The sequence below is a fragment of the Providencia sp. wls1916 genome, from assembly GCF_009706585.1.
Lineage (GTDB): Bacteria > Pseudomonadota > Gammaproteobacteria > Enterobacterales > Enterobacteriaceae > Providencia > Providencia lanzhouensis.
The window spans coordinates 171242-228912 of record NZ_WLUL01000009.1; the positions used below are offsets into that span (position 1 = coordinate 171242).

Annotated in this window: 49 protein-coding genes and 1 pseudogene (1 of these 50 cut by a window edge); 28 read left to right on the forward strand and 22 right to left on the reverse strand. The window is 41.5% G+C overall.

Annotated elements, in window-relative coordinates:
* The first annotated feature begins 57 nt into the window (after positions 1–57).
* From GKR61_RS04015 to GKR61_RS04030, 4 genes are all read left to right on the forward strand, one after another.
* Positions 58–1518: an AMP nucleosidase gene (locus GKR61_RS04015; protein WP_154639653.1), complete on the forward strand. Its 1461-nt coding sequence runs from the start codon at positions 58–60 to the stop codon at positions 1516–1518.
* Positions 1519–1536: 18 nt separating this feature from the next.
* Positions 1537–2058: a GNAT family N-acetyltransferase gene (locus GKR61_RS04020; RefSeq protein ID WP_230085110.1), complete on the forward strand. Its 522-nt coding sequence runs from the start codon at positions 1537–1539 to the stop codon at positions 2056–2058.
* A gap of 107 nt (positions 2059–2165) precedes the next feature.
* Entirely contained in the window at positions 2166–3125 is a 960-nt protein-coding gene (gene accA, locus GKR61_RS04025) for an acetyl-CoA carboxylase carboxyl transferase subunit alpha (RefSeq protein WP_154599287.1), read from the forward strand.
* A gap of 44 nt (positions 3126–3169) precedes the next feature.
* Entirely contained in the window at positions 3170–4060 is an 891-nt protein-coding gene (locus GKR61_RS04030) for a LysR family transcriptional regulator (RefSeq protein WP_154599286.1), read from the forward strand.
* 57 nt (positions 4061–4117) lie between these two features.
* Here the strand turns inward: GKR61_RS04030 and GKR61_RS04035 are convergent, their stop codons facing one another.
* The 3 genes from GKR61_RS04035 to GKR61_RS04045 form a co-directional block, all read right to left on the reverse strand.
* Positions 4118–4585, reverse strand: a complete 468-nt coding sequence (locus GKR61_RS04035) for a DUF1456 family protein (protein WP_036948092.1) — start codon at positions 4583–4585, stop codon at positions 4118–4120.
* Between the two features lie 101 nt (positions 4586–4686).
* A complete protein-coding gene (locus GKR61_RS04040; protein ID WP_132495916.1) occupies positions 4687–5001 on the reverse strand; it encodes an AzlD domain-containing protein in 315 nt (104 codons plus the stop codon).
* Positions 4998–5699: an AzlC family ABC transporter permease gene (locus GKR61_RS04045; protein ID WP_154599285.1), complete on the reverse strand. Its 702-nt coding sequence runs from the start codon at positions 5697–5699 to the stop codon at positions 4998–5000. Before GKR61_RS04045 ends, GKR61_RS04040 begins: the two co-directional genes overlap by 4 nt.
* Before the next feature lie 460 nt (positions 5700–6159).
* Here GKR61_RS04045 and leuE point away from each other — a divergent pair, with 460 nt between their 5' ends.
* Positions 6160–6801, forward strand: coding sequence for a leucine efflux protein LeuE (leuE, locus tag GKR61_RS04050; protein WP_154599283.1), 642 nt, complete (start codon positions 6160–6162; stop codon positions 6799–6801).
* A 165-nt stretch (positions 6802–6966) separates the two neighbouring features.
* Positions 6967–7773, forward strand: coding sequence for a tetratricopeptide repeat protein (locus GKR61_RS04055; RefSeq protein ID WP_154639560.1), 807 nt, complete (start codon positions 6967–6969; stop codon positions 7771–7773).
* Between the two features lie 85 nt (positions 7774–7858).
* Here GKR61_RS04055 and GKR61_RS04060 read toward each other — a convergent pair whose 3' ends face one another.
* The 3 genes from GKR61_RS04060 to GKR61_RS04070 all read right to left on the reverse strand — a co-directional run bounded on the left by GKR61_RS04060 (position 7859) and on the right by GKR61_RS04070 (position 13057).
* Positions 7859–10945, reverse strand: a complete 3087-nt coding sequence (locus GKR61_RS04060; protein WP_154639561.1) for an efflux RND transporter permease subunit — start codon at positions 10943–10945, stop codon at positions 7859–7861.
* Positions 10942–12033 carry an efflux RND transporter periplasmic adaptor subunit gene (locus GKR61_RS04065; protein WP_230083117.1) on the reverse strand — a complete coding sequence of 364 codons (1092 nt, stop codon included), beginning with the start codon at positions 12031–12033 and terminating at the stop codon, positions 10942–10944. Before GKR61_RS04065 ends, GKR61_RS04060 begins: the two co-directional genes overlap by 4 nt.
* A gap of 112 nt (positions 12034–12145) precedes the next feature.
* The gene (locus GKR61_RS04070) at positions 12146–13057 is read right to left on the reverse strand and encodes a DMT family transporter (RefSeq protein WP_036948077.1); all 912 of its coding nucleotides are present in this window, start codon (positions 13055–13057) and stop codon (positions 12146–12148) included.
* Positions 13058–13143: 86 nt separating this feature from the next.
* On the opposite strand from GKR61_RS04070, the gene GKR61_RS04075 reads away from it, so the two are divergent.
* Together GKR61_RS04075 and GKR61_RS04080 are read left to right on the forward strand one after the other, a co-directional pair.
* Positions 13144–14481 (forward strand): aminotransferase-like domain-containing protein, encoded by a 1338-nt coding sequence (locus GKR61_RS04075; protein WP_154639562.1) that lies wholly within the window; start codon positions 13144–13146, stop codon positions 14479–14481.
* Positions 14482–14509: 28 nt separating this feature from the next.
* A complete protein-coding gene (locus GKR61_RS04080; protein WP_036948071.1) occupies positions 14510–14989 on the forward strand; it encodes an NUDIX hydrolase in 480 nt (159 codons plus the stop codon).
* Between the two features lie 6 nt (positions 14990–14995).
* Here GKR61_RS04080 and GKR61_RS04085 read toward each other — a convergent pair whose 3' ends face one another.
* Complete coding sequence (locus GKR61_RS04085; protein WP_154634619.1) at positions 14996–15619, reverse strand: LysE family translocator; 624 nt, start codon at positions 15617–15619, stop codon at positions 14996–14998.
* Between the two features lie 219 nt (positions 15620–15838).
* Here GKR61_RS04085 and GKR61_RS04090 point away from each other — a divergent pair, with 219 nt between their 5' ends.
* A complete protein-coding gene (locus GKR61_RS04090; RefSeq protein ID WP_154639563.1) occupies positions 15839–16714 on the forward strand; it encodes a LysR family transcriptional regulator in 876 nt (291 codons plus the stop codon).
* 135 nt (positions 16715–16849) lie between these two features.
* Positions 16850–17953, forward strand: a complete 1104-nt coding sequence (gene ddlA, locus GKR61_RS04095; protein ID WP_154609368.1) for a D-alanine--D-alanine ligase — start codon at positions 16850–16852, stop codon at positions 17951–17953.
* A gap of 70 nt (positions 17954–18023) precedes the next feature.
* On the opposite strand, the gene GKR61_RS04100 is transcribed toward ddlA, so the two are convergent.
* A complete protein-coding gene (locus GKR61_RS04100) occupies positions 18024–18812 on the reverse strand; it encodes a GNAT family N-acetyltransferase (RefSeq protein WP_036948060.1) in 789 nt (262 codons plus the stop codon).
* Positions 18813–19334: 522 nt separating this feature from the next.
* Between GKR61_RS04100 and GKR61_RS17910 the strand changes: the two genes are divergently transcribed.
* Positions 19335–20264: an acyl-CoA thioester hydrolase/BAAT C-terminal domain-containing protein gene (locus GKR61_RS17910; protein WP_154639564.1), complete on the forward strand. Its 930-nt coding sequence runs from the start codon at positions 19335–19337 to the stop codon at positions 20262–20264.
* Positions 20265–20313: 49 nt separating this feature from the next.
* Here the strand turns inward: GKR61_RS17910 and GKR61_RS04110 are convergent, their stop codons facing one another.
* Positions 20314–21096 (reverse strand): GNAT family N-acetyltransferase, encoded by a 783-nt coding sequence (locus GKR61_RS04110; RefSeq protein ID WP_154634040.1) that lies wholly within the window; start codon positions 21094–21096, stop codon positions 20314–20316.
* A gap of 118 nt (positions 21097–21214) precedes the next feature.
* Here GKR61_RS04110 and yqfB point away from each other — a divergent pair, with 118 nt between their 5' ends.
* Positions 21215–21544, forward strand: coding sequence for a N(4)-acetylcytidine aminohydrolase (gene yqfB, locus GKR61_RS04115; RefSeq protein WP_336426601.1), 330 nt, complete (start codon positions 21215–21217; stop codon positions 21542–21544).
* Here yqfB and GKR61_RS04120 read toward each other — a convergent pair.
* The gene (locus GKR61_RS04120) at positions 21541–22410 is read right to left on the reverse strand and encodes a LysR family transcriptional regulator (RefSeq protein WP_154639565.1); all 870 of its coding nucleotides are present in this window, start codon (positions 22408–22410) and stop codon (positions 21541–21543) included. The two genes, yqfB and GKR61_RS04120, sit on opposite strands and share 4 nt — an antisense overlap.
* 108 nt (positions 22411–22518) lie before the next feature.
* Here GKR61_RS04120 and GKR61_RS04125 point away from each other — a divergent pair, with 108 nt between their 5' ends.
* The gene (locus GKR61_RS04125) at positions 22519–23442 is read left to right on the forward strand and encodes an EamA family transporter (RefSeq protein ID WP_154639566.1); all 924 of its coding nucleotides are present in this window, start codon (positions 22519–22521) and stop codon (positions 23440–23442) included.
* 45 nt (positions 23443–23487) lie between these two features.
* Here GKR61_RS04125 and GKR61_RS04130 read toward each other — a convergent pair whose 3' ends face one another.
* The 3 genes from GKR61_RS04130 to GKR61_RS04140 form a co-directional block, all read right to left on the reverse strand.
* Positions 23488–24477: a D-cysteine desulfhydrase gene (locus GKR61_RS04130; RefSeq protein WP_036948052.1), complete on the reverse strand. Its 990-nt coding sequence runs from the start codon at positions 24475–24477 to the stop codon at positions 23488–23490.
* Between the two features lie 15 nt (positions 24478–24492).
* Positions 24493–25920, reverse strand: a complete 1428-nt coding sequence (locus GKR61_RS04135) for a Na+/H+ antiporter NhaC family protein (RefSeq protein WP_036948049.1) — start codon at positions 25918–25920, stop codon at positions 24493–24495.
* 200 nt (positions 25921–26120) lie between these two features.
* On the reverse strand, positions 26121–26663 hold the full coding sequence (locus GKR61_RS04140; protein WP_036948047.1) for a GNAT family N-acetyltransferase: 543 nt from the start codon (positions 26661–26663) through the stop codon (positions 26121–26123).
* 174 nt (positions 26664–26837) lie between these two features.
* Here GKR61_RS04140 and GKR61_RS04145 point away from each other — a divergent pair, with 174 nt between their 5' ends.
* Positions 26838–27680, forward strand: a complete 843-nt coding sequence (locus GKR61_RS04145) for an AraC family transcriptional regulator (protein ID WP_036948317.1) — start codon at positions 26838–26840, stop codon at positions 27678–27680.
* On the opposite strand, the pseudogene GKR61_RS04150 reads toward GKR61_RS04145, so the two are convergent.
* A pseudogene (locus GKR61_RS04150) lies at positions 27677–28727 on the reverse strand (LysR substrate-binding domain-containing protein). The gene GKR61_RS04145 and the pseudogene GKR61_RS04150 overlap by 4 nt on opposite strands.
* Here GKR61_RS04150 and GKR61_RS04155 point away from each other — a divergent pair.
* The 3 genes from GKR61_RS04155 (at position 28685) to GKR61_RS04165 (ending at position 32916) form a co-directional block, all read left to right on the forward strand.
* Positions 28685–29869, forward strand: a complete 1185-nt coding sequence (locus tag GKR61_RS04155) for an MFS transporter (RefSeq protein WP_036948041.1) — start codon at positions 28685–28687, stop codon at positions 29867–29869. The pseudogene GKR61_RS04150 and the gene GKR61_RS04155 overlap by 43 nt on opposite strands.
* A gap of 76 nt (positions 29870–29945) precedes the next feature.
* Positions 29946–31010 (forward strand): bifunctional DNA-binding transcriptional regulator/O6-methylguanine-DNA methyltransferase Ada, encoded by a 1065-nt coding sequence (gene ada, locus GKR61_RS04160; protein WP_036948039.1) that lies wholly within the window; start codon positions 29946–29948, stop codon positions 31008–31010.
* Positions 31011–31509: 499 nt separating this feature from the next.
* Positions 31510–32916, forward strand: coding sequence for an aminotransferase-like domain-containing protein (locus GKR61_RS04165; RefSeq protein WP_230083118.1), 1407 nt, complete (start codon positions 31510–31512; stop codon positions 32914–32916).
* A gap of 99 nt (positions 32917–33015) precedes the next feature.
* Here the strand turns inward: GKR61_RS04165 and ydeE are convergent, their stop codons facing one another.
* Together ydeE and GKR61_RS04175 are read right to left on the reverse strand one after the other, a co-directional pair.
* The gene (gene ydeE / locus GKR61_RS04170) at positions 33016–34209 is read right to left on the reverse strand and encodes an efflux MFS transporter YdeE (RefSeq protein WP_036948034.1); all 1194 of its coding nucleotides are present in this window, start codon (positions 34207–34209) and stop codon (positions 33016–33018) included.
* 450 nt (positions 34210–34659) lie between these two features.
* Positions 34660–35817 (reverse strand): iron-containing alcohol dehydrogenase, encoded by a 1158-nt coding sequence (locus tag GKR61_RS04175; protein WP_154610133.1) that lies wholly within the window; start codon positions 35815–35817, stop codon positions 34660–34662.
* A 289-nt stretch (positions 35818–36106) separates the two neighbouring features.
* Between GKR61_RS04175 and GKR61_RS04180 the strand changes: the two genes are divergently transcribed.
* The 3 genes from GKR61_RS04180 to GKR61_RS04190 all read left to right on the forward strand — a co-directional run bounded on the left by GKR61_RS04180 (position 36107) and on the right by GKR61_RS04190 (position 39044).
* Positions 36107–37369, forward strand: coding sequence for a M24 family metallopeptidase (locus GKR61_RS04180; RefSeq protein WP_195848061.1), 1263 nt, complete (start codon positions 36107–36109; stop codon positions 37367–37369).
* Between the two features lie 37 nt (positions 37370–37406).
* On the forward strand, positions 37407–38069 hold the full coding sequence (locus GKR61_RS04185) for a CerR family C-terminal domain-containing protein (protein WP_036948028.1): 663 nt from the start codon (positions 37407–37409) through the stop codon (positions 38067–38069).
* A 90-nt stretch (positions 38070–38159) separates the two neighbouring features.
* Entirely contained in the window at positions 38160–39044 is an 885-nt protein-coding gene (locus tag GKR61_RS04190) for a 4Fe-4S binding protein (RefSeq protein ID WP_154634034.1), read from the forward strand.
* A gap of 43 nt (positions 39045–39087) precedes the next feature.
* On the opposite strand, the gene GKR61_RS04195 is transcribed toward GKR61_RS04190, so the two are convergent.
* Both GKR61_RS04195 and GKR61_RS04200 read right to left on the reverse strand, forming a co-directional pair.
* The gene (locus tag GKR61_RS04195) at positions 39088–39981 is read right to left on the reverse strand and encodes an alpha/beta fold hydrolase (protein ID WP_036948025.1); all 894 of its coding nucleotides are present in this window, start codon (positions 39979–39981) and stop codon (positions 39088–39090) included.
* A 136-nt stretch (positions 39982–40117) separates the two neighbouring features.
* Positions 40118–41305 (reverse strand): MFS transporter, encoded by a 1188-nt coding sequence (locus GKR61_RS04200; protein ID WP_154639567.1) that lies wholly within the window; start codon positions 41303–41305, stop codon positions 40118–40120.
* Between the two features lie 110 nt (positions 41306–41415).
* On the opposite strand from GKR61_RS04200, the gene GKR61_RS04205 reads away from it, so the two are divergent.
* Positions 41416–42342, forward strand: a complete 927-nt coding sequence (locus tag GKR61_RS04205; protein ID WP_036948020.1) for a LysR family transcriptional regulator — start codon at positions 41416–41418, stop codon at positions 42340–42342.
* Here the strand turns inward: GKR61_RS04205 and GKR61_RS04210 are convergent.
* The 3 genes from GKR61_RS04210 to GKR61_RS04220 form a co-directional block, all read right to left on the reverse strand.
* Entirely contained in the window at positions 42339–42968 is a 630-nt protein-coding gene (locus tag GKR61_RS04210) for a helix-turn-helix transcriptional regulator (protein ID WP_036948015.1), read from the reverse strand. The genes GKR61_RS04205 and GKR61_RS04210 overlap by 4 nt on opposite strands.
* Before the next feature lie 85 nt (positions 42969–43053).
* Positions 43054–44022: a threo-3-hydroxy-L-aspartate ammonia-lyase gene (locus tag GKR61_RS04215; RefSeq protein WP_154639568.1), complete on the reverse strand. Its 969-nt coding sequence runs from the start codon at positions 44020–44022 to the stop codon at positions 43054–43056.
* 44 nt (positions 44023–44066) lie between these two features.
* Complete coding sequence (locus GKR61_RS04220) at positions 44067–44483, reverse strand: RidA family protein (protein WP_036948013.1); 417 nt, start codon at positions 44481–44483, stop codon at positions 44067–44069.
* 389 nt (positions 44484–44872) lie between these two features.
* Between GKR61_RS04220 and GKR61_RS04225 the strand changes: the two genes are divergently transcribed.
* The 5 genes from GKR61_RS04225 to GKR61_RS04245 all read left to right on the forward strand — a co-directional run bounded on the left by GKR61_RS04225 (position 44873) and on the right by GKR61_RS04245 (position 55595).
* Positions 44873–48607 carry a DUF4132 domain-containing protein gene (locus GKR61_RS04225; protein WP_154639569.1) on the forward strand — a complete coding sequence of 1245 codons (3735 nt, stop codon included), beginning with the start codon at positions 44873–44875 and terminating at the stop codon, positions 48605–48607.
* A 37-nt stretch (positions 48608–48644) separates the two neighbouring features.
* The gene (locus GKR61_RS04230) at positions 48645–49754 is read left to right on the forward strand and encodes an AAA family ATPase (protein ID WP_036948009.1); all 1110 of its coding nucleotides are present in this window, start codon (positions 48645–48647) and stop codon (positions 49752–49754) included.
* Positions 49755–49817: 63 nt separating this feature from the next.
* Positions 49818–52376, forward strand: a complete 2559-nt coding sequence (locus GKR61_RS04235; protein ID WP_336426602.1) for a DUF5682 family protein — start codon at positions 49818–49820, stop codon at positions 52374–52376.
* The gene (locus tag GKR61_RS04240) at positions 52369–53529 is read left to right on the forward strand and encodes a VWA domain-containing protein (protein ID WP_154639570.1); all 1161 of its coding nucleotides are present in this window, start codon (positions 52369–52371) and stop codon (positions 53527–53529) included. Before GKR61_RS04235 ends, GKR61_RS04240 begins: the two co-directional genes overlap by 8 nt.
* Positions 53526–55595: an SWIM zinc finger family protein gene (locus GKR61_RS04245; protein ID WP_154639571.1), complete on the forward strand. Its 2070-nt coding sequence runs from the start codon at positions 53526–53528 to the stop codon at positions 55593–55595. Before GKR61_RS04240 ends, GKR61_RS04245 begins: the two co-directional genes overlap by 4 nt.
* A 48-nt stretch (positions 55596–55643) precedes the next feature.
* Here the strand turns inward: GKR61_RS04245 and GKR61_RS04250 are convergent, their stop codons facing one another.
* Complete coding sequence (locus tag GKR61_RS04250) at positions 55644–56129, reverse strand: MarR family winged helix-turn-helix transcriptional regulator (RefSeq protein WP_154599260.1); 486 nt, start codon at positions 56127–56129, stop codon at positions 55644–55646.
* 84 nt (positions 56130–56213) lie between these two features.
* On the opposite strand from GKR61_RS04250, the gene GKR61_RS04255 reads away from it, so the two are divergent.
* On the forward strand, positions 56214–57092 hold the full coding sequence (locus tag GKR61_RS04255) for an EamA family transporter (RefSeq protein ID WP_154599259.1): 879 nt from the start codon (positions 56214–56216) through the stop codon (positions 57090–57092).
* A gap of 51 nt (positions 57093–57143) precedes the next feature.
* On the forward strand, positions 57144–57671 hold the 5' portion of the coding sequence (gene alkB / locus GKR61_RS04260; RefSeq protein WP_154639572.1) for a DNA oxidative demethylase AlkB. Its footprint extends 114 nt past the window's final position; only the first 528 of its 642 coding nucleotides appear in the window; its start codon is at positions 57144–57146; its stop codon lies off the right edge, out of view.

Genomic DNA, 57671 nt, shown 5'->3' on the forward strand with positions numbered 1-57671 from the left:
ATAACATACACTGAAGGCGTAAATTTTACGTCATTTGATAAGGAGTTAAGCGTGTCTTTGGAACAATGCCGAAAATATGAAAATCTTTCTATAGAAGAGACAATCGAAACACTCTCATTACTCTATTCAAATGCCATTGAAGCCTTGAGAAATGCCATTGCAACCTATGTTGATAAAGGGACATTACCGGATGTTAACGCACGAGAAAATGGGTTGTTTGCCTACCCTGAGTTGTGTGTAACTTGGGAAGGAAAGGTTGATCATTGTGAAAAAACGCGAGCTTATGCCCGTTTTGTGAAACGGGGAGATTATAGTATTACTGTGACCCAACCTGACTTGTTTCGAGCTTACCTCGTTGAGCAATTGACCATTTTTCAACAAGATTATGACGTATCTTTTGCAGTTCGTCCGTCTAAGACTGAAATTCCATATCCATTCGTGATTGATGGTTCAGATTTAATTCTTGATAGAAGTATGAGTAGCAGTTTAGCCGCTCATTTTCCTATTACAGATCTCTCTCATATCAGTGATGATATTACAGATGGTTTATATCATGTGACGGATGATATGCCATTATCCCACTTTGATGCACTACGCGTAGATTTCTCTTTAGCGCGACTAAAACATTATACGGGAACTCCACCTGAGCATGTTCAGCCTTATATTTTGTTTACCAACTATAACCGCTATGTTGATGAGTTTGTGAATTGGGCCTGTGAGCAAATTCGTGATCCAGAAAGCCGCTATATCGCGTTATCTTGTGTAGGGCATAATTATTTAACCGCTGAAAATGCCGATCCTCAATTTGCTACATCCGATTTAACATGGAAAAAATTCCAAATGCCTGCATATCATCTGATTGCACGTGATGGCGGAGGAATTACATTAGTGAATATTGGCGTTGGTCCAGCAAACGCGAAAAACATTTGCGACCATTTAGTAGTATTGCGTCCTCACACGTGGCTAATGATAGGTCACTGTGGTGGGCTGCGTGAAAGCCAAAAAATAGGTGACTATGTTCTAGCTCACGCCTATTTACGTGATGACCATATTTTAGATGATGTATTACCACCAGATATTCCTATTCCAAGTATTGCTGAAGTTCAGCGGGCGCTTTATGACGCCACTAAACAGGTAAGTAATATGCCTGGTGAACTAGTTAAACAGCGTTTACGTACGGGAACTGTGGTCACAACCGATGACCGTAACTGGGAATTAAGATTTTTTGCAACCGCACGCAGATTCAGCCTTAGTCGAGCTGTTGCTGTGGATATGGAAAGTGCCACCATTGCCGCACAAGGTTACCGTTTCCGTGTCCCATATGGCACATTACTTTGCGTGTCGGACAAGCCGATTCACGGGGAAATCAAACTGCCGGGACAAGCAAATAGTTTTTATGAAGGCGCAATATCGGAGCATCTACAAATTGGGATCCGTGCCATCGATCTGCTACGACAAGAAGGTGATAAGCTACACTCCCGAAAATTAAGAACATTCGACGAGCCGCCATTTAGATAATCTAGAGGAGGGAAATTCGTGATCCCTAAACTTGAAACAGATAGGTTAGTTTTAGCAAAGCATGAGGTTAGTGATTTTTCAGCACTTTCGCAGTTATGGGGACAACGTTCAATGGTTCAGCATATTGGCGGTGTTCCCTCAACGGAGCGCGAATCATGGATGCGTATGCTCGCGTATGGCGGACTTTGGCCTTTACTCGGGTTTGGTTATTGGGCGGTGAGAGAAAAAGCGACAGGAAATTATGTGGGAGACCTTGGGTTTGCCGATTTTCATCGCATTGTTGAACCCCACGTTAAAGGTATTCCAGAAGCGGGATGGGTGATTGCGCCTGAATATCAAGGTAAAGGTTACGCGACGGAGGCGATGCAAGCTGCATTATCTTGGTTAATCGCGGAGCAGAAACATCAAGAAAGTATCTGCTTTATAGGACCACAAAATATACCGTCATTGCGTGTTGCTGAAAAGTTAGGGTATATACAAGATAAAGAAGTGTTCATGAACGGCAGTATCTCGGTATTGTTGCGTAAACATCTTATCTAGCCTTAATTATCCCATTTTTGATAACTATCAATCCTATTCTTATTTATAGAATAGGATTGATCCTCTCAGTAGACTCTTAAAATTACTTGGTCGATTTTAAGGTCACTATGTCTAGCCACTTTCTTGCATTCGAAAAACCCATTATTGAGCTTCATGAAAAAATTGAAGCATTAAATGCCTTTAAGCAAAAGGGCCATCCATCAGAATTAAAACTTGACGAGGAGATCCAATTATTAGAAAAAAAATGCCAATCACTCACTGAGAATATTTTCTCTTCTTTAGGTGCATGGGAAATAGTGCAATTAGCACGTCATCCAATGCGTCCCTACACGCTTGATTATATTTCTCTTATATTTACTGAGTTTCAGGAATTAGCGGGGGATAGAGCATTTGCTGACGACAAAGCTTTAGTTGGTGGATTAGCACGTTTAGACGGTCGCCCAGTTATGGTAATGGGGCAACAGAAAGGGCGGGATACGAAGGAAAAAGTAAAACGTAATTTTGGAATGCCATCCCCTGAAGGTTATCGAAAAGCGCTTAGATTAATGAAAATGGCGGAGCGATTTAAACTGCCAGTTATTACATTTATTGATTCTGCAGGGGCTTATCCTGGTGTTGGCGCAGAAGAACGTGGGCAAGCAGAAGCAATTGCGCGCAATATTCAGGAAATGTCTTGCCTAACAACACCGATTATTTGTGTGATAACCGGAGAAGGTTGTTCCGGCGGTGCACTCGGGATTGGTGTGGGGGATAGAATTAATATGTTGGAATACAGTACTTATGCTGCAATATCTCCGGAAGGTTGTGCCTCTATTTTATGGAAAGATTCCCAAAAAGCGCAAGTTGCGGCTGAGGTGATGGGAATGACCGCGCCGAGACTAAAAGCGCTAGGAATTATCGACACAATTGTTCCTGAACCGTTAGGCGGAGCGCATCGAAATTATGCATTAGCTGCACAATATCTGAAGCAGCAACTTATCCAAGATTTAAACCAACTTAGTGCATTAGATAAGGATACGTTATTGGATCTACGCTACCAAAAAATAATGGAAATTGGCTACTGCTAATGTTATTAGTGGGGCATTAATGAATACTAAAATTAGGCTGTCTTATGTCTGTTGATCTTAATTTACTGAAGGTGTTTGTTGCGGTAGCCACTCAGGGAAGTTTTGCTAATGCCGCAAAATATCTTTCGATGCCAACATCAAATGTGAGTCGGCAAATTAAGCAGCTTGAAACTCAACTTAATTGCCGATTGATTGAACGGACTACACGGCAAATGCGTTTAACTGAACAAGGTACTTTATTATTAAATAAAAGCCAAAAATTGTATTTAGAATTAGATGAAACCTTGCAACAAATTAGTACCTCAAAAATATTAAGTGGCACTTTTCGGTTAACTATTCCAAGTGAATTTGGCAGTGTATTATTTGCAGATTTACTGGCTCAATTTGCGCTTACTCATCCTGACCTTGCCATCCACTGTGACACGCAGCTAGCCCCTCTGGATGTTATTGGTGATGACGTGGATTTATTACTGACTTTTCATCGTGGAGCATTGATTGATAGTAGTTATCACTCAAAATTGGTTAAGTCATGGGAAAGTGTTGTCGTTGCTGCTCCTAAATTAATTGAAAAACAAGGGATACCCAGCACCGTGGATGAACTCAGCATGATGCCCTGTATCACGAGTTTCAGTGCGTTGCAGGGGCAGCCATGGATTTTTAGCACACATGATGGTCAGTTAAAAAAAGTCAGTATAAACAGTCAGTACCGTGTTAATAGCGGTATTCTTGCCAGTGCGGCGGCACTTAATGGGTTGGGATTTGCTATTTTATCAAAAGAGGGGTGCCAAAGCGCAATTCAAACGGGAACATTGGTGGAAGTTAGTTTTGATGAGATGTATCCAGCGCCGATTGAGCTACGTGCTGTTTATGCCTCAAAACGTTCACTTTCGCCGAAAGTTGATACCTTTTTGAGTTACTTGCTGAAAAATATCTAGGCCGATATTACTATCAGCCTATTGCCATAATGCCAATAAACATTATGGTGATCCGAGTTATTTATTTCCGCGTAGGCGTAGTGTTAAGCCTTTCAATAAGTAACGTAATAGTTGGTCGCCACATTCACGATAATTTTTATGTTCTGGATTACGGAAAATAGCACTTAATTCTGGTTTTGAAACTCGGAAATCAACAGATTGGTAGATTTCCAGTAAATCAACATCTTTCAGTTCAAAGGCAACACGCAATTTCTTGAAAATAATATTGTTATTGATTCTATCTTCAACTTCAGGCGCTGGACGACTTTCATCTTTACCACGGCGATGGTAAATCAATCCGTTAAGAAAGTGACCGAGCACAAGGTCGCTACATTCAACGTAGTCTGGATCAGTATCTTTCTTTAGCCAAAGGCTCATTTCTTCTTTTGTGACTGAAAAGTCTGCAAGTTTTACGATTTCAACCATCTGAGCATCGCTCAAATCCAACATATAACGAACACTTCGTAAAACGTAATTATTTAGCATGGGGTTAATTATCCAACGGATCGATTAAAAAACAGGCTTATCTTAGCCATGAAACGTTATTATAAAGCAAAGGCGGCTACCGATGCTTTATAAATTCTTGGTTAGCCCATAAAGTAAATAAGTCCATAGAAAAAAACTAAAGTTAATCCGACAGTTATCAACATATTTTTCAGTAAAGATGCTGCCACAACGCAAAATAGAGCTCCCCAGAGATAAGGGTTATCGGGGAAACTACGTAATTCATGATTTTCTAATAAGATTACAGGAGCGCAAATTGCGGTAAGCAAACAGGGAGCAGAATAACTGAGCGCTTGGCGTACAATTAATGGTAATCGTATGGGTAATTGAGGGATCAGAAAAATATAACGTAGAGAGAAAACGACAGCCGTTAAACTGATAATTAAAATCCAGATCATTTTTCTTCCCTTAATAAACGAGAGACACCAACAGAAACAAACATTCCACCAACGCCGGCAATCACAATTGCACTACTGATTGAATACATTGATAAGGTAATTGCAGTAATTAATGAAAATAAAACACCACAGGCGGTACTTATTTTTTTAGTGAGTGGAACGACAATGGCCAATAGTGTCGCGACGACTGAGAAATCTAAATGTAATTTACTTAAATCACCCACCAAATTTGCCATCACAATGCCGCATAGGCTGGTGACTAACCACACAAGATAAAAACTAAATCCGGCACCAAATAAATAGGAAAAACTGAGGGCTTGACGCTTGGCTGCACTAATGGCGAATAGCTCATCAGTTAATAGAAAGCCAATGCTTAAACGTTGTGGTGTCGTGAAATCTTTTACGTGAGGGCGCATGGTTAGCCCATATAAAAGATGTTGTGATGTAATAAAGAAAACAGAAATCACAATTGTAATGTAGCCAGCTCCAGAATTGAGTAAACCTAGAGTGACTAACTGAGCTGCGCCTGCAAAAACCATTGCAGACATTGCGATGCTTTGCCAAAAAGAAAGCCCTGTTTCAATGGCCATGGAACCCGCAAGAACCCCCCACGGAATAACTGCAAGATTTAAGGGTAATGTATGGACAGCTCCATCCATCATTGCGCGTTGCCATGGCTTTGGTTGTTGAGACGACATCGATGTGCACCTGTATGTTGAAATGTCATTCATTGAATAAAAGTCTAAACAAAGACAATGTTGATTTAACTACAGGTATTTAGAGTAAAAATTATTATTCGATACGCTGTAGGCATCCATTGTTATATCGTGAAATGTGGAACAAATCACTATCTCTACCTACAGACTTTAAATGGTATTAAAAACTAACTTTTTATTGTTTCATGAAGTTTTGTATCGATTAAAAAAAATTTTTGGCTTGATGCTGGTTAAGTGATTTTGATTGGAGTTTAATTTCAATTTTAACTGTTAAAATCAATATAAATAGCTGGATTATTGGTAAATGACTAGACTTATATACTGTATATTAACATGTTGATGGTGATATCTTTTATTAAAAATAAAAGATGTGTATTATAGTACCCATTAAGCAAGAATGTGAATTAATTGTTATAACTTTTATTGAGTTAGCGGGTTTATTATGCTTGAAAACTTCGGTATTACAAACTTATGGACTTATCTTATCGGTGTAATTTTTATTACATTGGTACCAGGCCCTAATTCTCTATTTGTTTTAACGAGCAGCGCAAAATATGGTGTAAAAAATGGTTACAAAGCAGCACTTGGTGTATTTACTGGTGATGCATTGCTCATTTTTTTATCATTCTTAGGTGTCGCGTCTTTAGTCAAAACGTCTCCTATATTTTTTAGCGTGATCAAATATGCGGGTGCTGCCTACTTATTTTACTTAGGTATTAAAACGTTATATTCAGTATTACATAAAAAAGAATCTGCAACAGATGTCGATGGGATCATATTAGAAACAAAAGGGACTTATAAGAAAGCCGTCTTTTTAAGTTTACTAAATCCAAAAATGATCATTTTTTATGTTTCATTCTTTATTCAATTTATTGACCCAGCGTACCCAAGTGCTGGGGTGCCATTCTTCGTGCTCGGCGTGATATTAGAAGCATGCAGCATGTTTTATCTATCAATGCTGATATTTGGTGCTGTTGCAGTGACCAACATGGTAAAACACAATAAAAAATTATCTAAATTTTCAAATAGCTGTATTGGTGCCGTCTTTTTAATGTTCGGTGCAAAATTAGCATTAACAGCCTAATTTATTGATTTATAAATTTTTACTAAAGGATAGCTGGCAAATGTACCAGCTATTTTTTTGTTTTTAATTTATCTTTTCAGGTTTTTTCCTGTTTGCCTTCAGAGTGATGCCTGTCATCATGATGCTAATTTAGTCACGACTAAGTAAGCCGCTGTACAAGGAAGTATGAGTACGACCATATACAAAACCATCGAATTGATATTAATTGAGGTTGTTATGCACATTCTGGGATTATTAATCTATTTTATTCCTGCGATTTATTTCGCTGTCCATTCAATAAAGAGTAATCAAAACTCTTATTGGTTATTCATTTTATTTGTTTTCCCAATTTTGGGCTCGGTTGTTTATGCGCTGGTCATTTGGATGCCGGCTATGCGTTATTCCCGCCATGGATATAAGTTAGAAAGAGCAATTAAAAAACAATTAGCACCTAATAAAAGCATCAATCAAGCTTTAAAAGAGTATGAATTAAATCCGACCACGAATAGTTGTGTAACACTAGCAGACGCATATACCGATAAAGGTGACTATCAAAATGCGATTAAATACTATCAGGAATCATTGCAAGGAATTAATCAGTATTCACCGGATATTATGTTGAAATATGCGGATGCACTGTATGAAGCGGGGGAATACGCGCGTTGTAAAGAGACGTTAGACTTATTGTGTGAAAAAAATCCAACGTTCAACTCGAATGCAGGACATTTTTTATATGCTCGTTCTTTAGTGCGCTTAGGTTTGGTTACAGACGCTGATAATGAGTTTCGTGCCTTATTAAGTCATCGTGATCATATTGAATACAAGGTTGCTTACGCTGAGTTTTTATTTGAACAAAAACGAGTGATTGAAGCGATGCCACTAATTGATGAAGTGATTAAAACCTATTCACTTTTACCCAAAGCGGCACAAAATTATAATAAGCACTGGTATCAAACGGCTGTGAAATTAAAAAATAGTAAGTTAATAGAGTAAGTTAGCTTTCAAATACAATCATTAAAAACATCTCGTTATTGGCTCTCCATCGTTGGTATGGAGAGCCAAATTATTGTAATTATTCCTACCAGCGTTTTATATCTCTATCAGATTGAGTGACAGATGTACATTTCGCTAATAGCGGCAATGTTTTCTTTTTCAAATCATCCATCAAGCTATAAATAACGGGAACAAATAGTAAGCTGAGAATGGTTGAACTCATCAAGCCGCCGATAACAGCAACTGCCATTGGTGCTCTAAATCCCGCATCAGCTCCAGTTGTGAGTACGAGGGGGATCATCCCTGCAATCATGGCAAAGGTAGTCATAATAATAGGACGGATTCGTTCCTGACCCGCTTCGATAATAGCTTGTTGTCGATTTAAACCAGCTCGTTCTTTTTCAAGAATAAACTCCACCAAAAGTATCGAGTTTTTGGTGACTATTCCCATTAACATTAAAATACCAATAATGACAGGAAGATCTATCATTGCACCATATAACACTAAGGCGATAATGGCTCCCCCGATAGAGAATGGTAGTGCCACTAAAATCGTTATAGGTTGCATAAAATCTTTAAACAAAATAATGAGTATGGCGAATACCAGTAGTACACTGAAAAGCATTGTTGTACTAAAACGTTCAAACATATCGAGCATGAACTCCATATCACCATACTCTAATGGCTCAATACTTTTTGGTAGTGATTGATATTCAGGAAGTTCGACAACGCGTTCCAATGCTTCGCCAAGTGATAACCCATCTAAATTACCTTCAATAGACATTTTCCTAGCTCGATTTATGCGGTCAATCTGTGATGGTCCATCGCTAAAATTAATGTTAGCAACGGATTTAAGTGGCACAGTTAAATCGTTACCGCTACGAATATAGAGATTACGCAACGCGCTTACGTCATTTTTTTGATTGTCAGGTAAAACAACCTGTAACGTTAATTGTCTATCCGGTAAATTAAACTTAGCGCTGCGAGAGTTCGATTCTCCCATTGTTGCCACTCTTAATGTATTGGCGATTTCTTCTACATTAACTGCAGTTCTTCCTAAATCTTGCAGGTCAGGGGAAATAATCAGCTCTTTACGTAAAAGCGGTTTAATAACACGCACATTATTAATGCCATTTACGTTGGCAACTGCATCGCGAAGCTTATGCAATTGAATTTCTAGCTCTTTGGGATCAGCTCCTGTAAAGGTCAATGAAAATTCTTTATTTCCTTCGCTATTACTGAAGGTATAGCGTGCATCTGGAGTTTGTTGTAATAGGTGAGAAATTGAGTTTTCAAACTGTTTTTGTGACATTTCACGTTCATTTGGTTCTGTTAATGTCAGAATTATTTGGCCTTTATGCTGAGCTATTCCATCGGCGTCATCACTGATCCCCGCAATGGTATAAATTGACTTTATTTCAGTACGTGACTTCAATTGTTCAGTCATATTCCTAACCGCTTTTTGCGTTTCTTCGACAGGGGTTCCCGGCGGTAATTCCACTTCAATCTGGCTAACACTAATATCGCCTTCAGGCATAAAGCCAATAGGCAGATAAGTAATACTGGAGATTGAACCAATCAAAAATATAAATGCGAATGAAAGGGCGAGTTTGCGATGTTTCAATGTCATTACTAACAATTGAGAATATCGATTGATCCAGTTAGGTACAGAATGTTCGGTCACTTTCTTTTTTGCAGGTAATAAAACATAGGCCGCCATTAATGGCGTAACTAATCGGGCTACTAGTAACGAAGATAAAACAGCCGCGGAAACGGTAATACCAAAAGGCACAAAGTATTTACCAACAAAACCGCCAATAAAACTGACGGGTAAGAATACCGCAACAATAGTGAGTGTGATGGCGACAATGGCAAAACCTATCGCGTCTGAGGCTTTTAAAGCGGCTAAATAAGGGCGTTCGCCTCGCTCTATGTATTTTTGAATATTCTCAATTTCGACAATTGCATCATCGACCAAAATACCGATGACTAATGTCAAAGCAAGCAGTGTCATACTATTAAGTGAATAACCAAATATTGCCAATACCAAAAAGGTGGGAAGGATAGATAAAGGCAATGCAACAGCCGCGACCAAGGTAGCTCGCCAACTTTTTAAAAAGAAGAAGACAATGATAACGGTTAAAAATGCACCTTCTAATAAAGTTTGGATTGTTAAATGGTAGCTTGACTCCGTATATTTCACAGTTGATGAAACAAGCTGAATAGAAATATCAGGATGTTTCAGTTTTAATTGTGCAAGTTCATGTTCAACATTATTTGCTACCTCGGTATCACTGGAACCTTTTGCACGAAATACGGCGAAACCAACTACATCTTTACCATTTAATTGCGAAATAGTTTTGGCTGTTTTTTGACCCTGATAAATTGCAGCAATATCCCCGAGTTTAATCCACTGTTGATTACCAATAGGTAACTGAATATCGTTAATTTCATCAACGTTCTTTTTTTCACCTAAAATCCGAATAGTATGTTGTAGGTCATTATATTTAGACGAGCCACCAGCGGAATTTTGATGCACGCTTCTGAGTAATTCATTAATGCTCAGAATAGACAATTGTAATGCTGCAAGTTTATCGGTATCAGGCTCAATACGAATAACGCTATCAGCACCACCAAGGCGGCTAACTTTTTGTACTCCGTGAGCCGTAATTAACTGCTTACTGACTGTATCATCAATAAACCAAGATAAATCGGCAAGGGATTGGCTATCTGATGAAACGGCGTAACGTAATATTGCACCGCCTTCGATATCAATACGGTTAATTAATGGTTCATCAATTGTTTGCGGTAAATCACTGCGGATTTGTGCGATTTGTTCCCGAATATCATTGGTTGCAATATAGGCATCCACAGTTAAATCAAATTCAACCGTGGTGGTGGAAATGCCTTCAGTGATGGTTGATGTGATATGACGGATCCCTGGAATACCAGAAACTGCCCGTTCAACTGGTTTCGTGATAGCGTTTTCCATTTCGGTCGGGGATGAGCCATCTTGCGTAATGGTCACTGTGACTATTGGAAAATTAACTACCGGGTTTGCAGTAACAGGCAATTGATTAAAAGAAAATATACCCGCAATTGTGAGTGCTAAGAACATAACTATAGTAGGAATAGGGCGCGTGATTGCCCATGAAGATAGTTGGAGTTTCATTGACTATCCTTGACTGGGGTCACTGTATCATTTTCAGTTAAAAAGGCTTGGGCATTGGTGACAACAACGGTATCACTCGAAATAGGGGATAAAATCTCGATACGACCATCATGAATTTTTCCGGTGGCTATTTTTTGCTGCTTCACTTTATTATCAACAACAGTGAAAATAACTCGTTCACCATTATCTAATGTTCGAATGGCACTGTATGGGAGCGTAGTTTGCAGTTTTTCTGGATTGGAAATAATCGCGGTACCTGATTCTCCAGCTTGTAGATTATCTCCATTTTCGGCGAGAGAAATACGAATCTTTCCTTGTTGTGAAATAGGATCTACTTTCGGTGCTAAGTAACGTAATTTTCCTGCTATTTGATGATTGTTAGGCGCTTTTAATTGAATAAACGTCAGATTTGATAAACGTTTTAATTCTGAAATATGCGCTAACGCATCAAATTCAATTTCACCATCTTCAATGATTTTAAACAGTAACTGATTATCCGTTAACATTCCGCGAATAGCATGACGCTCACTGATCACGCCTGAAATAGGCGCAATGATCCGTGACTTATCTTGTTGGCTTTTTTCTTTCGCGAGCTGAGCTTGTAATTGACGCAGTTCTGCTTTATTAGCATCTAAAAGTGCATTAGCCGCTAAAGATTCTGATTTTGCTTTTTCAAAGTCGTTGGCAGAAATAACCCCAGTTTTAGCCAGCGGAGCTAGACGAGAAAGTTCTTTTTGCGCTTGTTCTGCCACTGCTTTTTGCTGCTTAATATAGGCTGTGGCTTTTTCAGTTTCAGCTTGTAACTGGCTTACAGATGCATTTTGGAGTGGAGATTCTAATATGGCGAGTAGTTGGTTTTTCTCAACCCATTGACCTTCTTCAACCAGTACATCAATCACCATTTGTTGTTGCAAAGGTGAGCCAATCGCAATTTCATTTTTTGCAACAAATGTTCCCGGTAAGGACAAGGTTTCCGTATAGGGTATTTGCTTAGGCGAAGTCACACTTAATCGCATGGTTTCAGAAAATGAGACCGGCGATATAAACAGCATACAAAACAGTAGGGAGGTAATACTAAAACGTTTCATAAACCCATAAATCCTAATCGTGATATTGAGGGTAAATTAATGAAATCGCCTCAGCATTACCATAAACCAAAGTTAAACCTTAATTTTCCGTTAAGGTTAGTTATTTCAATATTTAACGTGAAAAACGTTTTGAACCAGCGACACACAGAATGACTCCAAGCGTAGACATGATCATGACGCTATTAACTGTTTCATTAAGTAGCCAAGCGGAAAGTACTAATCCAATAAACGGTTGTAATAGTTGCAATTGACTGACGCCCGAAATTCCGCCTTCAGCCAGCCCTCGGTACCAAAAAAAGAAACCAATTAGCATACTAAATAGAGAGACATAACCTAGGCCCATCCATGCTTCAAATGGCACAGTAGAAAACGTGGGTGGTAAGCGCAAAATACTGAATATCACCATGATGGGTAACGCTAAAACCAACGCCCAGCAAATCACCTGCCAACTCCCTAATGATTTTGAAAGTACAGCACCTTCTGCGTAGCCCAATCCACAGACAATCACAGCAATGACCATATATAAGTCACCTTGCCATGCGTGAGTGGCTCCTTGAAGAATTGCGAAGCCGATTACAAATAAACTTCCCATGACTGAAAACAACCAAAACAATTTGCGAGGGCGCTCGCCTGCCCGTAAAACGCCGAATAAAGCGGTAGACAAAGGAAGCATCCCTAAATATACAATGGAGTGAGAGGAGCTAATGTACTGTAATGCAACAGCAGTTAAGAATGGAAAGCCAAGCACCACACCAAATGTCACGATAAGAAGAGGAATCAACTTTTGTCTTGCTGGGATTTTTTGGCGTAAAGCTATCAAAACAATCAGAGCCAAAATTCCAGCGATGGTAGCCCGTAGAATGGTCAAATAATCGGGCGAAAACCCACTGATAGCCAGTTTGGTTGCGGGAAGTGAGCCACTAAAAATAGCAACACCAATAAATCCACTGATCCAACCGCGAGTGGTATGAGAGGGATCCGTTATGGAAACGCTGCTCGATGTTAATAATTTACTTTGATTCATAATTGACCGTTATTATTAGTAATTGAGTTTTACTAAGCTAATCGACATAATCATGACAATCAAAAAATTGTCATAGGTACAATTTCATGACTCAGAATCGTTATAAGCAGTATGTTGACTTGCTTTCAGCGCAAATCATGAGTGGCGAATTGAAAGCGGGGGAGCGTTTGCCTACGCATCGCCATTTTGCGGAAAAATCGGGTATTTCCTTAGTGACAGCTTCTCGGGTATATCGAGAACTGATTGAACGGGGCTTGATCATCGGGGAAACCGGGCGAGGCACCTTTGTCCGAGATATCAATCTATTGCCCAAGTTAAGTATTGAGCAAGATGTCGCTAAAAACGCGTTAGACCTGAATTTCAGTTATCCGATTGCGAAAGAACAAACCAAACTATTACGGGAATCGTTACGGGAAATAGCGGTTGGTGGTGATCTAGAAGGGATTCTTTATTATCAACAACATACAGGGCGGGAACATGAAAGAAAAACGGTCGCTAAATACTTAAAACAGCGTGGGTTAACTCATGCAACGGCAGATACAGTGGCTTTAGTGAGTGGTGGGCAACATGGTTTAGCTACCATCATTTTAGGTATGTTCAGTCCTGGGGATATTATTGCCGTCGATGCCTTAACTTACCCGGGTTTTAAGGCTCTTGCAAAAATTTACCATTTAGAACTGATATCTGTGCCTACGGCAGAAAATGGTCCAAACTTACAAGCGTTGAATAGGCTATGCCAACAGAGAAAAATTCGAGCTTACTATGCGATGCCGACTTTGCATAATCCACTAGGCTGGGTGATGAGTTTATCGGAGCGTAAAAAGTTGGTGGATATAGCTAAACGGCACCAATTTTTCTTAATTGAAGATGGATCTTATGCCTTTTTGCAGCGACCAGCAGTTGTTCCATTAGCAACGCTGGCACCTGAAATTACATTTTATACAACAGGTTTTTCGAAGAATATTGCAACGGGATTACGTGTCGGCGCGGTACTGGCACCGCAACAATATATTGAAAACATCGAGCGTATTATCCGAATTACAACATGGAATACACCGGCAATAACCACGGCTATCCTCTGTGATTGGATTGAAAAAGGTGAGGTAGATAGCATTGAAAGGGATAAGCGACGGGATGCAAAAATACGGCAAGCAATAGTCCAGAAAATTTTTACGGATATACCCTATATTGCGCATCCTGCTAGCTATTTTGTTTGGTTACCATTACCTGATGGCGTACGCGCAGATGCAGTCGTCAGTGAATTAAAAAAGCAAAATATAGCCATTAGCAGCGCAGAGTCTTACAGCACATCAAACTCAGTACCGCAGGCGTTAAGAATAGCAATTAGTACCTTATCCCATGAAGAACTGGCGGTGGCAATAGCGGCGATTAGGGGCGTTGTATTGTACTTAATTGATTTATAAAGATGATAGGTATAAAGGAAGAAAAATAGTGGAACATATCAAACATTTTACGGCGACGGCGATGATCTGTAATTCCCGAGGGGAATTTCTATTACATGAGCACCCTAAGCTAGGTATCTGGCTACCTCCTGGAGGTCACGTTGATCCAAATGAAGAGCCACAAGATACCGTTGTTCGTGAAGTGTTTGAAGAAACAGGCTTACGGTGCCGAGTGATTGATTGCCGCTATCCGTTACACTCAAAGGTAAATGATTCAAGAAATACTCTCTCTTTACCAATTCCTTTAGCTATTTTAAAAGAATTCATCGCAGATAAGCGCCAAGGAGATCATTGGCATATCGATATGGTTTATCTCTGTGAGCTCATAGACGAAGAAATCCAATGCAATGCAGATTTTCATTGGATTTCTCTGAGTAAAATGAATGACTTAAACCTTCCTAAAGATGTGGTGGAGCTTGCCATTATGGTGAATGAACATTTTCAAAATGGTTCGGTTCATTCGAAATGAATTCAGTCATGATGAAATACTAAAAAAGAGCAAAGAGATACCCAGAATAATTAATAAGGTGCCGATAACTCTATCCATAATGAATTGATATTTTAAGATTTTATTTCTAATCAATGGTGCTGCAAAAAATAGAGCAATTAAACTAAACCAAACCCAATGTGCAAAAGAAATAAATAATCCGTAGCTGAAGTTTAGCCATTGAGAATTACCAGCTTGGATCACTTGGGTGTAGACCGAAACAACGAAAAACATCGTTTTAGGGTTGAGTGCATTGGTTAAAAAACCCATTTTAAATGCGGAAAATGAAGAGGGTGCTGATGTTGGGTTAAGGTTATCGCTGGCGTTAATGGCTGTTTTGTTTGTTAGGGATTTAAAGCCGATATACACCAAGTATGCGACGCCAAGGAGTTTGACTGCCATAAATAATGTAGGGGAACTCATAATGATCAGAGTCACGCCAAAAATGGTATACAACACATGAATTTGCACTCCAGCAGCAATACCAAGGGCACTGAGTAAACCCGTTTTGGTGCCATAGGAGTAGCTATTTCTGGTGACCATAGCGAAGTCGGGACCAGGGCTAATAACCGCCAAAATAGTGATGGTGGCAACAGCGATAATTTCATTCATAGTGAGATCCTAATGGTAATAAAAACTGACTTAATTTTTGGGTGGAAAATAGATTTGATTAATTAGATATATTGATTATCAATAGATTGTAGTTAGATAAAAAGCGATTTATTCTCAATGAAATCTGTCAGTTTTCGTTACCTATTTAATTGTGAAACTACTCATTTTATAAGCTTCTTGATTTTATAAGCCCCTTAATTTTATGAAGACATTAATTTTATGAAACTGCCTCCATTAACATCGTTACGGTTTTTTGATGTTGTTGCGCGCTATGAAAGTATTATTAAAGCCGCGCAAGAGCTGCATGTTACGCACAGTGCAATTAGCCGCCAGATAAAATTACTTGAGGAGCATCTCGGTGTTTTACTGTTTGAACGGCGTAATCGAGCTATCTTTTTAACAGAAGAAGGTAAATTGTTATTTCAAACAACAACACACTTATTCCAGCAACTTTCTGATACCGTCGAAAAAATTACGCAGCGTCCTCATAACCAAGTAGTTAGTTTATCGTGTGAGCCGACCATCGCAATGAAATGGCTGATCCCTCGTTTAACCAATTTTTATCAGCAACACCCTGAAATGACGGTGCATTTGATTGCCGCGGGTGGTCCTATTGATTTTAATAAGGCGGGGGTCGATCTTGCTCTTCGCCGTAATGACTTCACTTGGGATGACAATATTTATGCGAAGAAAATATGTGCAGAATGGATGGGTATTATCAAGAAAAATGATAGCCAACCCTATCATGAGATGAACTTACTTGTGCCAGCCTCTCGGCCAAATGTTTGGCGTACATGGCAAGCCCGTAGTGGCACCAATTTACAACATAATAAACAAGTTAATTTCGAACATTTCTACTTGTGTTTGCAGGCTGCATTAGCAGGACAGGGCGTTGCTATTGCATCGTTCCTAATGGTTGCTGATGAAATTAATACACAACAATTAATGGCCCCAGAAGGTTTCATTGAAGATGGTTCGGCATATTATTTACTTTCACCCAAAGAAATAAAAGCAGATACCCCAGCGGCCATTTTTATGGAATGGTTGGAAACAAACGTGAATCAAAGCCTGTTGTTAACTCAGCAATCGGCATAAAATTTGTATACTTTTAAGGGTTTGGTCATTTAATCACCGAACCTACTTGCGTAGTGAAGTTTTTATGCCCTAACTATTTCGCTGCGTGCTATATTTCCCAGAATCGTTTTTGATGTCTTTATGTTGGAGTAAATAATGAGCAAAATTCGGGTTGGTGTCATTTTTGGTGGTAAATCCACTGAGCATGAAGTTTCGTTGCAATCAGCTAAAAATATTATTAATGGATTAGATCGTAGTAAGTTTGATGTTTGCCTTATCGGTATTAATAAAGAAGGGCAATGGCATGAGTATGATGAAGCGAACTTCCTGTTACATGGCGATGATCCTGCTCATATCGCGTTAAATACTCCAAAGCGTAGCATTGCAATCGTTCCAGGCAAACAAAGTGAACAATTCATTTCTCTAGAAGATACTAAACCTCTCCCACAAATTGATGTGATTTTCCCAATTGTCCACGGTAACTTAGGTGAAGATGGTTCTTTGCAAGGTTTACTGCGTATGGCGAATCTGCCATTTGTTGGACCGGGTGTTCTAGGCTCATCAGCTTGCATGGATAAAGATGTCACCAAACGCCTTTTAAGGGATGCAGGGTTGCACATTGCACCGTTTATTACGCTATTGAAAAGCGGTCGTGGTGAAATTAGCTATGCTGCAACGGTTGAGAAACTGGGCTTACCATTATTTATTAAACCAGCTAACCAAGGTTCATCGGTTGGGATCAGTAAAGTTAATAATGAAAGCGAGTTTAACACGGCATTAGATTTTGCATTCTTATTCGATGTAAAAGTGCTGATTGAAAGCGCTGTAAAAGGGCGTGAAATCGAGTGTGCTGTGCTTGGAAATGAACACCCACTAGCTAGCCCATGTGGCGAAATCGTGCTGCATGACAGTTTCTATGCTTATCATACTAAATATATTGATGAAAATGGTGCGTCTGTTGTTGCTCCGGCGGATTTAGAGCAAGATGTGAGTGAAAAGATCCGTGCAATTGCACTTGAAGCTTATCAAGCCTTAAACTGTAGCGGTATGTCCCGCGTTGATGTATTTTTAACTGAAACGAATGATGTTGTGATTAATGAAATCAATACATTACCGGGTTTCACTAATATCAGTATGTATCCGAAACTGTGGCAACAAGGCGGTATGACTTATCAAGAATTGATCAGTCGTTTAATTGAACTTGGGATTGAAAAATTCCAGCAAACAGCTGCATTAAAAACAGCCTGCGATGAAATTTAATCTCTGATATTTTCCGCAATTTTTGCCGATAGCGGCCTGCTATCGGCAATATCACTATAAAGTTATCTCATTAATTCACTGTGTTTTTGTTGCACCAAACATAATTGATGTAACGGAATAACGGCTCAAATCCAAATTTTTTATATAAATCAAATCCTGCTTCTGAAGCATCTAAGAAGCAATGTTCGACTCGTTGTTGACGACAAAATGCGAGAGCATAATCAATAAGCTGAGAAGCATAGCCTTTACCCTGAAACTTAGGTTCAGTACCGATATCGTCGAAACGTGCTAATTCGCCTTCAATGGTGACCGTCATGGATGTTGCGGGCTCTCCATTGACCAATAAGACTAAATGGAATTGCGGTGCACCTTGTTGCAGGGCATCTTCGTGGTAGCGAACATACTCTTGGATCACGGTATCATGCTCTTCGGAAAGGTAGAACGCAGAAACCAATGGTTTAGCCCAAAGGGATAAATCATGGTTTGCGAGCACGATATCTACCTGATTATCAGGCAAATCAACTTCTTTTTGCTGTGACAATGTTAGTGCCATTGCAGTTGTGACGCTGTCACGTTTATAGTTAAGTGCTTCAATATCTTTGACGACTTTTGGCAACATCTCTTCAGGGATCACCAAAGTGTGATTCTTTTTCTGCGATACGAACAGGTTGTATGCTTGCATAAAAGCATGATGAGTAGAGTCGGGTTGCAGATAAATAAAATTGAACGCTGGGGAGTTTAATGGCGTTAAATAACAAATTGTATGTTGTGCAATCTGGATACTGTGCTCACAAATCGAAGTCCAAAACGTCTTTTCGATCGATTGGTAATGTCGTAAATAGTAGAGCGGTATGTTCATTAGTCAGTTACCTGATACAAAATGTGTTAGTCAAAATGGAGCAAATAATAAATCTGGCCCCATGTAAAATTTTGTTAACTTATTGGCAGTAAAGCCTTTGTGATCTATCTATTGATAATAACTAAACCTTTAAAATCAGCAACCGTTGCGGCAGTTGTCATCTTATCTTTAGCCTTAGATCCCACTCTTGTGCAACGTTTTCAGTGTCATTAATCAATATCTATAAAGTAAATTTGAAGATAAATTAAGGCGTTTCGTGCGATATGCAGATAGATTGTTATTTAATGCTATCTTACATTGCTCATTTACTCTATAAAATGTCATGTAAATTTATAAAAAGCTTTGTAACTCAATGAGATTATCTTACTAATTCATCCATTATGATAGTGGAAATAAAGAGATCGTACCTGCATAAATATGCTAAATAGAGTGACGTAAATAAGATAAATAGAGTTGTAAATGTTATATGCTTCAATGTATTGTTTTTGAAAAATAAAAGATGACTGGGGTTACGTTAAGGTAATGCAAAAATTTATATTGGTTGCCCTGTATTTAGTGGGTTATTCAGTGTTTGTAGAATCTGCTAAAAATCCTTTTGATAGGCAAATACTGAAACACGATGATAAAGAAATCCATTATTACCTACTTAAAAGTGACTCTAATCCCTCTAAAGAATTATTGGTATTAATCCAAGGCTCCGACTGTAAAAGTGTCGTTAATAACCAAAACCTGATTAAGAATTTTAGGGGAGTATTACCTAATAGTGATGTGCTTTTAGTGGAAAAAACAGGCTTAACACCAGATGTAGGGTTACATGATCCAAATTCCTTAGAAGAGAACTGCCCTGTGGAATATATGAGAAATGATTCTTATTTTGAGAGAGTGGATAACTATATTGCTGTGCTGAACCAGTTGAAAAATCAGTATCAGCATATTGTTGTATTAGGTGGTAGTGAAGGGGCGGTAGTCACGAATATTATTGCGTCTAGAGTTAATTTTATTGATGCGGCTATTTCACTAAATGGTGGCGGACAATTTTTTATTAATGATGTGATTTACAGCATTAATAAAAGTCTACCCGCTGAAGAAGCGCAAGGTGCAATAGAAGGATTTAACCAGTTTGCAGATGCAGTTTTGCATGATCATTTAGACGATGACCAGTTTCCCAGTAATCACGGACAAAATTGGTGGTATGAAGTCTTAACGATAGATAATAAAAAACTACTTCAAGGTGTTCGTAAACCCCATTTAGTGATCCAAACGCTCACCGATATTAATGTGGATGTGGAAGGTTCACAGAAAATGATGAATGAGATTAATAACCCCAATATTACCTATAAAACTTATTCCACATTAGACCACTATTTTAAAGACAGTCAGGACAATAATCAGACAGCAGTCGTTATCGCTGATATTCAGGATTGGTATACAAAATTAAATATCAAAAAATAGGTTGGGTAGATACCCAGCTAAAGAATTCTTAGTTGGGTATTTAGGGATTCTATTCTGAAATGTAGCTGTGATATTTAAAAATCGGTTTAAAACCTAGTTTTTGATAAACCGACAAACCATCGCTAGACGCTTCCAAATAACACTGCTTGATTTTATGTTGAAGACAAACCTGTAAGGCATGTTTAATCAATGCCGTGGCAAATCCTTGTCTCTGGAATTCAATATCTGTACCAATATCATCTAAGCGCGCAACGTCATTGTGTAGCGTGAGTGTTAGTGATGATACTGGGGTCTGCTGATTAAATAAGACAAAATGCATGATATTGATTTGCTTGTCTAACGCACGCTGGTGATAGCGAATATATTCATCAATGATGGATTCATCATTATCACAATCAAGTTCATTGACTACAGGAAACGCAGTAATAAGCGGTTTCGACCAGTCAGAGAGATTATGATTGCTAAGCTTTATATGATAGTCGTCTGGTAACTGATTTTCCGTTTTGAGTTCATTTCCCGTAAATTCAAAGACCATCGCTGTTGATTCACCATCATCAATAAGATCATGCTGTTGTATACAATTTGAGAACTTGGGTAATTCATCGGTGTGAACAACTAAAATATAGGGTTTTGACTGTTGTTGAAATAATGTATTTGCCGCTTCAAAGCCAGCAATAGTTGCTCCTGAATGTAAGTAAATATAATTAAAAGCGGGAGTTTTTAGCTCAGTAAAATAGGCAAACGTATTTGGCTCTACATGATGCGTCTTTAGGCAAATAGCAGACCAAAAAATATTTTCTAATGAGTAAAAACACGCTTCGTTGTGAGTCATTTCATTGTGTCCTAATAAATTAACTGAACGTTCCTAGTCTATTGAGCAAATTGAGATTGCTGTCACTATGGTACATGGGATAGCATTTGTTTAATTAAGAGAAGATTAAGGAATATCTGTGAACAATATCCCCGAAACCATTACGTTCTTTGAGCGTTTATTACCACTGGTTGTTTCCGGTGACAAAGTGATCACCATTCGTGATGAAAGTGAGAGTCATTATGTACCAGGCACCGTTGTCAAAGTCCACGCGTTAGAAACTGGCGAGTACTATACCGACATTGAAATACTTTCTGTTGAGCCACTAAACTACGATGATATTTCAGAGTATCACGCGACTCAAGAAGCGATGACATTAGAAACGTTGAAAGCTTTAATTCGTGAAATATATCCAACAGAAAATTGCCTGTATGTTATTCATTACCGATTAACAACGAAAAACACTTAATCACGATAACGGCTGTTTACTAGTTTAATGAATGCTTTTGTGGCTGGAGACGCATCACTGTAATTATTAACAGCAAAGGCAATATCCCGAATCACGTGGGGAATTAATGGCTTTACGACGATGTTGTTAATATTTTCAGGGATGGCGAGTTGAGCCACAATCGATACGGCTTCATTTCGTGCAACTAATGAAAACGTACTGAGAAGTTGGCGGGTTTTAAATTGAATTTTAGGTGTCAGCTTTTGTGCAGAAAATAGTCCCATCACAATTTTACCTGAACCGGCTTGAGTTAAGTTGAAGGGGTAATCACACAATTGTTTTAGTGTAACTCCTTCGTACTGAGTCAAAGGGTGGTTTAGCGGTAAAATTGCCACATATTGGTCGTGTTTTATGGGAAAAGTATCAAAGCGTTCGTCTGGCAAGACCACAACACCAGTATCTATGCGCTTTTCTTGCAACCATTGAGCCACGCTCTCATCGTCCCCCTCATCAACAATAATTTCAATGCTTGGGTATTGCTGACGAAAGACCTTTAGTAATGGAGGCAAAATACCCGTTGAAGAACCGGGGCCGAAAGATCCTATCCGTAAAACACCTTTCTTTAATCCATTGGATGCTAGCGCTTCTTGGCGCATTGCTTCTTGAAGGCTCAGTATATGTTGGGCGCGATTTAGCAGTGTGTTACCAATTTCGGTCAGAGTGACTTGGTTTTGTTCTCGCGTAAATAAACTGACATTGAAATCTTTTTCAAGGGATTTAATGGCATGTGAAACCGCAGATTGGGAAATATTCAAAGACATTGCCGCCAAGGTAAAACTTTTTAGCTCAGCAACACGGGTAAATATTTCCAGTTGGCTTAGTGTCATGAGTAAATACTCATTTGATTATGATCTTGGATAACAAATACCTTATCCGTATCGAATGACTGAGTCAATAAAGTACACAATATCTGATATGGATGGGGAAACATCGCGATGGAATTAAAAATAACCAAAAGGCAGGTTCAACAAAAGTCAGTCAATATTGTTGTTCTAAAAATGATATGTGTCTCGATATTATGGGGAGGAACATTCATTGCTGGTAGGATGTTACAAACCGATATATCACCATTATTTTCAGCGACGCTTCGCTTTATTTTTGCGAGTGTTGCATTGCTTATTTTGCTGAGCTGCACTCGTATTGGTTGGGTAAAAGTGAATTCGCGTCAGTTTTTTCAAATTCTCTTGTTGGGATGTAGCGGTGTATTTATCTACCAAGTCTTTTTTTTCTATGGGCTACAGCTTATTCCTGCGTCTCGAGCGGCACTGTTGGTGGCAATTAATCCTGCGATGATTGCTTTAATTTCCTATTTATTATGGCGAGAAAAAATCACGAAAATTAAAGGTGTGGGTATTGGTTGTTGTGTATTAGGGGCAACAATATTGTTATCAGCAAAAACGTCAGATGTGAGTGGGTTTTTAACAAACCAAGGTGATCTTGCCATATTAGGTTGTGTAGTGAGTTGGGGGATTTATACCGTTGCAGGTAAAAATGTTATCCGCGAAATTGGCGCTATACATACGGTTGCATATGCCGTGCTATTAGGAACTGCACTATTGGTTATCGCGTCAAGTATCATGGGGCAATTAACATTTAGCGCGATTATACACTTAACAAATACCGATGTTATGAGCCTGTTATACCTTGGAATATTAGGCTCAGCACTGGCTTATATTTGGTATTACCAAGGTGTTGATCAGTTAGGTGCCGCGGGAGCCGGGTCATTCATTGCACTTAATCCGTTGACGGCGGTAATAATAGGAACGCTGTTTTTAAATGAGGAAATTACATTCTCTGCATTATTGGGGGGGATAGTGATTATCTTCGGGTTATGGGTAACGAATAAATCGCGAGTATAAAATAGGCGCTCTATGGAAATAACTGACTCCATAGAGCGATATTTATTATTTAATGGTTTTGTTAATTTCTGAATAGGCGAAAAGGGCTTGAGCACCGCCAGTATGGACAAATAATACAGGTGTTTTTTCAGAGGAATTGTCTAAATAATCAATCAAACCCGCCATGGCTTTTCCTGTATAAACTGGGTCAAGAAGGATCCCTTCTTTTTGAGCTAATAGCGCTATTGCATCTAAACCACCGCGGTTTGGCATGCCATACATTGGTGCGAAGAAATCATCCCAAAGTGTAATGTCTGGTGTTTTTTTAATTTGCAGTAATTCTGCTAATTCAGTTTGCAGTTTTTCAACTTTTGGTGCCTGATCTTGCTGTTTACGAGAAACGGTGACACCAATGAGTTGTGAAGTAGGGAGTAATTCTTGTAAGCCAATCGCTAAGCCAGCGTGAGTTCCGGCACTGCCAGAAGCCACAATCACTTTATCAAATTCAATATTGGTCGGTTTTTGTTGAGCAATTTCAATCGCACATTGAACATAACCTAATGCGCCCAGACCGTTGGAACCACCAACAGGGACGATATAAGCATCTTGCAAGTCTAATGATTTAATTAACTCTGCCATTTGTGCTTGTGGATCGGTTAATTCGTCACACATGACGCATTGAGTACCAAATAAATCGGTCAGGAGCTTATTGCCATTATGCAGGAAATTGCTGTCTTCACTTTGAATAGGATTTTCTAATAAAGCGACACATTTCAGTCCGTACATTGCCGCTACCGCAGCAGTTTGACGAACATGGTTTGATTGAATCGCACCTGCTGTCACGATAATCTTTGCATTTTGGGCTAAGGCATCCGCCATTAAAAACTCAAGTTTACGCAGCTTATTTCCGCCCATTGCTAACGGCGTCATATCATCGCGTTTAATGTAGATTTCTCGACCATATAAACGCGATAAATTATCGAGTCGATTCAATGGGGTCGATGCTTTAAGCAAGTCAACTTTTGCGAACTGAGTTAATTTTTGTTGAAGAGACATCTAAATTCCCCTGTATTAATTGGTAAATCCTAAATAGAGATAAATGGCAAGTACGAAGCTTGCTGTTACTAATGCATAAGGCATTTGAGTGCGAATATGTTCAATATGATCACAATCAGTAGCCATAGAGGCAACAATGGCATCCGCAGAAATAGGTGAGGTCATGTCGCCGAAAATAGACCCTGATATGGCTGCGCCAATCATATATTCAATAGGCATACCGACGGATAACCCTAATTGAACACCAATCGGGATCATAATGGCAAAGGTTCCCCATGAGGTACCCGTAGCCAGCGACATAATAGCGCTAATGATAAAGATAAAGCCGATAGAGAATCCAGGTGCCATAATGCCTTGAGTGACTTCAGCAATATAAGCGCCCGTATTCAGTTCAGAAGATACATTTCCCATCAAGAAAGCTAAAATCATGATGGAGCTGATTTTTAACATGCTGGCATAGCCAATAAATAGCTCTTTAAAGAAGCTATCAATATTTAATAGCCTTCTTCCGATAAACCAACAAAAAGAAACTGCGGTACCGAACATAACGCCCCAATAAACGGACGTTGAGCCGCTCCCTTTACTGAAATCCCCATCACCTGTGATATATAAGGCCACTGGAACCATTAATACAGTAGAAAGAATAGGGATGAAAAAGTTCAAGGCTGAATGGGCATTCGGATGTTCAATAATCTCTTCCTCTTCATTTGTAAGTGAAGATTCGGCTAATTTTCCTGCCATGAAATTTTCTTGATACTTCATTTCGGCTTTTTTCATTGGTCCCCATGAAACATTGGTGAACACATAGAATAAAATGGTGACCAATGATAGCCATGCCATTAAGTTGTAGCCGATAGATTTAATTAAAATATCGAAGGGTTCACCTGAAATAAGACCTTGGGAAATTTGTACACCAATGAGTCCCATAATCACTGCACCCCAACCATTTATAATAGCTGATGAACAAACAGAAACGCAGGCGGTTTGAATAAGATATGACATTTTTTCTGGGGCAACGCCATATTGTCTGGCTAAATTCTTAGTGGATGCCCCCGCGACTAACTGGTTGATGGAACTCTCAATAAAAATTAAGGCAGTAATGACTATGGCGAGTAATTGTGTTGCCGTTCTATTCTTAATTAATTTTGTTTTATTTGTCAGTAGCTGAACTAATGCACGAACACCGCCTGTGACGACGACTAGGCGCATAATCCCACCAATCATGACCATAAAGACGATGGTACGAGTGTTGCCGGCGGAAGAAAATGTATCGATGATGCCATCCACAGTTCCGCGAATGCCGAGTAATACATTGTGGTCATTAATGACGGTAAAACCGACTAAAATACCGAGCATTAATGAAAGCATCACCTGTCGAGTGAGAATAGCTAAAAGGATAGTGACAATTGGCGTGATAATTGTCCAAATACCATAGTCGTGCATGTGTTTACCTTGGATATTTTTATTGTATGACGTGTAGTTTATAAATATCAGGAAATCATAGCATTGATGGAAGTAGGCTGTCGGATATTTTCATTATATTGCCGTAGATTGTTACAAAATCCATGCTGAAAGTCAGATAAACTGCAAGATTATGGTATTGAAGGGTACGCTATCTTTTTGAGATAGCGTAGTAAGGGTTATTAAGCTTGTGATTGCCACTGCTGATAAGTGATGCGACTAATTTCTTCAGTCTTTGTCTCGCCAATAAGCTCAATAAATTGTGGGGCTAATGTTGTGTAATATTGGAAACCACATTTTTCTTGAGCAATTTTAGATTGTTGATTACCTTGGAAATAACCGCACCATAGATTATCCAGTTTGAGATTTTTAAATCCATGTCGCATGATTTCTCGGATAGCTTCAGGAATGAGCCCTTTTCCCCAAAATGGTACGCCTATCCAATAACTCACTTCCGCATCGTTATCCCCAATTGGAAAATTACTCTCTTTTCCGATAGATAAACCAATCAAGCCAATGGCTTTGTTATCTTCTTTTAGCGCAACGGCAAACACACCATCGCGCATAAAAATGGATTGAATAATTTTCGCACTTTCTTCGACGCTCTGGTGAGGTGGCCAGCCTGCAATAGGGCCGATACGTTCATCTTTTGCATAATGATAAAGGTCTGCCGCATCAGTAATATGCCAAGGGCGTAAAATCAGCCTTTGTGTATATAAAATCATGTTATTTTCTCTTTATTGCATTGATATTATGCCACCTATTTTAGGTATTTATTTGTTTTTTTTAATAGTTTAACCTCGGTATTTTGGGTACTTATGAAAACTGACATTTTAAAGAAACTAGGTAGAATAGGTTAATAAAGCTAATGGCATGAATGAAATGTGAGTGTGTTGAACATGAAAGAGTTGCAGCAGCATCAATCTGTATGGGAAGGGGTAGTCAGCATCGGCTCGACGACACTGGATGAATTGCAAAATACAGTATTGTCTCCAGACTATGTGACGCTATGTATTTGTAGGCAAGGAGCTGGGATTTTCAATATTAATTTTAAGCGCTATGCCTTACGCAAAAATGAGCTCTTTGTTTTGTATAATGACACTTTTGTTACGTTACAGAAGCGTTCTCGGAATTTTATTGTAGATTACATCCATATTGATAAGACGTTTGCCACAGATATTGCATTTGTTTTACCTAATTCATTGTTTGCCTATTTTAATTTTCAACCACGTTTATCAATGTCATCGGCACAATCCACACTATTTTCACATTGGTATCAGCTATTTTTATATTACCACCAAGAACGCGCAGAGTATGGGAAATTACAATTACGGCAACATTTACAAAATCTATTTTTAGAAATTGCTAATCAGGTCAATCATGCACAATCCCATTTTTCAGATGAACGTAGCCGTAAATCACAATTATGTTGGCAATTTTGGACATTAATAACCCAGCATTGTAAACAGCAAAGAGAGGTTAAGTTCTATGCGAATCAACTTTCGATTACACCGTTTTATTTATCGCAAATTGTGAAGGACTTCTTCAACGATCCGCCCAAGGCACTGATTGATAGACAAGTGGTTTTAGAGATTAAAGCTCTGTTAGAGAGAGGAACGTTCACCATTCAGGGTATTGCGGATGAATTAAATTTTGAAGACACCTCGTATTTATGCCGCTATTTTAAGCGGCATACTGGTGCAACATTAAGTGAGTTTAGAAAAAGAGTGAATAAGAATTAACTCGGGTCGATTTTTGTCGAATGTTTTTTAATAAAATCAATAAAGCAGCGTAGCCTTGGAGAAACAGCTTGGTTGCGATAATAGACAGCATTAATCGGCTGTTTCATTGTTATCGTTTTTTGTTCTAGCACCTTCACGAGTCCGCCATTGGCAAAGGCATCTAAGCTTACAAAGTCGGAAGAAGAGAGAATGCCAGTTCCTTGCAGCGCTAAATGATGTAGCACTTCGCCACTGGCGCAGGCGATATGGGGGGGTAATTTTGAGTAAGCTGCCATCGGCGTTTTCGAGTGGCCAATAATTTAATGACTCTGGCGTTGTGAAACCGAGCAAACAATGCTTATGGAGATCCTCTATCGTTTCCGGTATTCCATATTTTTCTAAGTAAGCGGGGCTAGCAACTAGCCTTTTCTGGGTATAACCCAATAGTGTTGCACTGAGTGAAGAATCCTTTAACGTGCCAATTCTAAACGCGACATCCGTTTTTTTCTCTAATAGGTTTGTCACACCTTCATAGTTATTTATTTCTAACTCAACTTGGGGATATCGTTCATAAAATAGAGGGATCAACGGAGCAATTACATGGGTTAAAAACGGGGTAGAAGCATCAATGCGTAGCTTACCTGATGGAATCGATTGGCGAGCGGATAGCAAATCTTCGGCTTCTTGAGCTAGTCGGACTATTTCTCGCGCTTTTTGCAAAAATGCAGCACCTTCATCACTAAGTTTGATGGCGCGAGTGGTTCGGTAAAGTAGCGTGGTTTTGACTTTCTCTTCTAAACGCAATAATGCACGACTCACGGTGGATATCGTCATGCATTGCTGGTCGGCTGCTGCTGTAATAGAGCCGTAATCGACTACGCTGATAAATGTTTGGAGCTCTTCTAATGTGATTTTCATTATTGCATTTCCCGCAAAAGTTATTCTCACCATAATGGGTTTTTCAACCGCTTTCAATATGGAAGAATTGCCGCCGGTCAATTGATATTGGTTTATAAGGCATAAAAATGAGAATAAACACAGCATTGCTCGCGTTATCTGTTGGAGCATTCGCCATTGGTATTACCGAGTTTTCTCCGATGGGAATGCTTCCCTATATCGCTGAAAACCTGAATGAAAGCATTCCTTCTGTCGGTGCGATTGTGGTGATTTATGCGCTGGGAGTGATGATTGGAGCGCCAATCATGACGCTATTATTAGTGAGTAAGCGCCCAAAAGTTGCGTTGGTTTTTTTAATGGCTATTTTCACGGTGGGGAATTTATTATCGGGTTTAGCGCCTAACTTGGTGACGCTGTCACTTTCAAGGTTAATTACTAGCCTAAATCACGGGGCATTTTTTGGTTTAGGTGCCATTGTTGCGGCCAGTGTGGTTCCTGCTGGTAAACAAGCGAGTGCGATTGCGGCAATGTTTATGGGGCTGACCATTGCGGGTATTGGTGGCGTTCCATTAGTCACTAAAATAACGCAATTAATCGGCTGGCGTGAGGCATTCTATTTAATTTCGGGTATTGGATTGCTCACGATCGCCAGTTTAATTTTTGCGATTCCTGCACGTTTACAAGGTAGCCAGGTTAACGTTAAAAATGAATTGCGTATTTTAAAGCGCCCATTAGTGATGTTAGGTATGTTATCGACGGTACTCGGAGCAAGTGCAATGTTTACCTTGTATACGTTTATAACACCAATGTTAATGAATTTTATTCAGGCTTCAGATCAGACAATTACAATGATGTTAATGGTCATTGGCCTTGGTTTTAGTATCGGTAATTATCTTGGTGGTTATTTTGCGGATAAAAACTTATATCCAACTTTATTAACCTTGTTTGTATTATCTGCAATAAGCATGGTGATGTTTCCAATAATTGCGACAAATATCGCTGGAGCTACCGTTGGTTTATTATTCTGGAGTATTGTTAGCTTTGCACTCGTCCCACCCATTCAAATTTTAGTGATGAATGCGGCTGTTGGCGCGCAAGCGCTAGCATCCTCCGTGAATATTGGTGCATTTAATTTGGGAAATGCCATTGGAGCGGCTGTCGGTGCGGCGATTTTATCCCATGGCTACAGCTACACGACGATGAGTTTTATGGGCGCATTATTGGCGATAGTCGGGTTTATAGTGATTTTGCTGATTGTACGCCGGAAAAATAGCGAAACACAAACGCAGGACGTAATGTGTAGCGCGAATTAAAAAGCAAGGTTTGGAGTGTTCGACATATAATAACCAGAGATACTGATCACGGTGAAATCAGTAAAGGGCTAAATATATGTCGACGAAAAATCAATGGGCCACAGATGAGCAGCGCTGGAATGCACTGAAACTACGCGATAAAGCTGCAGATGGTTATTTTGTGTATGGTGTGAAAACATCGAAACTTTATAACCATCCATCCGCTGCGGGGCGATTACCGAAGAGAGATAATGTGCTGTTTTTTGATAATGAGCAGCAAGCGATAGCGCAGGGTTTTCAGTCGGGAAAACGTCGTCGTCACGAAATGTCACAGCAAGCTCAGTTTTATCAAGAAAAAATTGAGCTTGCTTGTCGGTATATTGAGCAAAACACCCAGAAATATACATTGGCTGAGTTAGCTGATTATGTCGGAATAAGCCCGTTTCATTTTCATCGATTATTTAAATTACAAACTGGATTAACGCCTAAAGCCTATCGCGATGCTTATCTTCATCAGAAAGTACAAGCACAATTACAGGAAAATGAACGGATCACTGACGCTATTTATAATGCGGGTTTTCATTCGAACAGTCGTTTTTATGAAACAGCAAATTCGCGATTGGGCATGACGCCGACAGCGTGGAAATTAGGTGGTGAAGGAAGCAAAATCTATTTTGCTCTGGCCGTTTGCTCGCTAGGAAATGTACTGGTTGCACAAAGTCCGATAGGCATTTGTGCAATTTTATTCGGAGATGACCCTGAACAATTGCTAAATAACTTACAGGATAAATTTCCCCATGCTCAGTTGATTGGTGGAAATAAAGCATTCGACCAAGTGGTTTCTAAAGTTATTGGGTTTATTGAAGCCCCAGAAATAGGTTTTGATCTTCCTTTGGATATTCGAGGAACTGCATTTCAGCAACGAGTGTGGCAAGTGTTAAGGAATATTCCTGTTGGGAAAACGGTGAGTTATCGTGAAATCGCAGAAAAGATGGGAACACCTAAATCGTTTAGAGCAGTGGCGAATGCATGTGGTGCAAACATGCTAGCTGTAGTGATTCCATGCCATCGAGTAGTGAGAACGGATGGTGGATTATCGGGATATCGCTGGGGGATCGACCGAAAGCGGGCATTATTACTAAAAGAATCTGCAAAAAAATAATAAGGTCTATTTTGAAATAGAATAAGGCTGCGCCAATATCTCTATTGCCGCAGCAATTTTCAATATAAATATCATATATATTCTCTAATTAGATAGTTTTGAATTTACAATTATCGTTTTCTATTTATTATAGTGCGCGGTTTCTGTTTTATATCCTTCGAAAATTAATTTAATTAAGGTCGATTTAATTTTTTTAAATAAACTCTTAGATTTTTTGATTTTTATATTTCTCATATTTTTTCCTTGTAAATAATGAGATTACCCATCGAAAGATGAATGTAATTGGTTGTGTTAATATAAATTTTGGGTATGGTTTGCCCTTTATATTTTTTTCATATTCCATAAATAAAATCCTATTGCTGTATTTTGTTTATTTAGCTTCGCATGAGAAATTGACTTAAAAAAGTGACAGATTGGCTTTTTTGTAAAATACAGATCATCTCAGCGAAATCTGTATTACATTACAGATACGGGATTCGATTTTAAGGAAATGAGTGCGATGCTCTATAAACAAATAGCCCAAATGCTGCAGAGTAAAATCCATCGAGGAGAGTTTCTTGGTGGGGAGAAAATGCCGTCGGTACGTGATATTAGTCGCTGCCATGATGTGAGCATTACCACGGCTCAACTGGCTTATCGTGAACTGGAACGGTGTCAGCTCATTTATGCAGTACCGAAATCGGGTTATTTTGTGATCCCTGAAAAGGCCACAGCACCATTGCCTAAAGTGGCTAACTATATTCAAAAGCCTGTTCATATTGATAAATGGAACCCGACGATGGACTTCCTGCGTGTTGAAGAGCGTGCAGGAGTCACATCATTATCGTGTGCGGTACCTAATATTGCAGATAAAACCTTAGAGCCATTATGGCAAGAAATGAATATGGTGGCGCGGCGTCGTAATCCGTTAACACTTGAGTATGATAGCTTGCAAGGGTTAGCCGCGCTCAGAGAGCAAATCTATCATGTATCTGATTATCGTCAGTCATTTACCCCTGATGATCTTGTGACAACTACCAGTGCCCATCAGTCGATTTCTATTGCAATTCAAGCATGTACCCAAGCCAATGATGTGGTTGCTGTTGAATCACCGACGTTTCCCGGATTATTGCAAACGCTTTATGGGCTGGGCCGTAAAATCATCGAAATTCCCGTTGATCCCCAAACAGGGATTAACTTGGAGAGGTTAGAAGAAGCTTTCCAATGTTGGCAGGTCAAAGCGGTGGTGGTCACGCCGACATGCAATAACCCGATGGGCAGTATTATGCCGGAAAAAAATAAACAAAGGTTGCTTGAGATGACTAATCGATATCAAGGTACGATTATCGAGAATGATTGTTTAGCGCCTCTTGCATATGCTTATCCGCGTCCGTCAACGATCCAATCTCTGGATACCGAAGGTCATGTGATTCTGTGCAGTTCATTTTCTAAAACCGTTGCACCGGGAACACGGACGGGGTGGATAATCCCCGGTAAATACAAAGAGAAAGTTATGCATTTAAAATACTTATCGCATTGTTCTGGCGAAGTTTTTATGCAGCAAGTGATGAGTAATTTCTTAAAAGAAGGGCACTATTTTTTGCATTTACGCCGAATGCGTCAGCAATATCGTGAATTACAATGTCAATATCGGGAATTAGTTGAAACGCATTTTCCTGCTAATACTCGAATTTCAAGGCCTCAAGGTGGATTTTCATTATGGGTCGAGCATCCGGCAGCAGATACTGCGAAATTGATGGAGATTTTACATCGCAATAAAGTGACGGTATTGACGGGAACCCACTTTGCTACAGGCGATTGCTACCCAAACCACCTGCGTATTAATTATGCTTTAGAGTTGATCCCAAGACGGCGTAACGCGATAAAAATTCTCGGAGAAACCTTAAAAATGAGTCTGTTGAAATAGGGCATTGAAACAGAAAAAAGAAACCCGCTAATAATAGCTATTAGCGGGTAATTAAACATAAGGAACATTATTTATACAGCAAACTACGTTTACCGCAGTTTATATTGCCAATGCGAGGGTTTGTTTATTTTTAATTCGCATGCCATTAAGCATACTTAACCATGCCAGCACTGTCACTACCATTAAGATAATAAAGATAAAATACGGAGGAAGTTCAGTCAGAACGAACCCCGTCATCATAGGGTTAAATGCCCCGCCAAGTAGCCCCAGCGCTTGAGCAGAAAAATAGCTGGATTTCATGCCTTCAGGGGCAATGCTATCAATTAGCATATATTCCCCTGGTGCGTAAATAAGTTCGCCCAATGTGAAGATAAATGAACCTAACGCCCATAAATAGAGATTATCCCCAGATCCCATAAATACCGCTAATCCCCCTAGAAAGAATACGCTACCAATGGTCATTAAGCGTCTTAAGTTATCCGGCGTAATACGTTTACCTACCGTGTATTGCAAAGTGACAACGACGACGGCGTTGACAGGTAAAATCACACCAATTACTGCTTGTGCAAAATCACTGTTAGCAACGGTGATTACATATTGGGAGATCCACGTGGTAAAAGAGCCGAAAACGAGTGAGCCGAGAAAAGTGGAGAGAATAAACCAAGCCAATGCACGGTCGTGGAGCATTGCTTTAGGGTTCCACACTCGCGGTTGACCATCAACATGGCTAGCAGGTTTGGTGCTTTGAACAAATCGCTGAATAAAAAAGATAGGGGCGGCTGCGGAGACTGCCGCTAGCCAAAATGGTAAATTAATGCTGTACATTAATAACCATGTGCCCATTGGGGGCCCGACCGTCCAACCGATATTGATAAAGGTGTAGTTGAGGGAAAATACTTTAGTTTTTAAGGATAATGACAAAGTATCTGCAAAATAGCCTTTTAATACAGTCGAAAAAACAGAATAAGAGCAGTTAATTAGTGAGAAAAATATAATCACCAATAGTGCATTGTTCATCAGCGGAATTGCAATAAATCCACAAATAAACGCTATCACCGCAATAAGCATGCAGCGTTTTTTATCGACTTTATCCGCCAGCATGCCAAATCCCATACTGAATAGCACGCCGACCGTTAAGGCAATAGTCATAGCAACACCGACGATATCGATCGCCATATGGTATTGGCGTGTCAGATAAATCGCCATAAATGGTAATGTGGCGCCGCGCCCGATGGTTAATAGCAGCGAAGACGCGAGCAGGGCAGTATTCGAGATATTGGATTTAGAAAACATGGCTCACGACCTAGGAGTACATTGTTGTTATAAAAATGGTTGTTATAAAAACGATTGTTACAAAAATGTTTTATATAATTTTATTATATAAAATACATAAAATTGCGGCACCAAGAAACGGGTTATTAGGGCGGGAAATCAAAACAATATTTTGATCATGCTATTGTGCCATTGCCAACCAATTATCTGGCTAAAGATAGCGGCGACGCAGATAGTAGAGTTATCTGCTATCAGCTTAACTGCATAAAAAATCAATTAATTATTGATTCATCATCCTATTTAATCGGCATATAAATTAAGAGTCGGTTGCCTTTCTCAATATCAAAAGTCATCGTTTTTGGTGCGCGGCGTTATTGTTGAAATGGTTGGTCGCGGAAGTGAACTTAAAACCCTGTTCGAGTCATTAAAAAAGAGCGCAAGGGAATGCGCTCTTTTGATAATACACGGTCATTATAATGAAGCGAGATAAATTCGACGGCTCACTTCAGGGGTAATATCACGGTGTTCCCCGAGTGTCACCATGCTATGCGCCACGAGGCTCTCAACTAAAGGCTCTACGATATCTTGGTTGAGCTGATAATCTTTAAAGCGTGTTTTCACTTGCATTGATTCGAAAAAGTCTCTTGTTAATTCAATGGCTTTGAGTGCTTTTTCTTTTTCGCTGCCTTCACGGATATCCCAGACGCGTTCTGCATACTGCGCCATTTTCGCTTGTTTCTGAGGCAGTTTTTCTTCCATTAAGGAAGGCAGGATAATGGCTAAGGTTTGGGCATGATCTAAACCGTAGAGAACGGTGATTTCATGACCTAACATGTGGGTTGCCCAGTCTTGCGGTACGCCAACACCAATTAAACCATTTAACGCTAACGTTGCGGTCCACATTAAATTGGCGCGCACATCGTAATTGGTTGGATTTGCTAAGGCTTTCGGACCAATATCGATCAAGGTTCTCAGTAGACCTTCAGCAAATGCGTCTTGAACATTGGCATTTACAGGGTAGGTGAGGTACTGCTCGATAACGTGTACGAACGCATCCACAACCCCATTGCTGATTTGACGAGGTGGTAATGAGTAGGTTTTAACCGGGTCTAAAATAGAAAATTGAGGGAAAACTTTGTCACTCATAAAGGCTAATTTGGCGTGTAATTCTTCACGCGTGATCACAGAGCCTTTGTTCATTTCAGAGCCAGTAGCAGGGAGGGTTAACACCGTACCAAAAGGTAATGCGTGTTCAATAGTGGCACCGCCGCTGGTCACCACTTCCCATTTATCTCCTGCGTAATTGACTGCCGCCGCGATAAATTTAGTACCATCAATGACGGAGCCACCGCCAACAGCCAGTAAAAAATCATAACCTTCGTGTTCAATTTGCGCGACAGCTTTGATTAAGGTTTCATAGCGAGGGTTGGCTTCAATCCCACCAAAATAGCCAATCTGGCGATTTTTCAATGCACTCGCAACTTCATCGAGGGTGCCATTCTTGCGAGCACTTTCACCGCCAAATAGCACGAGGACTTTTGCATTCGCGGGAACCAATCGGTTCAATTCACTTATTTTACCTTCACCAAAAACAATGCGCGTTGGGTTGTAAAACTCAAAATTATTCATATACAAACCTTTGGTTGGGAATGGTAGGGGATGTCATTTGGCATCGGTTAGGGTTAAAAATGTTGAGATTACTCTAGTATACACTCGAAACTATTCAAAGGATGATCAAAATGTTTGGTTGGAGCGTTGTTTATTTATCGCTGAATTTTCAATTCATTATCCGTTTTTGGGGCAAGTAATTTCCAAGTGATAGCACTTAATGCTTATGATTTATTTGACTTCAGTATCATTGCGATCAATATTTAATTCATTCAAATGAATTAAATATAATATAAACGAGGAAATTATGATGAATTCAATGATACCAGCTTCATTTACCCTTAAAGAGCGTGATAGACGATGGGGTTTGGCTCGTAAAATTATGAAGGAGCATGATTTGGAAGTTTTGATGGTGTATGGCGATAGGGAGTCCGCCGCACCTGCACCATTTTGTATCGATCATTATTTTACCAATGACAGACTAGGATCTGTGGTGCTGTTCCATCAAGATAAAGCACCAATAGTGGTAACATTTGCGCCGATGATGGTGGCTGACCATATGCAGGCGTCTATACGCAATGATATGCAATGGATTTCACCTGAGCAGATTATGGTGGGAAAAACAGGGCGCAATATCGGCAATATTTTGATTCAGTTAGGGGTATCACCGAATGCTCAGATAGGCGTCATTGGGCTTGAACCATATCCGCCGTTCTATTTTGATGGTGCGATGCCGTTTAATACGCTGTCAGGTATTAAAGAGCAATTACCGAATGTAAATTTTGTGCCTGTTTATAAAGCCTTTTTCCAATTAGCCTCGGTCAAAAGTGATGAGGAAATCGCGCACATCAAACATGCAGCCATGATTGGTGAAGCCATGAGTGAGGCGATGCGCAAAACAGCTATTCCCGGAAATACCGAAGCGGATATTGCTGCGGCAGTGACTTCAACGTGTTTATCGATGGGTGGGTTTACCGCAGAAATTTTGATGGGGTCAGGTCCTGAATATATTGGTTGGGGACAACCAGCATGGCAGTACCGTTCGCAAAAACCGAGGAAAATACAATATGGAGATATTGTATTAACTGAAATTTTTGCACTGTATGGGATGTATGAAACTCAGCATCAAGCTGCGGTAGCGGTGGGGAAAATACATCCGAATATTGAGCGAGCTGCGCAAGTTTCGCGAGAATGTTATGAGATAGGTGTAGAGAATCTCAAAGAAGGCATTACCTTTGGGGAGTTGGTGGACAAAATGGAACAACCATTATTAAAGGCAAAAGGTTGGCATGTTCATCCGCTTATTCATAGCATTAATCCTTATGGTCCAATTGGTTTTGGTACGGCTCCCGGAATCGAAATATTACCGTTAGCTCAAAAATATGGACATATAAGCCGACTGCCTAATCCTGGGCGTGAATTAATCTTAAAAGCAGGAATGACATTTGCGTTTGAACCCAATTGTGCCTTTGATTATCATTTATGTAATTTAGGCGGTACCGTTATTGTGGGAAAAGATAAGGGGATAGAATTAAATAATAATTCGACGCATTTAATGCGTGCCGACGTATAATGTTACTCATTTAATGTAATTAGGGTTTCAGCTGCATATGACAGAAATAAACAAAAACACACTCTCTTCGGAGCTGACGAAAGAAAAATTAATCAATGAAGGCATCAAACAGTTTGCTCTTTATGGTATTAATGGCGTGAGAACTCGTCAACTGGCTGAAAGTGCTGGAGTTAACCAATCTGCCATCCCTTATCATATGGGAGGAAAGATGGGGGTCTATGCAGCTGTTATCCATAAAATTGCGGCAGATCTTGCCCAAATGAGCAATGTGAGCATATTTGATGTGCAGTTTGAGCAATTAAAATCACGGGCAAGTCATGAGGTAATAGAGGTTGAATCATTACTCCGACTATTAATAAAAGGGCTAGGGTTGGCGTTGCTGTCACCGGAACATGAGTATTATTCAATATTAATCTTAAGAGAGCAGTTAGAACCTACAGAAAATGCAGATATTATCTTTAAAGAGTTTATCGAGCCTTTTCATTCTCGCTTAACTTCACTTGTCCAATTTATTACGGATAAAGATCAAGCAACGGCGATTATTTCAGCACATGCTTTAATTGGGCAAGTTTTGGGATTTGTGATTGCGAAAAAATCACTATTAAAACGCTTGAATCAAAAAAATCTTGATAAAGATTTATTGGACAAAATCCTAGAGCAAGTGAGTGTCTTTGCGTGTAATGCCGTCATATCTCGTTAATTTTTAATTTATGTCATGTTAATTTTAAGCCGTTGCATTAAGATGATAGAAAGTTATTAAGCTTAATCATCAAAGGTAAACGAATAGATTATGCGGCGGTTCATTCAGTTAGATCTTCCTCCAGAACCTGTTATTAATGAAAAGTGTGTCCATAAGCGCTTGAAAAATAGTGTTTGTGACAACTGTGCGAGCAGCTGTCCTGTGGGGGCGATTTCTTTTGGTTTTATGGATGCGAAAATTGATAATGAACTGTGTTATCAATGCGGTAACTGCCTGTTTACCTGTCCAGTCGATGCCATTGAAAATATTCAACCTCATGAACGAACCTACCAAAATGGCTTTTTGGTTATCAGCCATGATGAGCCACTTGCTAGCCCTGAAGAACTGATTGTTTGGCATCGTCAATATGCCATTCGAGGTATGCAAATTCCCGAACCGTTGGTGGACAAATGGTTGCCAGCCTTAGCCGCATTAAATTTAAAACTGGAAGCATTACAAGAGCCTATTTGGAGTTTGACCATCACCAAACCTGCGGAAGTGGATAGTGGGCGGCGTAGAATGCTTTTTCGTCAAAAATTAGATAGTCAGCCATTAGATAGTGGCAAGGTTAAAACGGGATTAAATGCCAGAAAACAGTTTTATCCTGAAGATAGCTGGTTCCATATTGCATTAGATACGGCGAGTTGCATTTTATGTGGCGCATGCGCGAAAGTGTGTGATGAGCAGGCGATAGAGCTTGAAGATCATCAATTTAGTTTAGACGATAAGCGTTGTACCGGCTGTATGAGCTGCCAAGTGGTCTGTTTCCCAAAATCAATTCAAGTTCACCCTCACGTAGCAAAAAATAGCGAACCACAGCATTTCCATTATTTTGAAGGGACATGCCAAAAATGCCAATTACCTTTTTCGGCATGGACTTCGGAAGAAACCCTGTGCCCAATTTGCGCACAACATAAACAGCAAGGCTGGCTATAAATAAACGCCTTTATTCAGGCGCTTATTTACAAACTTAACTTTATTAATTAACTTCACTATCTCGCATATTCTCAATAATCATTTCAGCAATTTGAGGGTTTAATGCGGCTGGCGTATCGTGCCCCATACCTTCAATCACTTCTAATTTTGCCGTTTCAATATTATCAAAAATATCCTGACCTGAAGTGACGGGGAATAATGGGTCAACAGAGCCGTGAATTACCAGCGTTGGGGCAGTGATGGCACCGAGGAGAGGTCTTAAATCACCCGTTACTGCAACGGCAGCTAGCTGACGTTTAGTACCTTCAGGAGAGTAGTTACGCTGGAATGCTTGCGTAATATAGTCACGGCAATTTTCTTCATCAAACGGTACGCATGTTGAGCTAATACGGCGGTAAAATGCGAGTTGCCCAGCAATGTAGCCTTCAAAATCCTGTTTAGGATCTACGCTAGGAGACATGAGCATTTTCATGACATCCGGCTCGCTTTGCGGTAATTGCGGATTGCCAGTTGATGACATAATTGGACAAAGTGAAAGAGTGCGGTTCGCAACTTTTGATGCTACTACTTGCGCTATCATTCCGCCCATTGAACGCCCTACAATATGGGCTTTTTCGATGGATAAGGCATCTAACAAGGCGATAATATCATTGGCCATTTCAAATAAGGTGTAGGGAACATCGACATGCTCGCCGTTTTGTAATCGCTCAGCCATTTCTCCGATATTCAGTGGCGGGTAATTATCTAAATGTGGCGATAAGCCCGCATCACGGTTATCGGGACGGATAATATAAAAGCCTGCATCTGCAATTTGTTGGCAAAATTCTGATGTCCAACTAATGTTATGTCCACCTAACCCTGCAATAAGTACGACAGCAGGATGTTCTGACTGACCAAAGGTATCGTAATACAGTGTTAATGGTGCTGTTTTTGTCATTTTATTTCCCTATTTTTGGTGATAGCTATTTATGCAATAACTCAGCAAGAAAGGCTAGCGCTAAAAAAAACAATCGTTACTAATTTAAACGCCATTTACTTTAGTTATTAATAATAAATCGACTTTGTTAGAGAATTTAGCGAGCTTTTTTCTGGTAATCATTGATCCCTAACAGCGCAAGCGCAGCTACAAATGACAATACCGCGACATGTAAATTGCCAATTAACCCATACAGTGAGACGAAAGCACCACCAAGCGCAGAGCCTAAGGCGATTCCGCTATTAAAAAAGGCAATATACAGGGAGCTTGTGGCTTCAATATTATGGGCGCTGTAACGCATCATCCAAGTCATTAAAGTGACAGATACGCCACCATAAGCAATTCCCCAAAGTACCATGATGGATAATGCCATCCATACACTCATTGGAAAGAATATATATGCTCCTAAACTTAAGATAAGACCGCTGGCTATCATCACGACCGTAAAATTTAGGTGTTTGTTGGCGGTGAGCCCAAATAGGAAGTTACCTACGATACCTGCCAACCCGTAAATCAGTAATAAACCCCCTAAAAGGTCGACTGAAATCAAATCATTATTGGATAGCAGCGCACGAATATAGGTAAATGCCATAAAATGCCCGGATACAATAAGCAGCGTTATTAGCAGCCCATTGATAATGATGGGACGCTTAATTTCAGTGATAAACGTTTTGAATGTGGGAGACGTCATCGCGGGAAGAGAAGGTAATTGCGTGAGTAAAGAGAGGAAAAGTAGCAATGAAATAAAGGACATTGAAGCAAATGCGACACGCCAGCCTAGCCATTCGCCCATTAAAACGCCGAAAGGTACGCCCAATACAGACGCTGCTGCCACGCCACCAAAAACTAACGACGTTGCTAGCGCGACAGAGGGGGCTACCACTAAGCGAGGCACTAACCCGCCTGCTAATGCCCAAATAATGCCAATACAAACGCCAACAAAAAGACGACTGATCAAGAGTAGCCAATAATACGGTGTTAAAGCCGCCACTAAGTTACAAAGGGTTAGTAAAAGCGCCCCAATCAATAACAGTGTTTTGCGGTCAACAGAACGCGTAAATAACACAATCAGCGGTGAGCTGATGGCGGCGCTGATAGCAGGAAGTGTCATTAAGAAACCGGTGGTTGCTAAAGAAACAGAAAAATCTTCCACAATCGGCGTTAATAGCCCTACAGGGATCATCTCGGTTGTCACCACACTGAAGGTCGCCAACATGAGCGTCAGGATGGCTCCCCATCGCTGTTGAAAAGTTGCATTGGCTTCAATCGTTATTGTATTCATCATATAAAGTTCCAAATAATTACGGTCAGTAAATAGTTTCAAGCGTGAATTGATCTTATCTGGGACATTATTGATAATAAATATCACTGCTGTGGCTTCATTGGGGATAAATCGTGTCTAATTCAGCATCATTACTGATGGATAACTTGTTCGACTTGAAAGTCTTTGTGGATGTGGTTGAAACAGGAAGCTTCACGCATTCTGCGGAAAGACTGGGTATTTCGCGTTCAGCCGTCGGGAAATGTGTCGCGCGATTAGAAAACCGAATACAAATTCGCTTATTGCATCGCACAACGCGAAGTCTTCGCTTAAGTGATGAAGGGCAAACGGTGTATGAAGGGGCGCTCAAAATTTTACACGAAGTCGCCAATATCGAAAATGAACTGAGTCAGGGACAACAACAACCGAAAGGGTTATTGCGCATTACGGCTCCGGTCATATTTGGACGTTTGTACATCATGCCTATTGTCAAAGAATATGTACGGCGATGGCCTAATGTGGAGGTAGATGTTCATTTCTCGGATGACTATAGCGATATTGTCGGGGAAGGGTTTGACCTCGCCATTCGTATTGGGGGAAATGATGATAACCGGCTGATCCGTAAAGTCTTAGCGCCACATCGAATGGTTACTTGTGCATCTCCTGCCTATTTACAACGATATGGTACTCCGCAGAGCATTTCAGAGTTAGTAAAGCACCAAAAGTTGGCGTTTAAACATCGGGGCAGTGTGGTTTCGTGGCAATTTCATACCCCTCAGGGAAAGCAACTATTACCCGTATCAGGGCGCCTGACGTTGAATGACACTCAGGCAATTCTAGATGCCAGCATTGAAGGCGAAGGAATTTGCCAGTTAGGGGTTTTCTTAGTGGGAACTGCTATTCAGCAAGGGCGACTACTACCGATATTGAGTGAATTTTCTCGCCAAGAATCATCGATTTGCGCTTTATATCCGACAAAACGTTATTTGCCGCTCAAAGTGAGCTACTTCCTAACGTTGATCGATGAATGCTGGCAAGGAAAAGCAATTTGGGATTTTTAACTGTCTTTTTTGGCATATAAATAGACCGAAGCTCGAGAAACCCCAAGGTGTTGCGCGATGGTATCCATGGATTTTTTAATATCAAGAAGACCTTCTTTGCGTAAAATCTCGATTAAGGCAACTCGGTCATCCGCCTTCAAGGTACGTGGAGTGGCGGCGATAGAAGCGGCGTATTGATCGATGCGAGTACGAATAGCTTCGCTGCCGTTGGGTTCTAGATGCTCTTTGACGGGGCTGCATCCCACCTCTGTAAATTGTGACAGCATACTTTGCATACTGCGAAACTGGGTCATATCTAAATTGAGGCACAATGCAGCAACGTATTGCCCAGTTTCATCTTTGATACCGATTGATGTGCTCTTGGCTGGGCGTCCATCTGGAAATTGATTGGCATAATTGGCGATGATATTGGGGAAATCGGCGGATTCAATACGGGCGAGACCCAATTCAGTTGTCGGTTGACCTTCTTTGCGCCCAGAGAGGTTGTTATGAATCGAAATAATCGAATGTTCGGGGTTTTTCAGATCATGAACCACTACTTCACAGAAAGGGGCGAAGGTCTCACTTAACCCTTGTGCTATGGCTTCAATTTGTGCCAATAAACTGTTTTCTTGTGGCTTTGCCATAACTCTACCCCTTCATCTATTTTGGATATCTCTTTAAATATTAAACTATTTTTTTCAATTCTAATAGAGAAGGGGCATAAATTGCTTAAGCTAACATTAATTCTGCGAAGCGTTTAATGTCCACATTTCCGCCGCTAATAATAATCCCAATACGTTTGCCGCGCAGCTGTTCTTTCATTTTCAAGGCGGCAGCGAAAGAAAGGCAACCTGTCGGCTCCACAATTATTTTCATACGCTCAGCATAGAACTTCATGCGATCAACTAATTGCGCATCGGTCACAGTTAAAAGGTCATCCACATTTTGTTTGATTAGCTCAAAAGTGTAGTTCCCCACATGTTGAGTTTGTGCACCATCTGCAATAGTTTTTGGCGTATCAATGTGCACAATTTTTCCACTACGGAAAGATTGCTGCGCATCATTACCGGCTTCAGGTTCAACGCCATACACTTTGCAATTCGGCGATAATGCGCGCGCTGCGAGTGCACATCCAGAGAGCAACCCACCACCACCTAAGCAAACAAAGAGGGCATCCAGCTCGCCAACTTCCTCAAACAGCTCTTTAGCCGCAGTACCTTGACCCGCAATAATATCCACATGGTCGTAAGGTGGGATGATGGTCAATCCCTCTTTTTCGGCAAGATCGCGACAAAGTTGCTCTCTATCTTGGGTATAGCGGTCAAATCTAATCACTTTAGCGCCATAGCCTTGAGTGGCGGCAACTTTGACTTCTGGAGAATCAATCGGCATCAAAATGGTGGCTGGAATATTCAACATTTGTGCCGCCAGCGCGATACCTTGAGCATGGTTTCCTGATGAAAATGCGATTACTCCTGCTTTTTTTTGCGCTGGAGTAAGTTGTGAAAGAGCATTTAACGCGCCGCGAAATTTAAATGCCCCCATACGTTGGAAATTTTCACATTTAAAGAATAACTCAGCGCCAAACTCTTTGTTGACTGTCGTGGACGTCATCACTGGTGTTTTGTGAGCAATACCTGCAATGCGCTGTGCTGCGGCTTCGACATCTTGATAGGTCGGTAATGTTAATTCAGACATGATATACCCCATTATTAAATGGCTCATTGGTAATAACTTGATTTTTATAACAACGCGTTCGCCGCGACAGCGGTTGCTTCAATTTCGATCCCTGCACCAAAATGCAGTTCACTAACACCCGCAACGGCGCGAGCAGGACGAAACTCGCCAATCCAATTGGCATAAATTTGATTAAAAACCGGCCAATTGTCCATATCCGAGATATAAACCCGAACCTGAACCAATTGTTGCCGACCGACACCACTGGCAGATAAGCAAGCCTCTAAATTTGCTAATACCTGTTCTGCTTGCTGAGTAAAGGGTGCGTCCGCATGAACATTTCCTTGGCTATCTGTGGGTAATTGCCCCGATACAAACACGAAACCATTCGCTGTGACTGTGTGTGAATAGTGCCCTCTTGGTGGAACCAGCTGGGAAGCATTAGTGTATACGATATCTGTGTAAGCGGTATTTTGGCTCATTGATTTTCCTCATTCGGAAATTTAACTTATACAATAAGTCTAATATTAGATTATATGTTTAGTCAATGGCTTTTTTGCTGTTTAAATGAACTAAAAATTTTCGTCAACTTGCCGATGATATCTGGGCAGATCAAGCTAAAAATGAGAAAGATTGTTATAGACAGCATTTTGCTCACAACGTCATACATTACTGATCAATCTTCCATAAATAGGCGGTATTTGAAGCAAGTGTTGGGAAAATAGCGGGGGAATAATTAAATTATTGGTATTTAATTCCAGATGAATAATTAAGCAATAAAGTTAAATAATCAGGAATAAGAATAATCAAATTGAGATGAACAACTAAAAATGATAAGAAGTTGTTATATAACTACATTTAGGAAATTAACATGGCTAAAATTACCTTTGACCTTCTGGCTATTTATGGCGAAAAAGGGGAAACCGCAGGATTACAATATTTACAAGAATCCCTGCTTCCTTTTGCCGCATTTGAAGAAAGCTTACCCAAATCGCTCTTTGATTATGTCATTGAGGGTAAATCCCCTGAAATTCTCATGAAGCTGGGGCAGTTGGACAAAGAAAAAGCCACAATTTTGTTAGACAAACCGGGAACGGTCGATTGGTGGTGGGGAAGTCACAGTTTTGATGCCGGCTCGTATAGCAAAGTGATCCGTCAAGGTAAAAATGCTCGCCATAAACTGTATTCTAAAGTAGGTGATGATATTACGCCCGCGCAGATCGCGCGTTTTGCTAAAGTACTCGCGTCCGCCTGCCAAGAGGTGAATATCAAAATTCTGACGCCAGAATTGCCTTCTTGGATGCTGTATTTACTGTGTGATGCATTTGTAACCACCTTTGAAAATTCACGCCATGCTAAATATGAACATCGTAAACATTGGAATTACGAGCTGCTCAGTCAGTTAGTGGAGAATGAAGCCGAACAACCGGGTAACACCGTGCTATACGGCATTTTTGATAGACAAAATCTGTCGGATTATCACTACGAAAATATGGCGTTATTATTCGCTATCCCAGGTTTAAAAGAATATTTAATTGCTGAGCAAGACTTTATTCGCCAAAGCCTACTGAGCAATTTATCCGCTTGTGGTCAGATCCAATTGATCGACACGCTGAGAAAAGACGAAGCGCTGTATAGTGTGTTTGCCGATATTTTAGTGCTATTGGCAACCAGTTCACTGAAAACCGTGCGTTCAGCAGCTGAGCCAGTGATGTCTATTCTGCCGGAAGAAGCGGTTAAAACCCACTTAACCAAAGTGCTGCTTGAAGGAACGCCAAAACAACGTACGCAAGCGGCGGATCTGTTCGCCCGTATTGGTAAAGATCGAGATATTCTTGAAGCAGCGTTGAAAGTGGAGACCAACAAAACCGTCCTCAAGAGCATTGAAAGTGCGATTTCTCGCTTTGATGTGATGGATTGTGCGAGTGAAGTGGAAGAGGTCGAAATTCCAGAGATTATCCCGATGGAAGATACGCCACTACCAGAAAGCGCAGTCGATATTTTGGTATCTAACTTCCGTGAAATGCTGCAAAAAGCCAAAGAAAATGCTGAGCGCGAACGGGAAGAAAACAAACAAGAAAAGCATAAATACACGTGGTCACAACGCCATTACAAAGAGTTCAGTCAACACAGTGAAGACGAATGTGCTGGCTTATTAGCTAAACTAAACTCGGGTGTCGGAGTGATTACCGATCATGAATACAATGTCATTAAGCACAAAGAGCGCATTAATAATTTACCGGAATTCACGCTATTCCACGCGTTGCGTTTGCTGAGTCATAACCGCTCTGATGTTGAGCATTTTTCTCACTATCAACTCACTCGTGAAGTTCCCGTTCGCATCTTATCGCAACTCGATTTACGTCAATTAGAAAAAGGGCTTGAGCAGTGCCATTTTAAAAATGCGAGTCGCTTAATTGCTGACTTATGCCTGCGTTCATACAGTGATGGATTAGGGCTATTTAGAGCGCCGGAACAAATTTGGCCGTTCTTTATGCAGTACCCCGATTTCTTAAGTGAAGCGCTGGGGCTTATCCCGCAGCACCAAGGGCATCGTTATTACCAAGAGTATGATGCGTCTAATGCGGTAACCATTTTAGGTAAATACCCGACCATTCCGGCACGATTCATTCCTCGTATTATGGAGTTGGCGCTGGGTGAAAACAAAACTCACCGTTTAAGTGCTCAAAAATTGCTGGAAACCTTACCAAGCATTCACGTTAATGCGGCAGAAGGCCTTGATTCTGGTAAACAAGAGATCCGCGTTACTGCTATCGAATGGTTAGCTCGCTTAAAACATCCAGATTCACTAAAACCGCTGTACGCGTTGCTGAAAAAAGAGAAACGTGAAGTTGTAAGAGCCGCATTATTAACGGCATTAGAGCAATTTGGCGAAGATATTTCCGGTTACTTGGCACCGAAAGTTTTGTTGGCGGAAGCGCAAAAAGGCTTAAAAGCCAAAGCACCCGCGAGCATGGCATGGTTTGATTTGGACGCCATTCCAGCCATGACCTGGCAAGATAATAAAAAGGTGGATGCGGACATCATCCGCTGGTGGATCATTCTGGCGGTGAAATTAAAAATGCCGGCGGGTAATGGGCTATTACAGCGCTATATCAGCTTATTATCATTAGACAGCCAGCGTAAGTTAGGTAGCTTTATTCTCAACAGCTTTATTAGCCAAGATGTGGCGGGACCATCACTGGAAGCGGCGATGGCGGAAGCACAAAGAGATGCGCCATCACGCTTGAAAAACTATCAAGATTGGCTAAAACGCTGGCCTGAATACTATGCCAAGTATGAAAACTTCACCCTTGAGCAGACCATCAACGAGATCAAAAACGAAGTATTAGGTCGTTATTTGGGCTCGGCAATCAGTGAAAAAGGGATGCTTGCGCTGATTTGTGGTGTGGAGGGACATGTTGCCGTAACCATGCTGCGTAACTATATGCGTGACCATTACCAGCGCCGTGCCCAAATTGAAGCGATGATTGACGCGATTGCCGTCAGTAACGATCCGCTGATCATTCAGCTTTTATTATCATTATCGCGCCGTTATCGCACCGCATCAGTCCAAGAAAAAGCCCGCGGACTGGTGGCTGATATCGCACAACGTAACGGTTGGAGCGCGGATGAACTGGCAGACAGAACTATTCCAACTGCGGGTATGGATGAAACGGGGACTTTAGTACTGGAATATGGGGATCGCACGTTTACTGCCAAGCTCGATGCTCAGCAAAAACTGGTGCTATTTAACCCTGAAGGTAAAGAGATCAAAGCGCTGCCGGCGGCACGTAAAACCGACAACGAAGAGATGATTAAAGAGTCGAAAAAACTCCTAACATCCAGCAAAAAAGAGCTTAAGCAAGTTATTGAATTACAGACTGCGCGTCTGTATGAAGCGATGTGTGCAGAACGTTTGTGGAGCACGGCGGATTGGCAGGAATACATTCAAAATCACCCAGTGATGCGTGGTCTGATTGAACGACTGGTTTGGTTAGAAGTGAAAGATGACCAAGTGATCAACCAATTCCGTCCATCCGATGATGGTTGCTTGTTGAACCTTGATGACGATGAAGTCGAATTGAGCGCAGATTCCAGCATCAAGCTCGCTCATGCGGCGTTATTATCAGACGCTGATCGTAAAGCGTGGATTGCTCATTTTAAAGATTACAAAGTCAAATTCCTATTCTCGCAGATGGATCACACCATTCCAGATCTGGCGTTAACGCTCACGGAAATCGAAGATAGAAAAGGCTGGCTAACGGATACCTTCACCCTACGTGGCGTGTTAACCAAAATGGGTTATCAGCGCGGCCAAGCGGAAGACGGCGGAAGCTTCTGTCATTACTTCAAATATTTCTCCAGCCTAGATTGCTATGTGTATATGGAATTCAGTGGTAGCTATGTCCCAGAAGAAAATATCCCTGCGGTGTTGTACTCCTTGAGTTTTGACCAAGCACAAAAAAGCTCGTGGGATAGAGGCTATGTGGAACTGAAAAACGTGCCGCCGATCCTGTTAGCCGAAAGCTATGCTGACTACCTGAAAGTCGCGGATGCCTGTAGCGGTTTTGACCCTGAATGGGAAAAGAAAACCCCGTGGTAATCATTGATTAATCGACGCATAAATTTAGGAAACCAACATGGCTAAGGCGAAACAAGTAACAGAAGGCGTTCTGCGTGAAAGCGCAGAAGTGCGCTTTGCGGATGAATTAGAACGATTAACCCAAGCGGATAAAGGCAACCCTAAACCACAAGGTTGGCTACGTTCCCCGCGGGCGGTACGTCAATTTATTCTTGGGAATGAGGCACTGCAAATTACCCCTAAATTTTTTGGTGACGATGCGCTGGTTGATCGCGCCATTGTGACCTTACTGGGTAAACAAGGGTTAATGCTGGTGGGGGAGCCTGGTACGGCGAAATCCATGCTGTCCGAGTTATTAGCGGCGGCGATTAGTGGTGACTCAGGTTTAACCATTCAAGGCACGGCGGGTACCACAGAAGACCATATTAAATATTCGTGGAACTACGCGCTGCTACTGGCGGAAGGTCCTACAGAAAAAGCCTTAGTGAGTTCACCGCTCTACCAAGGAATGCAACAAGGTAAAATTGTGCGCTTTGAAGAGATCACTCGCTGCCCACCTGAAATTCAGGATGTGCTGGTTAGCATGATGTCAGAAAAGCAAATGATGATCCCTGAGATGAAAGATAATGCACGGATCAGCGCCAAGTCAGGCTTTAACTTGATTGGTACTGCCAACTTACGTGACCGCGGTGTGCATGAAATGTCATCGGCACTTAAGCGTCGATTTAATTTCGAAACCGTCAAACCCATTCAAGATCCGGCATTTGAAATTGAACTGATCAACAAACAACTGACTGTTGAGCTTGGCGAGCTGGATGGCAAAGTGACTGTCCCAACGGACGTGATCGAATTATTAGTCACGACTTTTCAAGAATTACGTTCAGGTAATACCAAAGATGGTGGGAATATCAAAACCCCAGATGCGGTGATGTCTACGGCAGAAGCAGTTAATATCGCCTATGCCTGTGCATTGGAAGCTCACTATTTGGGGAATGGCACACTGAACGCAGGCGCTGTGGCGCGCCAGTTGATTGGTGTGGTACTCAAAGATAATGCGGATGATATCAAACGGATGCGTTATTACATTGATAATGTTGCCCGTGAACGTGCGAAACAGAGCGAAGCATGGAAAGCCTTTTTCGATGCATCTCGTGAATTCTGGCAATAATATCCGTCGTCGCAGTGTGGTGGTAAATACATCACCACACTGTCCCTATGAGAGACATCATCGGTGAGTTTATCAAACATCACATTGCCAGAACGGCTACAGCAGGCGCTTGAACAGTGGAAAATACTGGATGAGCAACAGCTCTATTTTGCGCCCGTTCGTCACCATAGTCCCGCCTGTGCTTATAGCGTATTGAGCTTAATTGAGCAGGTTAAGCCTGACTATGTGCTGATAGAAGGTCCTGACAGTTTTAACCCATTAATCGCGGGGTTATTGGATGTCGATACACGTCCGCCCGTGGCGATTATGGGGCAGACTACCCTGAAAAGTGCGCCTACTGAATCAGATGAAAGTGACGCTGTCACGCGATCGGCGTATTTCCCATTTTGTGAATATTCCCCTGAGTGGCAAGCGTTACGCGTAGGGCAGCAGCATCAAGCTCAACTGCGTTTTATTGATTTGCCGTGGACAGCACAGGTGGAACTTGATCTGGAAGGCGAAAGCCAGCATCAAAGCCTGCAACGGGAACGCTACCTTGCCCATAGCTTATTTATTGCTCAGTTAGCGAAAAAGTGTGGGTGCCGTGATCATGATGAACTGTGGGAACATTTGTTTGAGTTGCGCCCATTAACGTCGGTTGCCAATTGGGCTGATTTCTTCCGCGATACCTTTATTTGGTGTGCCTTGGCGCGTTTAGATTACGAGCCAGAAGTACTGGCTTCGGAGGGTTCAACTCAGCGTGAAGCCCATATGCAAGCGCACATTCAAACCATTAAAGCGGCAGAGCCAAACGCGAAAATTGTGGTCGTGACGGGCGGGTTTCATACCTTGGCACTGCTTGAAGGGCTTGGTAAAGCGGCGTCGCAGCAATTTAAACTCTCTTCCGAGCAACAAAAGCAATTTATGGCTCAGCAAAAGTTGGCAGACCGTGACAGCGCTTGGCTTATCCGTTATAGCTTTGACCGGCTTGATGCGTTAAATGGTTATGCCTCCGGCATGCCTTCGCCAGCCTTTTATCAAAAAGTGTGGGAAGGGTTGCTGGCACAACGCACTGATCAAGCTCAGCAAAAAATGACTGCTACCGCGGCTTATCGAAATCAGCTTGGTATTCAATTTTTGGCTTACGTGGCTGAAGTGTTACGGGAAAAGCAATTTGATGCAGCGCCAGGGTTTTTATCTGTTAAGCTCGCCGCAGAGCAAAGTCTGAGACTTGCCGTATTTCGTGGGCACACGGGCGCGGGTCGCTATGATCTATTGGATGGGCTGCAAAGTGCGTTTATCAAAGGCAGTTTAGATGAAAGCCAAGATGAACTGTGGCAGCAAATCAAAACCTGTTTTTCTGGTTTTACCTTGGGGCAGATTCCTAAAGGAACCATCACACCGCCATTGGTTTCTGAAACCTATTCATTGGCGAAAGGCTTTCGCTTCAAATTGGACGATACTTTAGCCAAAGTCAGCCGCTTAGATGTATACCGTAATAAGCAGCACCGTTTACGCAGCCGTTTTCTGCATCTTTTGAGTTTTTTAGAAATCCACTTCGCCAAACCGCTTTCTGGTCCCAATTTTTTTTCGGGCAACCAGCTGGATTTACTGTTTGAAGAGTGGCAATACGCGTGGACGCCAAATGTGGAAGGGGAGCTGATCGCGCTTTCTGAAAAAGGCACGCAATTAAAAGCCATTGCACTGAATAAAATTTTGGCGATGGAAAAGCAACTTGAAGAGCAAGGTGTCAGCCGTTCCAGCCAAAGCGCGGTGACATTGCTAATGCAAGCGGCATTGATTGGGCTTCATCAGCGCATTCCAACGTTATTTACGTTATTAGATAGCTATATTCAGCAAGATAGTCAGTTTGAATCATTGGTGACCTGTGGTCATAAACTGGTACACCTATGGCGCGGGCGTAGTTTCTTTGACCTCGAAGATGAAACGGGCATCAAACAGCGGATTGATAAAGTACTCTCCCAGGCCTTTTTCTGCTTAGATCAGGTGGCTCAAGGGGATGAACAGCAACAAGAACACTATTTTAATGCGCTGCTGTCTTGTCGTGAATTAATCACCTTTATGCCTGAAATTAGCTGCGATATGGATTATTCCGCAGAATTTTATGCACAATTGAGCCGGTTGGATGGGCGCCTTAATCACGCACCGCTAATTAAAGGGGCGGTGGATGCTATTCGTTATCTTGGTGGTCAAATTGATGAATCGGTACTGACCGAGGAAATTCAGCGAACGTTCAGTTTAGGTAGCGACCCGGAACTGGCTATCGGTTATTTCATTGGCATTATGCGTACCGCACCGGAATTGGTTGTGCGTTTACCCCTATTAATTGAGTTACTCAATGGACTGTTGAGTGAGTGGGATGATGGACGTTTCTTGCAAGTATTGCCGGATCTGCGCTTTGCGTTTAGCCAATTAACCCCGAAACAAAATGCGCAAATGGCGCGGGTGGTCGCGCAAAAATTATCGATGGATACCCAAGATTTAACTCTCCATCAGACACAATTCAATCAGCAACAATTACTCCAAGCCATGGAACTCGAACAAAAAATTCAGCTTCAGCTTGAAAACCAAGGGTTAACTGAGTGGTTTTCGTTGCAAAATGAGGGGCTATCTCATGGATAAGCAGCCAGAAGATGCGCAATTAACCGAAGAACAACTTCAATTAGCAAAACGCTGGCGCCTTATTTTAGGCCAATATGCGGATGGCGCTCTGGGGCAAGCGGCGCTAAATGGCGATGAGCTCAAAATCGAACGGTCATTGGATTTTTTATATCGACGTGAATATCAACGTCGCGGTTTACGCCAAGAAGGCGGACGTCATGGCTCGCTAGATGCGTCCCAATTAACGGCGGTTAACTGGCTGAACCAAGCCCGTAAATTGTTCCCGAACAGCACCTTTGAGCGAATGCAGTCGCAGGCATTAGAGCGTTATGAAATTAGTAGTTTATTAAAAAGCCCGCAAGCCTTGAATGCAATGGAGCCCACCAAAGCCTTAGCTAAATCGTTATTAAGTTTACGCGGTAAAATGAGTGAAGAGATGCGGGATGCGGTGAAGAATATTATTCGCAAAGTGGTGGATGATATTTTAAGCCAGATGCGAAACCAATTTCGCCAAGCGTTAACAGGGCGTCGTAACCGCTTTAAGCGATCGCTACTCCCTAATAGCCGTAATTTTGATTGGCGAGCCACCATTGCCGCGAATTTAAAGAATTATGATCAACAAAATCAGCGCCTAGTGATTAAAACCCCGTATTTTAACTCCCGCCAGCAACAGCATTTGCCGTGGGATGTGATTTTGTGCGTCGACCAAAGTGGCTCGATGGCGAGTTCGATTATGTATGCGGCGGTGTGCGCCAGTATTTTAGCGGCATTACCGACAGTACGTGTCTCTTTGGTGGTGTTTGATACCCAAGTGGTGGATCTCAGTCATTTAGCCCACGATCCGGTGGAAGCATTAATGACCGTGCAGCTCGGCGGGGGAACCGATATCGCGAAAGCGATGCATTATTGTGAAAGCTTGATCCGCAACCCGAAACGCACGGTGATTTCGTTGATCAGCGACTTTGAAGAAGGCGGGGCATTGAATAATCTGCTCAATTGCACCGAGCGCTTGAATAGCCAGCAAGTGAAATTGTTGGGATTAGCCGCTTTAGATGATGATGCATTGCCGGTTTATGATACGGAAATTGCCCAGAAGCTGGCGGATCGCGGTATGAGTGTGGCGGCGTTAACCCCAGAGCATTTCGCTCACTGGCTGGCTGAGGTGATGCAATGAGTTGGAAAACCGTTTATTTACATTATGATGACGACGCATTGGCCGTATTTGCCAACATCGGGTTGCTGCGCCGCGCCCGTAAGGATCTGGAAAGTGGTAAAGTTTCTCCGGTTTGTTTAGCGGATGGAACTTTTACCAGCGATGGTCAGCAAGTCACGTTAGATCCTCAAGGGGTGCAAAAAGCTAGCTGCGATTGTTCGGCCTCGGGTTGCTGCAAACATATTCTGGCCGCGGTGCTTTGGGTACAAACAAACAGCGATGAACAATCGATTGATTCTATAGAAGATAGTTCAGAATCTGTCGATATTGAACCGCTATTACCTGAGTTGTTAGCATTCGATGTTCCCGCATTAATCAAGCAAAACAGTAAGCCAGATTGCCGCTTGGCAGTGAAGATCTTACAGGATTGGCAAGATCATGCAGTGATCTTGGATGACCAATCGAATCAGCTGAAAATCACGATCCCCAATTATGATGAGCCAATTATCTATATTCGGGGGAATGGCTTTCAAGGGATGCTGTCGTCATTACCGGAGAAGCAGCAAAAAGCCCTCCATTTGGCAGCGGTCGCTAAGGTATTTCTTCAGCATAACCAGTCGTGGAGTTGGCCTGATGATCTGATGCCTAACCGCGAGGTCACGCTAGCATTGAGCGACGATGAGCAAACGGTGATTGCGACTATCCAGCGTTTTATTCACGATATGCTGCGTCAGGGGCTTTCTCATATAAGCCAAAGCAGTGCTGCGCAATTACATTTATTGAATATGTCGGCGCGTGCGGAAGGTTTACCTCGCTTAGCCAATTATTTAAAGCGTTTAAGCTATCAAGTGAAATTATTAGCCCAGCGCCATTTCACGATAGATGAAGGGCAAGTATTGCGGTTTATCGCGCAGATCAGAGGCTATCTTTACCAATTAACTCACGCCAGCGACGATAAAATTGCGCAATTGCGCGCTTTTGGTCGTCGTCAATATGACAGTAAAACGGACATTCTCTCTTTGATCCCAATCCATGCCGAGTGGTGGCAAACTCAAAGTGGCGCCATTGGGGGAACGTTTAGTTTTTGGGATAACCAAGAGAAAAAAGTGGTGCAGTGTAGCCAAGCACGCGCCAATACCCTCGACTCGAATTTCACCCGTCACAGTGTCTGGCAAACGCTAGCCATTTGGAAACAAACGGCAGATAACCTGATGCGCAGTGGTTTTGAATTGCACAATCCACGCTTATCCGATGAGGGCAAACTTGCGGCTAGCGGCGATAGTTATGCAATCAGTCGCAGTGCAGTTAGCCAAGCGCCGCACATTTCATTCGATGATTACCAAGCATTGAAAAGTGAGCTGGGATTTGAGGATTGGAAAGCGGCAACGACCTATTTCAATGCGCTCACCGATGATGCTCAGTTTGAGCCTGCTGTGCTACATATCGATAGCTACGAACCGCTACATTGGAATGAAATCGAGCAGTGTGTCAGTTGGACTGTGCTGGATGGAAACCGGAATCGGGCATTTTTGCGATTAAATTGGCAAGGCACAGAAAATCACAAAATTGAAGAACTGCGTTTTATCACTCAGAAAGGTTGGGAAATTAGTGCGGTATCCGTTCAAGTAAGCGTCTCTCAGCAACAATTACAACTAACTCCGAAAACACTCTGGTTGAAAAAAGAGCAGGGTATTGAGCTGTTTTACCTCGATTTTGAATCAGTACCTCGTAAAAAACAGTCTTCCAAGTTTATGACGTCGATTGCTGAATATATGGCGAAAAAGCAGCAAGACCGCACAGCATTTGCGCCAGTGCCAACACTGGCACAGCAGATTACCCGTCCAATCTTGGCGGTATTGGAAACGCAAAGCTGTACAGGGCGCGCACAGTTATCCGCGAGTCAAATTGACGAGTTAAACTTTGTGGTCAGGACATTGCACGACTTGGGGATGTTATGGTTTGCTAAGCAACTGGTGCATTACGTAAAAAAGGAAAATCAAACCGCCGAAAATTTACTGCGCTTGGTGTATCTTTGCGACCAATTTGAGCGTTCGCAAAAATTGATGCCTTTTGAGTTGAATAGCTAATTTAGCTCGTAAAAATAGAGAGGGGAAAGGAATTCCCCTCTCTACATTTTATGATTCTAAATGGTTTAGAAACGTCCGTAGTAGCTGATTCAGCGCTTGTTGCTCTTCATTTGACAGTGATGCCACTAAACGAGATTGGTTTTCGGTATGGGCTGTCACTACGCGATTGATCAAATCCAACCCTTCAGTTGTTAAGCTCACCAAAAAACCGCGCCCATCATCAGGATTGGCATGACGCGCCACATAACCGGCTTTCTCTAGCTGATCGATGCGATTGGTCATGGTACCGGATGTCACCATCAAGGTAGCAAGCATATCGCTGGGTGACAGTGTATAAGGGGAACCCGCACGGCGCAAAGTGGCGAGTACGTCAAAACTTGATCGGTTTAGACCAAATTTGGCAAATACCTTTTCCATTTCACGGGTCAGGTGATGGGCAACGTTACCTAAGCGACCAATCAGCCCCATGGCGCTGATATCAAGATCGGGGCGTTCACGTTCCCATTGTTGAGTGATTTTATCTATTCTATCCATAGGCAAATCATACAATAATCTATCTTGACGTCAAGGTAGTTTGAATTTATCTTGACCTCAAGATAAATCAACGTGAGCGTATTCATGAATAGATATTGGGCTCTATTTTTAACGGCATTAGCACCGATAGTTTGGGGAAGTACCTACTTGGTGACGACGGAAATGTTACCTGCGGGTATGCCGTTGACGTTAGCTATGCTCCGAGCCTTACCCGCAGGATTGCTACTTTTACTATTTTTACGCAAATTGCCTCAGGGGATTTGGTGGGGACGAGTACTGATTCTCGGCATTTTAAATTTTTCGCTATTTTGGTGGCTGTTGTTTATCTCCGCATACCGTTTACCGGGAGGTGTGGCGGCAACGGTGGGGGCGATTCAACCGCTGATTGTGTTATTCCTTAGCCGTTGGCTATTAAGCAGTTCGCTATCGAGTATTTCGATATTTGCCGCACTGAGCGGTATTTTCGGGGTAGCTATTTTATTATTGACGCCAAGTGCCGCGTTAGATTTAACCGGGATTATTGCGGGCTTAGCCGGGGCGTTCTCTATGGCGGCAGGAACGGTATTAAGCCGTCGTTGGCAGCCTCCAGTCTCAGCATTAACCTTTACCTCGTGGCAATTAACCGCAGGCGGGTTAGTCTTACTGCCGTTTGCGCTGTTACTTGAACCTGCGTTACCTTCTTTGAGTTTATTAAATATCGCAGGTCTGAGTTATTTAACTTTGATCGGTGGCGCACTGACTTATGCATTATGGTTTCGTGGCCTCGCTATCTTAGGACCCAGTTCAGTAGCATCGCTGGGATTCTTAAGCCCGATGAGCGCCGTTATCCTAGGATGGCTGTGGCTTGATCAACAACTCAGCTCATTACAGTTACTCGGCATGTTGGTGATTTTACTCAGCGTCTGGGGTAGCCAAAAAGCAGAGCGTAAATTAGCATTGAAAAGGCAGCAACAAGTCGCTTAAATGGTCAGGGTGTCTTATATAGGTAGACACCCATTTTACTGAGTGGTGACTATGTTATTTCCTGATGAAGAGAATATGATTGAGATTGCGCCAGACGCTTATCTCCTTAAAGGTTTTTTGCTTGGGCAAGGGGAGCTGTTATTAGCTGCATTGCATGAAGTGATTGCTCAAGCACCTTTGCGTCATATGGAAACCCCTGGCGGATACGCTATGTCTGTGGCAATGACCAATTGCGGTGATTGGGGCTGGGTTACGGATAATAAAGGCTACCGATATTCCTCTGTCGATCCGATGACTCTGCAGCCATGGCCCATGATGCCCGCATTATTTAAACAGTTGGCGATAAATGCCGCTGAAAAAGCTGGCTTTTCTCATTTTGATCCTGGTGCCTGCTTAATTAACCGCTATGGTGTGGGGGCTAAAATGTCGCTGCATCAAGATAAAGATGAAGCGGATTTCTCCCAGCCGATCGTCTCCTTTTCACTAGGATTGCCCACTATCTTTGATTTTGGCGGAGATACGCGAGAACATCCGCGTCAAGCTATCCCATTAGAACATGGGGACGTCTTGGTCTGGGGC

Coding starts and splice junctions, on each gene's coding strand:
- GKR61_RS04175 (WP_154610133.1), bottom strand. CDS start 35,817: ATGAATAATTTTGAGTTTTACAACCCAACGCGCATTGTTTTTGGTGAA.
- GKR61_RS04245 (WP_154639571.1), top strand. CDS start 53,526: ATGAGTTGGAAAACCGTTTATTTACATTATGATGACGACGCATTGGCC.
- GKR61_RS04065 (WP_230083117.1), bottom strand. CDS start 12,033: ATGAAACGTTTTAGTATTACCTCCCTACTGTTTTGTATGCTGTTTATA.
- GKR61_RS04085 (WP_154634619.1), bottom strand. CDS start 15,619: ATGAATGAAATTATCGCTGTTGCCACCATCACTATTTTGGCGGTTATT.
- GKR61_RS04225 (WP_154639569.1), top strand. CDS start 44,873: ATGGCTAAAATTACCTTTGACCTTCTGGCTATTTATGGCGAAAAAGGG.
- GKR61_RS04120 (WP_154639565.1), bottom strand. CDS start 22,410: ATGACACTAAGCCAACTGGAAATATTTACCCGTGTTGCTGAGCTAAAA.
- GKR61_RS04145 (WP_036948317.1), top strand. CDS start 26,838: ATGAAAGAGTTGCAGCAGCATCAATCTGTATGGGAAGGGGTAGTCAGC.
- GKR61_RS04030 (WP_154599286.1), top strand. CDS start 3,170: ATGTCTGTTGATCTTAATTTACTGAAGGTGTTTGTTGCGGTAGCCACT.
- GKR61_RS04125 (WP_154639566.1), top strand. CDS start 22,519: ATGGAATTAAAAATAACCAAAAGGCAGGTTCAACAAAAGTCAGTCAAT.
- GKR61_RS04185 (WP_036948028.1), top strand. CDS start 37,407: ATGACAGAAATAAACAAAAACACACTCTCTTCGGAGCTGACGAAAGAA.
- GKR61_RS04200 (WP_154639567.1), bottom strand. CDS start 41,305: ATGATGAATACAATAACGATTGAAGCCAATGCAACTTTTCAACAGCGA.
- GKR61_RS17910 (WP_154639564.1), top strand. CDS start 19,335: ATGCAAAAATTTATATTGGTTGCCCTGTATTTAGTGGGTTATTCAGTG.
- GKR61_RS04165 (WP_230083118.1), top strand. CDS start 31,510: ATGCTCTATAAACAAATAGCCCAAATGCTGCAGAGTAAAATCCATCGA.
- GKR61_RS04240 (WP_154639570.1), top strand. CDS start 52,369: ATGGATAAGCAGCCAGAAGATGCGCAATTAACCGAAGAACAACTTCAA.
- GKR61_RS04190 (WP_154634034.1), top strand. CDS start 38,160: ATGCGGCGGTTCATTCAGTTAGATCTTCCTCCAGAACCTGTTATTAAT.
- GKR61_RS04090 (WP_154639563.1), top strand. CDS start 15,839: ATGAAACTGCCTCCATTAACATCGTTACGGTTTTTTGATGTTGTTGCG.
- GKR61_RS04055 (WP_154639560.1), top strand. CDS start 6,967: ATGAGTACGACCATATACAAAACCATCGAATTGATATTAATTGAGGTT.
- ddlA (WP_154609368.1), top strand. CDS start 16,850: ATGAGCAAAATTCGGGTTGGTGTCATTTTTGGTGGTAAATCCACTGAG.
- GKR61_RS04230 (WP_036948009.1), top strand. CDS start 48,645: ATGGCTAAGGCGAAACAAGTAACAGAAGGCGTTCTGCGTGAAAGCGCA.
- GKR61_RS04060 (WP_154639561.1), bottom strand. CDS start 10,945: ATGAAACTCCAACTATCTTCATGGGCAATCACGCGCCCTATTCCTACT.
- GKR61_RS04255 (WP_154599259.1), top strand. CDS start 56,214: ATGAATAGATATTGGGCTCTATTTTTAACGGCATTAGCACCGATAGTT.
- GKR61_RS04215 (WP_154639568.1), bottom strand. CDS start 44,022: ATGTCTGAATTAACATTACCGACCTATCAAGATGTCGAAGCCGCAGCA.
- GKR61_RS04070 (WP_036948077.1), bottom strand. CDS start 13,057: ATGAATCAAAGTAAATTATTAACATCGAGCAGCGTTTCCATAACGGAT.
- GKR61_RS04075 (WP_154639562.1), top strand. CDS start 13,144: ATGACTCAGAATCGTTATAAGCAGTATGTTGACTTGCTTTCAGCGCAA.
- GKR61_RS04220 (WP_036948013.1), bottom strand. CDS start 44,483: ATGAGCCAAAATACCGCTTACACAGATATCGTATACACTAATGCTTCC.
- ydeE (WP_036948034.1), bottom strand. CDS start 34,209: ATGTTTTCTAAATCCAATATCTCGAATACTGCCCTGCTCGCGTCTTCG.
- GKR61_RS04100 (WP_036948060.1), bottom strand. CDS start 18,812: ATGAACATACCGCTCTACTATTTACGACATTACCAATCGATCGAAAAG.
- accA (WP_154599287.1), top strand. CDS start 2,166: ATGTCTAGCCACTTTCTTGCATTCGAAAAACCCATTATTGAGCTTCAT.
- GKR61_RS04130 (WP_036948052.1), bottom strand. CDS start 24,477: ATGTCTCTTCAACAAAAATTAACTCAGTTCGCAAAAGTTGACTTGCTT.
- GKR61_RS04110 (WP_154634040.1), bottom strand. CDS start 21,096: ATGACTCACAACGAAGCGTGTTTTTACTCATTAGAAAATATTTTTTGG.
- GKR61_RS04135 (WP_036948049.1), bottom strand. CDS start 25,920: ATGCACGACTATGGTATTTGGACAATTATCACGCCAATTGTCACTATC.
- GKR61_RS04040 (WP_132495916.1), bottom strand. CDS start 5,001: ATGATCTGGATTTTAATTATCAGTTTAACGGCTGTCGTTTTCTCTCTA.
- ada (WP_036948039.1), top strand. CDS start 29,946: ATGTCGACGAAAAATCAATGGGCCACAGATGAGCAGCGCTGGAATGCA.
- GKR61_RS04045 (WP_154599285.1), bottom strand. CDS start 5,699: ATGTCGTCTCAACAACCAAAGCCATGGCAACGCGCAATGATGGATGGA.
- GKR61_RS04180 (WP_195848061.1), top strand. CDS start 36,107: ATGAATTCAATGATACCAGCTTCATTTACCCTTAAAGAGCGTGATAGA.
- GKR61_RS04250 (WP_154599260.1), bottom strand. CDS start 56,129: ATGGATAGAATAGATAAAATCACTCAACAATGGGAACGTGAACGCCCC.
- GKR61_RS04210 (WP_036948015.1), bottom strand. CDS start 42,968: ATGGCAAAGCCACAAGAAAACAGTTTATTGGCACAAATTGAAGCCATA.
- leuE (WP_154599283.1), top strand. CDS start 6,160: ATGCTTGAAAACTTCGGTATTACAAACTTATGGACTTATCTTATCGGT.
- GKR61_RS04035 (WP_036948092.1), bottom strand. CDS start 4,585: ATGCTAAATAATTACGTTTTACGAAGTGTTCGTTATATGTTGGATTTG.
- GKR61_RS04140 (WP_036948047.1), bottom strand. CDS start 26,663: ATGATTTTATATACACAAAGGCTGATTTTACGCCCTTGGCATATTACT.
- GKR61_RS04195 (WP_036948025.1), bottom strand. CDS start 39,981: ATGACAAAAACAGCACCATTAACACTGTATTACGATACCTTTGGTCAG.
- GKR61_RS04155 (WP_036948041.1), top strand. CDS start 28,685: ATGAGAATAAACACAGCATTGCTCGCGTTATCTGTTGGAGCATTCGCC.